Genomic DNA, 57,671 nt, shown 5'->3' with positions numbered 1-57,671 from the left:
CAACCACCCCAGACGACCGCCTGCATGATCTGCAGGATCGCCCCTTGCTGCGCGATCCGTTTGTGGTGGTCCTTCCCCGGATGACTGAACAGTCGCTGACAGATATTGTCGAAGGGCGGACGTCGCTGCCGTTTTTGCAGTTCTCAAGCAACCTGATGATCGCCCGCCAGATAGAACAGCAACTGCGCCGCATCGGCATTTCATCACCGCGTAGGTTCGAATGCAGCAACAATCAGACCCTGATGGCAATGGTAGCCGCCGGGGCGGGTTGGACCATCACCACCCCACTGCTATTTTCCCGCGCCCAGCGGTTTCAGCCCAAACTCAGGATGCATCCCTTTCCGGGCAAAAGCTTTGCCCGAACGTTGGCCATTGTCGCCACCGCCGATTGCTCGCGGTCCGTGATCGAACTGGTCGACGGAAAACTGCGCAGCCTGATCACAGACCATGCGATTGCGCCGTTTCACCAAAGCACACCATGGCTGACGGACAGCTTCAACCTTATTCATTAGATCCTGCAAGCAGTGCCAATTTGTCGAAGCGGCTTATAGGATATTGAACCGCGACCGAATTTCTCTGTCTTGTGCTTCCGACAGATAGACCGGGTGGTGATCACGCAATATCTCGCGGGCGCGTGTTTTTGCGCGTTGCCACGCGTCCTGCGCGCCGTTCTCGGCCCAGGTGCGTGGCTCATCCCGATCCGCAAGTGAAGGATAGAAATAGTCCCGTTCCATCGCCGCATATGTGTGTTGACCACCCAGAAAATGCCCATCACCCAGAACAGCGTCGCAGATCGCCTCAAACCCCAGATTTTCTTCAGTCACTTCGATGCCTCGCAACGCGCGATAGGTGTTGGAATGCATTTCGTCGTCCAGAACAAACCCTTCGAAACTAGCCCCCAACAACGAGGCGGTCATGCCCGAACTTTCATAGATCAGATTGCCCCCCGCCAGCGCCGCCGCCAGCGAGGTGATGCCCTTCTCCATCCCGTATTGCGCATCAATGGCCTTGGCATCCGTCATTGAACAGGCAACACCCGACGGCAATCCCAGCCAGTTGGACAATTGCGCCGACGCCGCATTCAATAGCGCCGTCTCACCGCTACCACCGGAAAACGCACCGGTGCGCAGATCGATCACCAAGGGCCAGTTCGAGAACACCATTGGATATCCGGGCTGAATTGCGTGCACCATCACAAGACTGGCAAGGGTTTCCGCCAGAGACTGCGCCAGAAACCCAGCCATCGTTGCGGGCGCGGTCGCCCCCGCCTGCGCGGCGGTGATGCATGAGATCGGAATGTTGTGCCGTATACATTCATAAACAACATCCACCGCATCCTCGCCATATCGCAAGGGTGAGATCACCGGGCTGATATGGGCCTTCATAAACGGACGCTTGAAAAATTCACCTGCGCCGCCTGCGGCGATGTCCAGCATCCCAACAATCGGTGCCACGTGTTCCGCCAGCGTGAAAGAAGTCGCAGTCGGCTTGGTCGTGTTCTTTAACAGGGCAAAAGCCGTGTTGACGTCCAGATCGAAATTGTCCGGCACATCGGTCGCCACGCAGCATCGGGTGAACCAACTGACGTTTGCCAGCGTATCCTGCAGCCGGGTGAAATCGTGCAGATCCTTCAGCGTTGAGGGCCGATAAAGCCCGCTTTCCAGATCGAGCGTCTGAACTGCCGCGCCGCCGGTTCCGAAAAACACGCGATTACCACCAACTTCAATCGATCGCGTCTCATCCCGACCATAAAGCACAAATGTTTTGGCAGCTTGATCAATTGCTTCTTCTACCAGCGCAGGCGGGAAAAGAACCCGTCCCGCGCCATTATCAGTTGCGCCGATTGCCAGAAGGTCCGTGTGCAGACGCGCAGGCACCTCACCGATGCCCAGCTTTTCCAGCAGGTCTAACGCCGTGTCATAGATCTGCCTCAGACCCGTTTCGCCCAGAGGTTTATAAACCCCGCCGGGCTGGCCGGGCGGGCAAGGGTCCAGCGCCGGTTTTTCCGCCCGTTTGGCCAACCGTTCGCGCCGTCCGCTTCTTTTGCTCCGCCTTTGTGTCATTTCAGTTTCCTGAGCCTTGCCGCTTGCCAGAGATTCAAGAGGGCTAAAGCGATAAGAAACAACGACTTTCCATTTATTTAGAGAAGTTCGAAAGATAACTCATAATATATCCAAACTCACACGCGCACCCTTGCGAACCAATCCATGGGCCTCGTTAATCCTCATAAGCAAGGACGGAGACGCTCGCCCATGAAATCGCGAACAAAGGTTGTTGTCATCGGCGGCGGTATCGCCGGATGTTCCACGCTCTATCACCTGACGCAAGAAGGTTGGGGCGACGTTGTTCTGGTCGAACGCAACGAACTGACCAGCGGCACCACATGGCATTCCGCGGCGCAAGTGACAAACTTCGGCATGAACCAGACGATGGTTGGCCTGAAAACCCACTCGATCAATCTGTACAAGGAACTGTCCGAAAACCCGGAATATCCAATCAATTACCATCACGCCGATGGCGGCATCCGGTTGGCGAATACAGAACAGCAAATGCAGGGCTATCGCCACTTTGCTTCGATGGCGCGTGGCATGGATGTGAATTTCGAAGTGATCGACGCCGAAGAATGCGCGCGCCGCCACCCTTTGATTTCGACCGCAAACCTGCTGGGCGGTTTGTGGGATCCACTGGACGGGGACATCGATCCGGCGCAGCTGTGTCAGGCGCTCGCCTATCACGCGCGCAAAGCCGGAGCTGAGGTTTACCGCAATACCCCGGTCACGGCGCTGACCCAGCACAAGGACGATACGTGGACCGTGCATACCGAAAAGGGTGATATCGACTGCGATATCGTTGTGAACGCCTGCGGGTATCGGGTGAACGAGGTCGGCGCGATGATGGGCGTCCATCATCCCGTTGCTTCGATGGAGCATCAGTATTTCCTGACCGAAGACATCCCCGCGATCAAAGACGCCGGACACCGGATGCCCCTTATCCGCTGCCCGATCAGCGACTATTACAGCCGTCAGGAAAAAGGCGGCCTGTTGGTCGGGTTTTATGAACAAGGCTGCAAAACCTGGGGCATGGACGGAATTGATCCGAACTTTGTCAACGCGCTCTGCCCTGACGATCTGGAACGCGTCATGGATGTGCTGGAAGGCGCGTTCGAACGGATGCCTGCCTTGCAGGAAACCGGTATCCGTTCGATTGTGAACGGACCTATCACCTATACGATAGATGGCGCGCCCTTGGTCGGGCCGATCCCCGGCAAACGCAACGCATTCTGCATCATCGGCCTGCGCGCGGGTCTGGGCGAAGGTGGCGGCCATGGCTGGCTGCTGGCGCAGCAAATCGTGCATGGTGAAGCGCAATACGACACGTGGTGTCTGGATCCCCGCCGCTTTACAGGCCACGCCAATGTGGAGCTGACTTCACTGAAAGCAATCGAGGACTATCAGAACGAGTTCCGGTTCCATTTCCCGCATGAACACCGCCCGGCGGGACGTATGGCGAAGACAACCCCTCTCACCCCGGTTCTGGCCGCTGAAGGTGCCGAGTTGACCGTGGTCAACGGCTGGGAGCGGGTCGACTACATCAAACCAACCGCCGATTTTCACCCCTCGCTCAGCTTCAATTTTGATGAAGCTTTCGACGTGGTCGCCGCCGAGGTGGCGAACGTGCAGCAAAACGTCGGCCTGACAGAGGTTAATGGCTTCAACAGGTTTGAAATCACCGGCACGGATCGTCACGCATTTCTTGAACGTATGTTCTGCGGTGCTGTTGCCAAGCGCGACGGTCGCGTCGGGTTGGGCTATCTGCTCAACAACCACGGCGCGGTCAAAGCCGAGGCCACGGTGGCCAACCTGCCTGCCAGCGAACGCGGCCCGGAACGGGTCTGGTACGGCTCGGCCGCAGCCTCGGAATTTCACGATATGGACTGGCTACAGAGCCACCTAAAGCCCGAAGAAAACGTGCAAATTCGCAGCCTGACCAACGATCAGACCATCTTGGTTCTGGCGGGCCCAAAGTCACGCAATGTGCTGGCCGCCTGCGCGCGCGGGGACTGGTCGAACGAAGCGTTTCCATGGCTCTCGGTTCGCGAGTGTTTTATCGGCTATGCACCCGCAACGGTGATGCGCGTCAGCTTTTCCGGCGAACTGGCCTACGAAATCCATGTCCCAAATGCCGCGCTTTACGCAGCCTATCTTGCCCTACGCAAAGCAGGCGAAACACATGGCCTGAAACTCTTCGGTGCGCGCGCGGTCGAGTCCATGCGGATGGAGAAAGGCTTTCTTCATTGGAAAGCAGACCTGATCACCGAGTTCGATCCGCTTGAGACCGGGCTGGACCGTTTCGTGAAGGTCCAGAAGGGTGATTTCATCGGCAAGAAGGCCTTGTTGAAACGTCAGGCCGCCGGACCAACGCGCAAACTGGTGACCCTGAAAATCGACGCAACCCACGCCCCGGCCCATGGCGGCGCCTCGCTGATGCAGGGGGACAAGGTAGTCGGAACCGTCACCTCGGGCGATTGGGGACACCGGGTTGGGATGAATCTGGCCTACGCGTTTGTGGAACCCGATCTGTCGCCTGAGGGCAGCACGATGCAGCTTGATCTTTGCGGCGATCTGGTCGGGGCAACGGTCATTGCCCCCTGCCCCTACGATCCCGACCACAGTCGAATGCGTGCCTAGTCCTCGGTATAGTACCCGATCACGTCATTCTCGGTCGTGGCCCCCAGCCCGTTCAGAAGACGGTTGGAATAGTTGAAATAGGCACAGACCTGATTGACCTCGAGAATCTCGCCATCGTCGCATCCTGCGATCTTCAACGCCTCGAAATCCGATTTGACCAGCTTGCCCACATCCGTGGTCAGCTTTGCCGCATATCGCAGCAGGGCCAGTTCTTTGCCGTCAAATTCATCCTCGGGGCGATGCGCCTTTAGCGCCAGGAAAATCCGGTCGCTGCGGGGCTGATCCTTGATCAGGTTGCGCACGTTCATGAAATGGTGGGTCAGCGAATAAGTGCAGTCATTCAGGATCGAAGTATAGCTCGCCACAACTTCCAGAAACCAGAAGGGCAGCACATTGTCGTCGGAGTGCAGAACCGAGCGGTAAAGCGTTACGTGCCCGTTCATGGTTTCAGGGCGCAACGAATGCACACGCATCACAGTATCCACGGTTCCATGCGGCGTTCTGGCCTTGTCCAACAGTTCTTTCAGACGGCCCGAAGCCTGCTCATCGGGCACCATCTCGATCCATGCGCTCATAATCGCCTCCTGTTCTGCACAGTATTAGATATTCCATTGGCACCGTTCCTGACAGTAAAATTTTTCACCACGGAGAAATTTTTGGTGGATTGCGGACTGCCAGAGGCGCTAATCTGCGCCCAAAGGGGAATCATGTGAAAATATGAGAATGCAGCAATCCGAAATGCGCCGTGGCGCGGAAAACCTGTTGGTCACCTGTGGCGGCCTAACAGCGGGCGACCGCGTATTGGTCCTGCAGGAAGACCCCGCCAGCGGATATTACGGCCAATGTATCGTGGATGCGGTTCTGGATTGCGCCCGCGCGCTGGATATCCGGACCGAGCAGCGCATTCTGGATTTCGACCCGATGGGCGGCGGCGTATCGCCGGACCTTGTCGCTGCCATGAAACAGGCCGACCGAACCTTGTTTTTGTCGCGAACCGGCGATCAGATCCGGTTTGACGCCTCGATGGCGGGTATTCAGCCCATCATGTCCTATGCGCTGGACGGCGACATGCTGGCATCCGGGTTCGGTTGCGCCAACTACGCCGGTTTTGTCTCGCTCAAAAACGCGGTGAACGCATTGTTTGCTCAGGCCACGTCCATTCGCGTGACCTGCGCGCTTGGCACTGACTTTTCGGGCCCCGGGGCGGCCTACCCGAAAACGGGTGCCTCTGATGTCAGTGTCGCCCGGTTCCCCATGTCGGTCTTCGCCCCGATCCCATCCCAAGGCTTTTCCGGTGTCATTTATCAGGACGGGTTTCTGGTCGGAACCGGCTCAAAATTCTATGAACCCTACGGCTGCACCCTGAACGCACCGGTCGCGATACACTTTGACAATGACCGGATCACCGATATCAGCGGAGACAAAGCCGACGTTCAGGCCGCAAAAAACCACTATGAAACCGTCGGAAAAATGTTCGGTCTCGACCCCTATACCATGCACTCGTGGCACGCGGGCCTTCACCCCGGCTGCACTTTCCCCATGGCCGCTGCCGACAATTTCGAACGCTGGAGCGGCAGTGCCTTTGGTAATCCGCGCCTGATGCATTTCCACACTTGCGGGCATTATGCACCGGGCGAGATTTCGCTGAATGTGCTGGACCCGACGATCGAAGTTGATGGCGTTGCGGTCTGGAAAGACGGCGTGTTCGATCCTACGCTGGTGCCCGGCGGTGCCGAGATTCTGGCAGAACATTCCTGCATCAAAGCCGTTTTCGACAATCCCGCCCAGGCCGTCGGTCAGGGCCCCAGCGGACGGCTGTCGGCAGGCTGAACTCTCAGCCCGCCTCGGCTGCGATGGCTTTGGCCACGCGCGTACGGAACCGCATCGCCCCGGCATCAAGGCCAAGGTTCAGATAGTCCGTCTTGCGCCGGGCCATCCCGGTCTGAACATATTCCAGAACGTCCTTGTCCTCGTTGAAAGCCATGACTGCGCCTTCGAACATGCGTTCAGACAGTGCAGCATCCTCGGCATGCATATTGCGATGCTGAAACCAGAAATAGCGCGAGCTCTCTTCATCGACAGGGGTGATGAAGTTGTAAGAGATGTTCACAAACGCATTTGGCGACAGAGGCTTGTCGGCACCGCCGTCTCCCACCGGCGCATATACCGACATGTTGATCGCAGTCGACGGCAACCGGCATTCATAGTGCTGCTTGCGGTCGCAATTCGGACCAAAGGGCAGCATCGGTTTGTAGTAAGGTGCAGGCGGTTCATCCAGAATCCAGCGCGAAACGGTGACGCCGTTCTCGCTTTCTTCCAGATCCAATGGGCGATTGTCCGTTCCGGCCCCCGCGAACGAGGTCAGATGCACCCAGGCCACATGACTGGGGTCCAGCAGGTTGTCGGTGATATAAAGGTAATGGCAGGCCATCTCCATCGCACCCTTGGCCGTCTTGCCCCATGCCGGATTGTCGAAATTCGGGATGTCGATAATCTGACCCGCATCCGCTTTGCCCGGATCACCCATCCACAGCCACAAAAAGCCCCAGCGATCCTCGGCCGGATAGGAATGCACCGCGGCACGGCGTGGCGGGTTGTCCAACTGCGTCGGCGCGATCACACATTCGCCCGTGCAATCGAACGTCAGCCCGTGATAGCCACAGACCACGTTGTCACCCTCGATGGTTCCGCGCGACAGCGGCAGTTTGCGGTGCGGGCAGGCATCTTCAAGGGCAATCGCCCTGCCCTTGGTGTCACGAAAGACCACAATGTCATCGCCCAGCATCCGCAGGGCCGCCAGCTCTCGGCCAAAATCCTCGCTGCGCCCGGCCACGTACCAGCAATTGCGCACATAGCCTGCAGCTCCGGTCAAGTCCGGTCGCATCGTTTACTCCTGTTCCGAAAATATATCAAACGCCTTCAGTGCCTTAGCGCTATAGGCATAGGACGGCCCGCCGCCCATATAGGTCGCCATGGCCAGGGCCTCGCACAGTTCCTCGCGGGTGGCCTGCAGCCGGATCAGCGCGCGCACATGAAATCCGATGCAACTGTCGCAACGTGTCGCAATCGCAATTCCCAGCGCCATGAACTCTTTGGTCTTTTCGCTCAGCGCGCCCTCGGTCTTGGCCGCCTTGCCCATCAGGCCAAACCCCTTCACGGTGTCTGGCACCTCTTTCGAATAGGTAGCGATGTCGGCCTCGATCCCGGCCATAAACGCTTTCCAGTCCATGTCTTTTCTCCTTTAGCCGCGCTCGTCCGATCCCATGCGGCGTTCCAGCCAGCGGACACCGGCACTGATAATCAGAACAAGCACCAGATATTCGAGGATCAGCAGCGAATAAATCTCAAGCGGGCGATATTCTGTCACAACCAGCTCATTGGCGCGGCGCGTCAATTCCTGCATCCCGATCACGGATGCAAAGGCGCTCATCTTGACGATATAGATAAACTGGTTGGCCAGCGGCGGCAGAATGCGTCGAATCGCTTGCGGCAGGATCACATAGCGCATGGTCTGCAAATAGTTCAGGCCGATGGTCTGCGCTGCTTCGGTCTGACCCTTGGCAATCGACTGGATACCAGCGCGGTAAATCTCGGCGGTAAACGCACTGTCGGACAAGGCCAGCGTTATGATTGCGCCCCAGAACGGATCAATGGGAATATCCAGTCCCATCTCGCGAAAGATGATCGGCAGCCCATAAAACACCCAGAACAACATTGGCAGCAACGGGATGGATCGGATGAACTCGACATAAACTCGATTGACCAGTCGCCACCAGCGGTTCTGCGACAATCCCGGCAAGGCAACCATCAGACCCAGGATGATCGAGATCACGGCGGCAATGACCGAAATCAGAATCGTGTCCCCCATGCCCGAGATCAGGAACTTGATATTGACCCAACCCGAGTCGGTCATCGGATTGATCACGTACCAACCCCAGGTCGAGGAACTGGAACACCCCGCCAACGCCAAAAATGCCAGCAACAGGACAAAAGACCTTTTCATCGCGGCGCTCCCTTTCAATGTTCGAGGATCTGGCTGAGGAATTTCTGGCAGCGCGGCGATCTCGGGGCGCCGAAAAACTCTTCGGGCGGCCCCTGTTCCACGATCTCGCCCGCGTCCATGAAGATCATGTTGTCTGCAACTTTGCGGGCAAACCCCATTTCATGGGTCACGACCACCATTGTCATGCCTTCTTCGGCCAGTTCGACCATCACATCCAACACTTCCGAGATCATTTCCGGATCAAGCGCTGAGGTCGGCTCATCAAACAGCAGAACCTTGGGCTCCATGCATAACGACCGGGCAATTGCGACGCGCTGCTGCTGCCCGCCCGACAACTGCCCGGGGCGCTTTTCGGCTTGATCCGGAATATGCACCCTCTCAAGATAGTGCATTGCCCGCTCGCGGGCCTCGGCCCGTGCCATTCCGCGGGCCTTGATCGGACCCAGCGTCAGATTGTCGAGCACGCTCAGATGCGGGAACAGGTTGAACTGCTGAAACACCATGCCAACATCGGACCGGATTGCAGCGACAGATTTCGGATCATTCGACAGTTCGATACCCTCTACCCGGATCGTACCCTTTTGATGTTCCTCCAGCCGGTTGATACACCGAACCACGGTCGACTTGCCTGATCCTGACGGGCCGCAGATCACCACTTTTTCACCGGTTTTGATGGACAGGTTAATGTCTTTGAGCACATGGAACGAGCCATACCACTTGTTGACATCGATCAGTTCGATTGCCGTTTCGCTCACTGGCTAGGCCTCCCTGGCACGCGATTTTCTTGTGAGGAAATTTTTTTCTTGAGGTTAACGTTCCCTTTAACGTTAAATCAAGTATCAAAAATGCCTATAACCAAAGCCAGTCCAAAAACAACCAACGGGAGAAGTTACATGAAACGCGCGTTAAAGGCCGCAGCCGTAGCCGCCATCAGCCTAGCACTGGCCGGTGCCGCACAGGCGCAATCCGCCTTAAATGAAATCCTCGATGGCGGGGTTCTCAAGGTCGGCACCACAGGCGACTGGAATCCAATGACCCTGCGCGACCCGGCGACCAACAGCTACAAAGGGTTCGACATTGACATCATGACCGAGCTTGCAAACGATCTTGGGGTCGAGGTCGAATTTGTGCCGACCGATTGGAAAACACTGGTCAACGGTGTCGTGGCGGGCCAGTACCACATGACCGGCTCGGCCTCGATTTCACCACCGCGCATGAAAGTTGCAGGTTTTTCCAACAGCTACATCTCGGTCGAGCTTTACCCCTATACCACCAAAGACAAGGCCGACCGGTTCGACGGCTATGAGTCTATCAATCAGCCAGACGTCAAGGTTGCGACAACCCTAGGGACAACCTTTGAAAAGCGCGTGCGCGAATGGTTCCCGAATGCCGATATCAAAGTGGTCGAAGCCCCGGCGCGCGGCTTTCAAGAGGTGCTGGCCGGCCGGGCCGATGTTTTCATTACGTCAAATATCGAAGGTTCGACACTTGAGGCGAAGTTTCCGGTTGTCCGCGTAACAGGGGCCGGGCCGCGCTCGCCCTCCCCCATTGCGATGCTGCTGCCGCAATCCGATCAGGTCTGGATCAACTATGTCAACAACTGGGTCGAGGTGAAGAAGGCGCAGGGTTTCTTTGACACGATCAAAGAGAAATGGGGCCTGTAAGCTCTGAAACGCGAAACGCCCGCCCTGTCACCGGCGGGCGTTTTTCATCCCGTCACCGCCTTGGAAACCAGCGTGATGAAACTGACCTTTTCGGTTCTGAGTTCAATCACCCCATGGGCAGTGCTGGCATCATAGCTCAGGCTGTCGCCGGGCCGCATGTGGTAAAGGCCTTCGCCGCAGCGATAGATCATCTCGCCTTCGGTCACATGAACGAACTCGATCCCCTCATGCTGATACAACGGGCGCGGAACCAGAGGGCCTTCCAGTGTGACATTGAAACTTTCAAAGGTCACATGGTTCGCCTCAGCCCGCCCGATCAGCTTGTAGACATGCCCAAACCCGCTGCCAAGCCGCTGAACGGTCATCCCCTCGCCTGCGGCAACAAACGACACATCTGTAGTTTCAACCGTTCCGGCAAAAAAGTTGATCAGCGGAACGCCGGTGGCCTGGGCAAGCGCCTCAAGCGTGCTCAGCGAGGCCGAGACCTGACCGCGCTCGATCTTCGAGATCATCGCCGGAGAGACATTGGCCCGTGCAGACAGTTCCGCAAGCGTCAAACCGGCCAGAACCCGATGGGCCTTGACCGCCGCACCGACCAGATGATCCAGTGGCGGTTTTTCGACATCGATGGGCAATGAATCTTCCATTCCTGCAGCGTATCGCCCACAAGCGAAAAGGGAAAGCGATGACGCGGTTTCTTGCTTTATCGAACGCATGAGGATTGCAGATGCAGCTTGAACACATGACCTGGTACGAAGTTGAAGCGCAGTTAGAGGCTGGTGCTGCGGTGATGCTGCCGACAGGTTCGACCGAACAGCACGGCCCCATGGGCCGGATCGGGACAGACACGATTTGCGCAAGCGCGATCGCGCACCGCGCTGCCGAGCGTTGTGGCGCAATCGTTGCGCCCGCTCTGGCTTATACACCCGCGCCGTTCAACACCTCATTTCCGGGCACGGTTTCCGTGTCTGCGGATGTCTTCGCACTATATGCGCAAGAGGTCATCGACGGCCTGCTGGCACAGGGTTTTACCGGAGTCTTTGTGGTCAACGGCCATGGCGCTAATCTTGAACCTCTGGAGAAAACTCGGGCCAGACACCCTGCTGGTATGATCGAAATCCAAAGCTGGTGGCAGCCGCAAGCCGTCGATGCGATGCGCAAATCGATGTTCGGGGATTGGGAAGGTATGCACGCAACGCCATCCGAAATTGCCATCACCCAATCGCTGCTTGGCGTTTTACCCAGCGGTGACGCTGCCGAGCCCCCTGCCAGACTAAGCGCCGAATATATTCGCAAGCACAGCGGCGACCGGCACGGCCCACCGGATGAACACCGGGCGATGTTCCCCGATGGCCGCGTCGGATCCCACTCGGCACTGGCAACCCCAGAAGCGGGTGCGCGACTGCTCGATACAGCTGCCCGCGCGATCAGCGACGCGTTCATAATGTTCTCCGAACAGCTACGCTGAGCCTTTCTGGTGCTTTTGCTGCACACCTGGTTGCAGACAGTTGCAAACCGCCGCCTCGGGTGATCGAATAGCGATCAAGACATAGTCACCAGACGAACCGGTAGGAGGTCCAGGAATGCCGACATATAACGACATGTTCGAGTTGTCAGTCGAGGATATTGACCTGATCGAAACCTCACTTCGGCGCGCGCTGACCTCCTTGTCTCATGAGCCCAGAAATGAGACCGAGCGCGACAAGTCCGAGCGCGAGGATTCGCTGCACCGCATTCAGGACCTGTTGGGGCGGCTCCACGACCAAAAGATTTTCTACCGTCCGAAGACCGGCGTTTACGTTGGCGGCTAACCAGTCATAGCCCTTAGCCCCATTTCAGCTAAACTCTTGTCCATGGTTGACAAAGGGTGATCTGATGAACGGCGCACATTCTCTGGTGAAGACTTTCCTGAACAACGGTCTGGACACGGTCTTCGCCAATCCGGGCACATCGGAAATGCACTTTGTGGCCGCGCTTGATGAACACCCCCAGATGAACTGTGTTCTGTGCCTGTTTGAAGGCGGAACAACTGGTGCCGCCGATGGATACTATCGGATGAAGCGTGACGTGGCCGGCACCCTGTTGCATCTTGCGCCAGGATTCGGGAACGCCTTTGCCAACCTGCATAATGCGCGCAAAGCAGGGTCCGGCGTGGTGAATGTGATCGGCGATCATGCGACACATCACTTGCGATATGAAAGCCCGCTTAAGGGCGATATTCAGGGCATCAGCCAGACGGTCAGCCACTGGACGCGTACATCCGGCAGCGCCGGTGACGTCGCCACCGATGGTGCGGCTGCAATACAGGCGGCGCGATCCCGCAACGGTCAGATTGCCTCACTTATCCTGCCTGCCGACACCGCATGGACCCCGGTCGAGGCGACGCCTGAGCCTATCGCACACAGCCAACCTCTGACGCGCCCGTCCTCACAAGACATCGAAGCCACCGCAAAACGGTTGCGCGCGCCGAATGCTGCCCTGATGATCGGCGGCTCGGCCCTGTTCGGGGCGCAGCGACAACTGGCGGGGCAAATCGCCGCTGCAACCGGCTGCCGTTTGCTGGCGGACACATTGATCCCGCGCATCTCAAAAGGCGCCGGGACCGCGCAGCTGGATCAACTGGTCTATCCGATCACCCCAAAGATCGGCCAGCTTGAAACCACGTCGTCGATCACGCTGATCGGTTGCGACAGGCCTGTCGCCTTTTTCGCCTACCCCGGCAAACCAAGCGTTCCCGAACCCTCGGATTGCCCGATCACAGGACTTTGCCCACCAACGGACGACATCGGCTGGACGCTACAGGCGCTGGCAGACGCCGTCGGCGTAACGCGCAAAATTAAGCCTCTTTGCGCACCACTTGACCTACCCGATATCCCATCCGGACAGATGACATTGCAGAAAGTTGGGCTGGCCCTAACCGCCCTGCTCCCTGAAAATGCGATTGTTTGCAATGAATCCGTGACCTCGGGCTTCCACGTCATCCCACCGATGGCCACCGCGCGACCGCACGAGGTTCTGTCAGGGACCGGAGGGGCCATCGGCCTGTGCCTGCCTTGTGCGACCGGGGCTGCCATAGCCTGCCCCGACCGAAAGGTTATCGCCCTGACCGGCGATGGCTCGGCGATGTATACGCTGCAATCGCTTTGGACCATGGCACGCGAAAACCTCGATATCACGGTCGTTGTCTTTGCCAACCGAGGCTATCAGATCCTGCGCGATGAGCTGGCAAATGTCGGGGTCGAAACCTATGGCCGCAATGCGCGGGCGATGTTCGACGTGGAAAACCCGGTGCTTGACTGGGTGTCCCTGGCCAAGGGGCATGGCGTTCCCGCCACCAGAGCCGATGATATCGACAGCTTTGTCAAAGCGCTGGACGATGGGCTTGCAAGCGAAGGTCCGTCCCTGATCGAAGTCGCCTGCCCGCCTGCGGCCTGAACTCCCCCGATATAGTCGGGCCGATACCAATTGGCACCGGCCCGATCCGAAGCCTTACCTATGCATGTACTTCGTTCATGGGCATCTTGCGCGGATATGGATCGCCCGGATTATGCGACCCGGCGGCAGTGAAAAGCACATCGGTTGATGAATTCAGCCCGGTTTCTGCCGAATCCTGCAACACGCCCACGATAAAGCCGATGCTGACCACCTGCATCGCCGTCGCATTGTCGATCCCAAACAGGTTTGCCGCCATCGGGATCAGCAACAACGAGCCGCCCGCAACACCCGACGCCCCCGTCGCAGCCACCGCCGCGATAATGCTCAGGAACAGCGCCGAGAGGAAGTCAACCTCGATCCCCATTGTGTGAACTGCGGCCAGCGTCATCACGGTAATGGTGATCGCCGCGCCGCCCATGTTGATCGTGGCGCCGATCGGGATGGTGACGGAATAGGTTTCCTCATCCAGATTCATGCGCCGGCAAAGCTCCATGTTTACCGGGATGTTTGCGGCCGAACTGCGCATAAAAAAGGCGGTGATGCCGGATTCCCGCAGGCAGGTAAACACCAGCGGATAGGGGTTTTGACGAATGCGCAGGAACACGATCAGCGGGTTCACCACCATCGCCATAAACGCCATACAGCCTATCAGCAGCGCCAGCAGATTGGCATAGCCAACTAATGTGCCAAACCCCGTTTCCGCGATGGTCGAGGCCACGATGCCGAAGATACCAATGGGCGCAACACGGATAATTGCGGAGACGATCTTTGTGATGCCGTTGTCCAGATCCTGCATAAGGGCTTTGGTGCTATCACTGGCATGGCGAAAGACCAGCCCAAGCCCGACCGCCCAGGCCAGAATGCCAATATAATTGGCCTGCGCCAGCGCATTCACCGGGTTGTCCACAATCCTCAGCACGATGTTCTTAACCACCTCGGCCAACCCGTCCGGGGCATCCAGGATCTGCGGCGTTCCGGTCAGATGCAGCGAAACCGGGAACAGAAAACTGGCCGCAACCGCCACCAGCGCCGCCGCAAACGTGCCCAGCACATAAAGAAACACGACCGGCCCCATGCGGGCCTGACTGTCTTTCTTGTGATTGGTGATCGCGGCACACACCAGGATCAACACCAGCACCGGGGCAACGGCCTTGAGCGCATCAACAAAGAAATCGCCCAGCAATCCCACGGCCATCCCCGCCTGCGGCCACAGGACCGCAAGAAGGACACCAGCGACAAGCCCGATAATGACTTGAGTCACCAGGCTACCTTTTAGAATAAAATTCATCGGGACCATCCTGTCTGTTGTGGGCCTTGCAGGTGAATCGGACAGCTGCCAAGGCACAGTTAAAGTCAACGGATCAGCCGCTATATGGGCGCTTCTGGCGGGAATGTAACCTGTTCCACCTGCGCGAAGCGCTTGAAGACAGACGAAATTCTATCGTTTCATTGGCTCAAAGATTGATTTTGGAGGCCGGCATGGAAATTCTCAATTGACGCTAAATAGCGTCATCTAAAGGACAATTTATGATGTGACTAGCTCCTTCGCCTTCCCCCACGTAAAGCAGCGTTATGAGGAGCAATTATTTTGCTAGAACTTCAAAAAACTTTTCAGAACTGACAGAATCCACCCCTGAAATGATCTCATCTGACAAATCTGCATAGGGTGCCGCATGAACGCGCTCATTGAAAAAACCTCAGCTTTGTTGGGCATTTCAATCTCTGCGTCACAAACCTTGCACGGCGGCAGTCTGTCTAACGTGGTCCGCGTGAGCACGCCTGATGGCCGCAGCTATGTTACCAAAACGGGGAAAACCGTAAAGACCGAGGCGCGCATGTTGCAGGCGCTCAGGGCTGCAGGGGTCGCAGCCCCACAGGTGATCGCTGTTGCTCCCAATCTTCTTATCCTAGAAGACCTTGGACCGGACGATGGCCCGCAAAGCGCATGGGGGTCACTGGGTAAAGAACTCCGCCGGCTCCACGAAACAACGGGCCCCTATTTCGGCTGGTCCGAAAATCATGCATTCGCGACGGTCGAAATCCCGAACACTCCGACCCGCCACTGGCCCTCCTTTTGGGCCGAGCGTCGCCTGTTACCATCCTGCCCGCATATCCCGCCTGACCTGGCACAAAGAACCGAAGCTCTGGCGCGTAGGCTTGGCGATCTGCTGCCAGATCATCCGCCTGCGGTATTGCTGCACGGTGATTTGTGGACAGGAAACGTAATGGCACGTTCAGGCCGTGTTACCGGACTAATCGACCCGTCCTGCTACTATGGCCACGCCGAAGTCGATCTTGCCATGCTCACACTGTTCGGCTCGCCTGATCAGCCATTCTGGCGGGCATACAGCGACATAGAATCCGGATATTCTAGGCGTCGCCCAATCTATCAACTGTGGCCTGCCCTGGTTCACCTCAGACTGTTCGGTAATGGGTATCGCAGCATGGTCGAGCGGTGCCTTTCCGACGCAGGTAAATGAGGCCCAGCTTGGAATCAGTATATAGTGGAGAATCTTGGTGGGTGCACTATTTATAGGTTCTCGATGGCCAAAATCACCAAAATCGCCCAACGGAATATACTGTACCTTGACCTAAGCCCACAAATTCAAAGAAAAGGCGCCGGGTTCAGCCAGCGCCTGATCAGAAAGCGGGTCATGCCGTGGCGATCTTACCCGTGGGTAACATCGTCCTCTTCACGGAGGTCGTCGATCAGCGTAGCGATCGCTCGTTCCAGCCGCGCGCGGTCGACGCGCGTGAAATCCATATTATAGCGCAATTCCATTCGTCCGCTCGACGCAGAACATTTTGCGATGCCCGCACGCCCCGAGACCTGAAAGGTCGTCTTGGCACGGCGCGGCTTTTCCTGACTGGAAGCACGGGGCTTGATATCACCCCCAGCATCCTGTATCGCAAAGCTGCGCAAAATCGCTAATTCCTGCGCACTGCTGCGGTCAGGGGCTTTCATCAATGCGGTGCTGAGTTGGCGTATCAAACCCGGATCAGCATCCAGTTTCCGCTTAAGCTCGACCCCAACATTGCGCGGAATATCATTGGGGTGGTTCAACACCTTCTCAAGCATCATTAGCAGGCTGGCGAATGCCCGGATATAGCTGCGCTTTGTATAGCTGGCCGATTTGAACAAAATTGTCACGGCCTTATCGACATCCGCACAATCGTTGGCGGGGTCCTCGGCATAGGCCCGCGCAAGCGCACCCATCTCGGCAAATGAGATATCCTTGCGGATCAGGTTCTCGTCCACCATACGACGATAGCTGTCATCCAGAGTGGCCGGGTCGGATATGCCCGCGGGGATCGTGGCATAGGCCCCCTCGCCCGTTTCCTCAAGCAGCGCGCGATACGCAGACAGTCGCCGCATACCCTGGATCAGATCGTATCGCCCATCCGTGCGACGTTCGACGCGGATCGGGTTCGAAAGTCCGATATCCCGGATCGAGGCCTTCAGTTCGTCCAGCTCCGGATCCGGGCCCGGCTTGCGGTCGCGCGTCAGTTTCTCAGTCACAACATCGCTTAGCGCGATATGTTCAGTCACCAGCCCTTCGGATCTGAGCCGCACAAGCTCATGCGCCAAGCGGTCATTTTCAACGCGGATCGCATCCTCGGTCGATTGCTGATCCCGTAATGCTTCGGCGTTTTCAGAGATCGCGGCCGCCATCGGGCCCCGCCTTTTTTCGAAAACCTTGTCAGGGATTTTGCCAACCGGAATATCGTCCATTGCTGGCACGTCGATTTCAAACATTCTGCGTTTGCGGCTCATGCTTCATCCTCCAGCTTATCCCAGGCCGACAGCATGACGCCCCGAAATTCTTCATACACATTGTCAAAGGTCGAGCGCGCGCGACGCCAGGTCTCGCGCGTCATCTCTCGATAATCCATCTCATAGACCGAGCTTAGAAACCGCCCCGATTGTTCAACCGCGCGGGTCATCTCGACCGGATGTTCCGCCAGATGATCTCCGAAGACTTTGCCAAAGGCATCATACATTGCCTGATGCAGCGCATTGCCGGGCTCGTATCGGGTCAAAAGGAAACGGATCTCGGCAAAGGACTTGGGCAAACCGATCTTACCCGTGGGTAAGGTCTTGTCGAAACCATAAGCCAGATCTTCAAGCGCTTCGGCCAGCTGACCGATGAAGGACGTTGTCGAGTCGTACTCCCAATAGCCAGGCCCCGACGGGATATAGAGCATGTCGGCAGCAAAAACCGCATTCATTGACTGATAGCCAATCGCGGGCGGACAATCGAACAGGATCAGGTCATACGCGTCATCGGGAATCTGGTCGAGATATCGTGAGACCGCAGCAAAGAAAGACCATTCAGGATTCAAGTGCCGGTACTGAGCTGACGCAAACTCGACAAAGGCCGCGTTGGCGCAGGACGGTATGGCGTCGATGGTCGACCATGAGGTCTGCTTAATAAAGTCCGATATCCGCAAATCACCAAGCCCCATATCAGTGATCGACGGCGGCAGCTCGCGGCGGGGCAGGGCGGTTCCGGATTCTGCCGCCGCGGGTCTGTTGTTCATCCGCTCTGTTTCGCGGATCAGGTCGCGGGCCATGATGCCCCAGACGGTGAAGTCTTCGGCCACATCCGTCAGACCCATCGAATGGCTAAGAGTCGCTTGCGGGTCAAAGTCCACCACCAGCACCCGATAACCATCGAGCGCAGCGGCATGAGCCAGATGCAGCGCCACGGTAGACTTACCTGCGCCACCCTTGAAATTCGCAACCGCGGCTCGGATCGCGCGCTTGCCAACGGGGCGTGGCGGCATCAGGACCTTTCGGTTCAATTTCAGGCGGCGACGCAGTTCATTGACTTCTTCCAGACTGAACCAACGCTGCCGTCCTTCGGGCTCGACCTCGCCGCCGGGCAGGGACGGATCAGCAGCCAGCTTACCGCGAAAGGTCGACTGATTGATCCGAAAGATCAATTCAGCCACTTCCCAGCTTGAAAAGCGGCGCAGCGTCTTTTCCATCTCGGGGCTGAAGGTTTGCCGTCGAATCCATCCCTGCAGCTTCAGGGACTGCGTGCGCAATGCGCTCAGGTCTTCGTGCGTGTACATGCCTCGGGTCTCTTCTTTTGGACGTAAATTTTCTTGTTCTTGCTATTTACGCCCGATTTGCAGTTTTGGCAAAAGAAATTATTATCAAGATGCGAGCTTACCCGCGGGTAAGAAAACAAGGTGTTTCCGGCCTCTGGGCGATTCGGAACGATGCACCCCTAGTCGGATGACAAAACCTTGGTCCGGTGGCACGATTTAGGGGGTCGCGTCTTGCCAACCCACCCCATTTAGGGGGACAAAAGGGCCCAATAGGGGGACATTCTAGGCGTCCCCCATCACCAATAATTCACCAAATTCTTTTGATTTTGATCTGGGGAAGGGTCCCCCAAAACAGCACAAGTTCACAGCAGGCTTGACAGAATCGGCGTAATGGACGCTAATCAGGGCACGATAACGAAAAGCGTTGGAAAACGGCGCAAACCAGCGGGTCATGTCCCGCAAGAGGCAGAAAGAGCGGTGAGGAGGACGATGCAGGTTGCAAAACCGGTTGGGCGCAATGCGTCCGCCCTCAAATACGATATTCTGTCCGCTCTGACTGTTTATGCGTTGTCCGGTGACAAGCACCGGCATCGCAGCATTCTGCGGATTATGTCCCTGATCACAACACGGTACAACTGGCGCAACAACGAACTGTCCATCGGGCGCGAAGAGATGGCGCGCATCTGGGCTGTGGACGAGCGAACCGTAAAGCGTGAGATGGCAAAATTGCGGGCAAGCGGTTGGGTAAGTGTCAAGCGCCCTGCTGCGCGGGGGCGTGTGGCTGTCTATGAGTTGGACCTGAAACAGATCTTGCTGGATACATCTGACATCTGGCCCGTAATCGGTTCGGATTTTGTCGAGAGGATGCAGGCCAGTCCTGATGACGTCCCACAAACCAACATCATCCCGTTTCAGGCCAAGCCGGCACCGCCCGCACCCGAAGGGGACGACAGCTGGTCACAGGTTCAGTCGATTCTGCATGGGCGCGATCCCGAATTGTGGTCCAGTTGGTTTCAGCATCTCAGCGAGGCCGAGAGGGCAGGGGGCTGCGCAGTGTTGGTGGCCCCGTCGCGATTCATGGCCGACTATATCTCGCAAAAATGGACCGCGCGTGTTTTGGCGGCCTATCGGCGGGTGGACCCATCCGTCCGAACTTTGCGGATCGAAGCGGCGGAATGATGTATCGCATGAGCACCGCTGACAGGTTTCAAAGCACCGCAAGACGATGACGTCCCGTCACTTGCCCTTGATATCCAGAGCCATGATCCCTTTGTCGACAGGTCCGGGCTAAGGATGGTGCGACCGTTACCGGTCTTGCCCCAATCGGGGTTGCCGATTATCTAGCGTAAACGGTTCGACGGCAGGCCACGCGCCAGGCTGACCCGATCCCATTGTAACGACTGTGGAATTTTGCTTTGCAAAAGTTGAAACTGAAGTTCACCCAAGGTTTGGATGAGTCGATCTTGTGGCGGCTGCTGGCCGAAAACATTCGCTCGCAGATGGTTCCCTATATTGTCGCAATCATTGCGATGGTTTTCGTAGCCGCAACAACAGCAGCGGTGGCGTTCATCATGCGCGACGTTGTGGATTCGCTGTTTGACAGCGAAAACTCAGCGCGGGTTGTGGCGGTGTCGATTGCGGTTTTTGTCATTTTTCTGATCAAAGGCATTGCCACCTATGTTCAGGTGGTGGCGATGACCCGGGCGGGAAACCGGATCATCGCGATCAAGCAGATTCAGCTATATGACAAGCTGTTGCGGCAAGGCGTATCGTTCTTCAATCTCACCGAAAGCTCGGATCTGCTAATGAAGGTGACGCAGTCGGCAAATGCTGCGCGCACGGTGATCGAGTTGATTGTGACCTCGGCGGTGCGGGATACACTGACGCTGATCGGTCTGCTTGCGGTGATGTTCTATCAGCAGCCGGTCCTGTCGTTGGTGACGCTGGTGATCGGGCCTTTGGCGATCTGGGGCGTTCGGCGACTACTGGAGAAGGTGCGAGAGATTGCGGATATGGAACTGCAATCTATGTCCGCGATCATGAAGGTCATTCAGGAGACCTCACGCGGGATTCGGGTCGTCAAGACCTTCAGTCTTGAAGAACGCATGGCAGGGCAGATGTATGCGGCGGTCAAGAGCGTCGAGAAACGCCGCAACAAGCTGGCGCGTCTTAAGGCGGCGACAAGCCCGTTGATGGATATTCTGGCGGGTTTCGCCATCGCTTCGGTCATCGGGTTGAGCGCGGCCAGCCTGTTTGGGTCACGCGGTTCGACACCGGGCGAGCTGATGTCGTTCGTGACCGCCCTGATGATGGCATATGAGCCCGCCAAGCGTCTGTCCAAAGTCCGGGTCGGGCTTGAGATCGGTCTGCGCCGGGTTCGGATGCTCTATCAATTGTTGGATGAGCCGGAGACACTGCCCGAGCAAGAGAACCCGGAAAACCTTCCGGACGGTCCCCGCCGGGTTGTCTTTGACGACGTTACCTTTGGGTATCGCCGCCGGGAACCCATCCTGAAAGACCTGTCTCTGACATTCGAGGCGGGGCAAACCACGGCGTTGGTGGGGCTATCAGGGGGCGGCAAGTCCACGATCCTGAATCTGGCTTTGCGTCTTTACGATCCGCAAACGGGCTCGGTGTCGATTGACGGGCAGGATATCAAACAGGCCTCGTTCAAGACCCTGCGCGACAACATGTCCTTTGTTGGGCAAGAGACGTTCCTGTTCTCGGCGTCAGTGGCGGACAATATCCGCTTTGGCCGCGAGGGGGCCACACGCTCCGAGGTTATCGAGGCTGCCAAGGCTGCAAATGCCTATGACTTTATCATGAAACTGGAAGACGGCTTTGACACGATGGTGGGCGAGAACGGCTCGTTCCTTTCAGGTGGTCAAAAGCAGCGTCTGGCGATCGCGCGTGCGCTCTTGCGCGACAGCCCGATCCTTTTGTTAGATGAACCGACAAGTGCGCTGGATTCCGAATCTGAACATCTGGTGCAGGAGGCGCTGCATCGCCTGACCAAGGGGCGCACCACCATCATCGTTGCGCACCGGCTTTCCACCATCCTGCACGCCGACAAGATCGTCGTGATCGAAGGCGGTCAGGTCTCGGAACAGGGCAGCGCAAAAGAGCTGCTGGAAAATCCGGGCCCATTCCGCAAGCTGTACGATCATCAGTTCTCTGGCGCCGTAAAGACGGGGTAGGGCGGATGGATGTGGCAACCCGCGCACGGGGTCTTGTCTGATGGAGGCCTCTGTCATCATCCCGACCTATCGCTGTTGGGATCAGTTGCAGGTCTGTCTGGATTGTCTGGCAGGGCAAACACTGGATGTGGACCGGTTTGAGGTTCTGGTGGTCAATAATGACCCGTCCGACCCGGTGCCTGACGGGTTTCGCCTGCCGCCGAACGCACGCGTTCTGGACGAGGCAAAGCCAGGTTCATATGCGGCACGCAATCGCGGTATCCATGAGGCGGCGGCGGACCTGTTGTTTTTCACCGATTCCGACTGCCGGCCCGTTCCAGGATATCTCGAGGCCGGTTTGAGCATCGCGCAGGTGCATCCTGAAATCGGGCGGTTTGGCGGAGATGTGGTGTTGATCCCAAATGGCAAGGATTGGACCACTATTGAACTTTACGATCGGCATCTGGGGCTTGAGCAGCAGAAATGGGTCGAACGGGGGCGGGCTGTCACCGCCAATCTGATCGTCCGGCGCAGCCTTCTGGACCGGGTTGGCCTGTTCAATGACACGGTGTTGTCGGGTGGCGATATGGAGTGGAATGATCGCGCCAAAGCCGCTGGCGAGCCGATCCTCTTTGCTGCAGACGCCGCCGTTCAGCACCCAGCGCGCGGTAGATTGCGCGAACATATCACCAAGGCCCGCCGGATCGAAGGCGCTCGGTTACGGCGCAATGCGGGCCGGGGCTGGGTGAACTACATTCCTCCGATCCACAAACTGTTCCCATCCTTCAAAACATTGGGCAAACTGCTGAAAGCCCCGGACCTGAGCATTGCTCAGGCGGTGTCGGTCTGGTGGGTCCACTACGTCCTGCGCGTTGTGAAAATCACCGAGACGGTGCGATTGCTGTGGCTGCGCCAACCAGATCAGCGGACCTGATCCGGCTGGCGACAGGAAGAATTTCAACCGCTGTGTGGCAGGTCAGTTGCCGACGCCGACCCCGATATAGGTCTCGAACCCGGCGCCTTCGGCCATTGCCGAGGAATAAACGTTGCGCAGGTCGACCATGCGCGCGGTTTTCATGGCCCCGGCCAGCTCGGTCAGGTTGAGCGCGCGGAATTCGTTCCATTCGGTCAGGATGACCACCGCGTCCGCGTCTTTGGCGGCGGCATAGGGGTCATCCATCCACTCAACACCCGGCAGCAGCGCTTCGCCTTCAGCGCGGCCCTGCGGATCAACCACGCGAACCCGCGCACCACTACCGATCAGTGCAGGGACAATGGTTAACGACGGTGCATCGCGCATGTCGTCGGTATCAGGTTTGAAGGTCACACCCAGAACGGCAATTGTTTTGCCGTTGAACCGATCATCGCAGACGTCGCGGATTTTCTCGATCATCCGGCTTTTGACGCCGTCATTCACTCGGATCACCGTCTCGGTGATCTGCATCGGATAGGCGTGCTCCTGACCTATGCGGGCCAGGGCTGCGGTGTCCTTTGGGAAACACGATCCGCCATAGCCGGGACCGGCGCGCAGGAACTTGTTGCCGATCCGACCATCCAGACCGATGCCGCGCGCGACCTCTTTCACGTCGCCGCCGACCCGTTCGCACAGGCCCGCGATTTCATTGATAAAGGTAATCTTGGTCGCCAGAAAGGCGTTGGCGGCGTATTTGATCAGTTCGGCGCTTTCCAGATCGGTGGTGATGATCGGGAAATCACGCAGGTAAAGCGGGCGGTATATCTCACCCATCACCTCGGCAGCACGGTCGGATTCGACACCGACAACCACGCGGTCGGGACGCATGAAGTCATCAATCGCCGCACCTTCGCGCAGAAATTCAGGGTTCGATGCCACGTCGAACTGGGCGTTCGGGTTCGCGGCTGTCACGACCTCATGCACCTTGCGGTTGGTACCGACGGGGACGGTCGATTTGGTTACGATGACCGCGTACCCGGTCAGAGATTCAGCGATCTCGCGCGCGGCGGCCATTACATAGGTCAGGTCGGCGTGGCCGTCCCCGCGTCGGGTCGGTGTGCCGACCGCGATGAAAACCGCATCTGCGCCATCGACAGCAGCGGCCAGATCGGTGGTAAAAGTCAAACGACCCGCCGCCACGTTTTTGGCCATCAACACATCCAGCCCGGGCTCATAGATGGGAACCGCGCCGGATTGCAGCATTTCAATCTTTTCGGCGGCCTTGTCGACGCAGATCACGTCATGACCGAAATCCGAAAAACACACCCCGGACACCAGGCCAACATATCCGGTGCCGATCATTGCAATGCGCATTTGTCCAAGTCCTTTCCTGGGCTTTCGCGCCGGAATACGCCGTTCAACGGCTGGTTTTCAAGCGGATTTTGAAATGCGCGCCGGTGGCCGCAGGATGGTTTCGGGGTTTTTGACCCACTGGAAACGCAGCGAGTTTCCCAACCGAGCGACATCAGATGTATCGGTTGCCTAACCTGTTGGATAAAGAGTAAGGGAGGCCAAGGCAGGGCCGGTGCCGAGACATCCATTGAAATTGTGGCCCATTGGTTAAATCGATGACGGTGAACTCAAAAAACACGCTCAAATCGCCTTCAGCGCAGGACCGCAGAGCCCGGCGCAATCGTCTGCTTTTGTTGCTGTCGCCGGTTCTTCTGTTGCTATCGCCCGTCCTGTTGCCGGTCTATTACGTCATACGCAGACGACAGGGAAAGTCGCTGTTTTCGGGGAAAAAGCGGCTTGCGCGATCCCCCTTGGGGCCGGTTGGGAAGATGGGCAAACTGGCCGGATCGCTGGCTTCGGTGCCGCCGCCGGTTCTGGATCAGGCGGAAGAGGCGCGTATTGATGCGATGCCGGACACCTTTGCATTGTGCCGTGTGATAGGAAACGATCTTGTGCCGCGCCACAAGGCCGGTCAGTCGCTGGAAAACGTGCGCTTCATTCTGGAAAACGAGCCAGAGTTCGAAGATTGCACCAAGCTATGGGTTCTGAACCGGATTTTTGATCCTGAAAATGAGGCCAGGCTGATCGCGTTGCTGGAACATCACGGGCAGATTTACCAGCGCATCCCTTTTGACGACGATACGTTGCAGTCCATCGGATACGATTTTTCGACCTTCACGGATGCGGCAGTCTTTTTCAATGGCACGATGGATTCGCTGGATGAGTTGATCCGGTTGCCGATGATTGCGCAGGCCTATCGGCTGCGTAACAACTATGTCATGAACAACAACGGTGCGCGGAACTTTGCGCTGGAGTTGTGTTTGAGCCACGCGAAATGGGCGCTGCCATTCGACGGCAACTGCTTTTTCACCCAGACTGCATGGCAGGCGATGCGCGACGACGTTCTGGCGGCGCGGGACAAGCGGTATTTCACGGTGCCCATGGCGCGGATGCTGGACAATCAGGATTTGCTGAATGACGGCGCTCCGCCCAATGCAACCGAAGAGCCGCAACTGGCCTTTCGTTGTGACGCGCCGCTCAGGTTCGATGAAGCCCATCCTTATGGGCGCAGACCGAAGGTTGAACTGTTCCTGCATCTGGGCATTTCCGGGCCCTGGGACAGTTGGCTTGTTTCACGGTTCGACATCCCGCCGCGTAAAGTGTGCGCTGAAGGCCACCGCGTTGGGCAGGCCGGTTGGGTTGCGCGGCTGTTTTCAGGTCAGGCTAAACTGGAACAGGACAAGGGCAGGGCGATCCGTGATCGCGGAGTTGCGCGAAATCTGGCTATTCGTGCGACTCTGGATATGCTCGAAGCCCGCCGAATGACAAGGGCATTGAAACACCCCGTTTTCTACGACAGGCGTCATATCGAAGGTCTTGCCAACGATCCGGCGCATGGCGATCGCCAGATCATAATGGCTGCTGCGGATGAAGCGTTGAAAAGGGGCCCATTCTCGGTTGTCGACAAACCCGAACCGGGGCCAAGCGGGGATTTGCACGACTATTTCCATCCAGCACCCTATTGGTGGCCAAACCCGAAAAACCCCGACGGGTTGCCCTATGTGCGGCAGGATGGAAACCGGGTTCCGGGCACGATCTTGTATGCACCCGAGAGCGACCAGTTCGACAGGACGCGCTTGCAGCGATTGTTTGATGACACAACTGCACTTGCGCTGGCGGCGCGGGTCACGGGGGAGAGTACCTATCGCGATCACGCCAGGTCGCTGGTCCGAACATGGTTCATCGATCCTGCCACGCGTATGAACCCGAACCTGAACTATGCGCAGGTCCGGCGTGGGCACAATGGAGATCGCGGTTCTGATAATGGGTTGATCGAGACCAAGGATTTTTACTTTTTCCTCGATGCTGTGCGGTTGCTGGACGACGAGGCGATCAACGATGGTTTGCGGGATTGGTGCTCGGATTTCCTTGAGTGGTTGAAAACCAGTGAACAGGGAATGAAGGAATGCCGGAACGCGAACAATCATGGCACTTGCTTCGATTTGCAGGTGGCGGCTTTGGCAGCGTTTCTTGGCGATACAACCACGCTGCAAGAGGTCAACCTGCGGGCGCAGGCCCGTGTCCTGGGGACCATCACCGCCGACGGAGCGCAGCCGCACGAGTTGAAACGGACGATGACGCAGCATTACTGCGCCTTCAATCTGCAAAGTTGGATCAACCTGTTTAACCTGCTGGAAGGGGCAGGGCTGCGCCCGTGGAACAGCGCGTCGGGGGAACGGGTCTTGCAGGCCATGCGCTCGCTGCTGGCAGACTCGGCTAAGGGTTGGAGCCATCCGCAGATCGAACCGTTCGAAATGGCCCGTCTCGCGCCCATCGATGATGCCTTGCGGCGCAGAACCGGGCAGGGGATCCTCCGGGTCGACGAGGTCCCTGCGCGGTTCTATCCCCATGATGGTATTGCCCCGTTCTGGAGACAGGCGCAGCGCGGTTCGGAAAATCCCGACGTGTAACATCACGTGCGGCTTGAATTGCCGTCGCGGTCGCGAGCCGGGACGATCACCCGCAATCTGCTGTTGCAACTTTTGCAATGATCTGGATGATCGGCGCCACAAAGACCGGAAAAGCCGGTCAGCCGCGCGGATGCGCGGGCAACAAAATAAACGGGGAGAACAAGATGTCTTTCAAATCTCTGATGATCGCCGCCAGTGCGACCGCTATGATTGCGGCCAGTGCTTCGGCGGAAACGCTGCGTTGGGCGCGGGCGGGGGACTCGCTGACGCTGGACCCACATGCGCAGAATGAGGGCCCGACCTCGACCTTTGCGCACCAGATCATGGAAACGCTGGTGATGCGCGATCACTCTGGTGCATTGGTGCCGTCGCTGGCAACCGAATGGGCACCGTCCGAGGACAATCCGAATGTGTGGGTTTTTAAACTGCGCGAAGGCGTGACCTTCCATGACGGTGCCGAGTTCGATAGCGAAGACGTGGTCTTTTCGCTGAACCGCGCGATGACACCGGATTCCGATTACAAGGAATTGCTGGCCTCGGTGAAAGAGGTGCGCGCGCCGGACAAATACACGGTTGAGATTGAAACCAATGGTCCGAACCCGATCATGCCCAACAACCTGACCAACATGTTTATGATGGACAAGGACTGGGCCGAGGCGAACAACGCGGTGAAAGTTCAGGATTATGAGGGCGGTGAAGACACGTTCGCGGCCAAGAACGCGAACGGTACCGGCCCTTACAAGCTGGTCAGCCGCGAGCCGGATGTAAAAACCGTTCTGACCGCCAACGAGAACTACTGGGGCAAGGATGAGTTCCCGCTGCAAGTGACCGAGATCATCTATACCCCGATCCAGAACGCCGCGACCCGCGTTGCCGCGCTGCTGTCGGGTGAGGTCGATTTCATTCAGGACGTTCCTGTGCAGGACCTTGAGCGGGTGGCCGGTACCGATGGTCTGGACGTGCGTACCGCGCCGCAGAACCGGGTGATTTTCTTTGGCATGAACATGGGCGATGCTGATCTGGGCTCGGACAGTGTTGATGGTGCCAACCCGTTGGCGGATGTACGCGTTCGTCAGGCCATGTCCAAAGCGATCAACCGCGATGCGATCCAGCAGGTCGTGATGCGCGGGCAGTCGGCTCCGGCTGGCATGATCTCGCCGCCTTTCGTGAATGGTTGGGACGAGGGCATGGACGCCTCGTCAACAACCGATATCGAAGGTGCCAAGGCGCTGATGGCCGAGGCGGGGTATCCCGATGGCTTCTCGCTGACGCTGAATTGCCCGAATGACCGCTACATCAATGATGAGGCGATCTGTCAGGCGGCGGTCGGGATGTTGGCGCAGATCGGCATTACCGTGAATCTGGATGCCAAGCCCAAGGCGCAGCACTTCCCGCTGCTGTCGAACCTTGAAACCGACTTCTACATGCTGGGCTGGGGTGTTCCGACATATGACTCGGAATATATCTTTAACTTCCTGGTCCACTCCAAGGGTGAGAAATACGGTTCGTGGAACGCGACCCGCTATTCGAACCCGGATCTGGATGCGAAGATTCAGGCCCTGGCGTCTGAAACCGATCTGCCTGCACGGGATCAGCAAATTGCTGATATCTGGCAGGTTGTGCAGGACGAACAGCTTTACATCCCGATCCACCATCAGGTGCTGAACTGGGGGATGAAGTCGAATGTCGGCACAATCGTCGAGCCGGAAGATTCGCCGAAGATCAAATATTTCGAGATGAATTGAACCATCTCTTAAAGTGCAGGGCAGGGCGCGGTTTCGCGCCCTGTTTTCGTTCGCGCAGCCGGTAACGGGTACGTGATCTCATTGTGAGAATTTCTTTACGTGGCGGCGAAAACGCGGGAAGGTTTGGGGATAAAAAGGGAGATATCACCATGATCCTCAGACACAGCGCCATTGGCCTGTCCATGTTGCTTGCCAGCACTGCACAGGCTGCCGAGTTCAAATGGGCCTCGACCACCGATCCGCAGACGATGGACCCGCACGCGGTCAACTCGGCCCCGGTGCTGGGGTTTCTCAACAACGTCTACGAAGGGCTGGTTCGGCGTGGCAAGGATATGCGGGTCGAGCCCGCGCTTGCAGTCAGTTGGGAGCCGATCGGCGATGGAGACGGCTGGCGATTCAATCTGCGCGAGGGCGTCACGTTCCATGATGGCAGCGAGTTCAACGCGCAGGACGTGCTGTTCAGCTATCAGCGCGCCTCGGGTGAGGCGGCGGATACCCGCAGCTGGTTTGCACCTGTCAGCGAAGTGAACGTGGTGGATGACTACACCATCGATTTCATGATGACCGCGCCAAACCCGCTGTTCCCGTCCTCGATTGCCAACTGGATGATCATGGATCAGGGCTGGGCCGAGGCAAATGAAGCTACGGTGCCGGACAAAGAGACCGGGAACTATGCGACTCTGAATGCCAATGGCACCGGTGCGTTCAAAGTTACCGCGCGCGAGCCCGGTCTGCGGACAGTGCTGGAACCTTTCGACGCGTGGTGGGACACGGCCGAGCATAATATCACCAGCGCCGAATTTACCCCGATCCAGAACCCTGCAACTGCGGTGGCGGCGATGCTGTCTGGTGACGTGGACATGATCAATCCGGTTCCGATTCAGGATGTTGCGCGCTTGCAGGGCAATGACGAGGTTGATGTCATTCAGGGGATCGAGGCGCGGGTGATCATGCTGGGCTTTGATCACGCGGCCGACACGCTGAAATACACCGATGACGCGGGCAAGCCGAACCCGTTCCAGGATGTGCGCGTACGGCAGGCGGTTGCTCAGGCAGTTAATGTCGATGCGATTCTGGCGACGATCATGCGGGGCAATGCAGAGGCGGCTTCGCAACTGGTAAGCCCGGCCATGAGCGGCTATTCCCGCGCCAATGCAGATCGCCCCGCATTTGATGTCGAAGCGGCCAAAGCCTTGTTGGCCGAGGCGGGTTATGCGGATGGGTTTTCGTTTGGTCTGAAATGCCCGAACGACCGCTATCTGAATGATGAGGCGGTGTGTCAGGCGGTTGTCTCGATGCTGGCCCAGATCGGGATCACGGCAGAGCTTGAGGCGATGCCGGTGCGCAACTACTGGCCGGAACTGCGCGAGGACAATTACGACATGTACCTTTTGGGCTGGAGCCCCGGTACATTTGACGCTGAACATCCTGTTCGGTTCCTCGTGGCAACGCCAAACGAAGAAAAGAAACTGGGCAGCTGGAACTTTGGCGGGTTCTCGAACGCGCGGGTTGATGAATTGCTGCCGCAAATACAGTCTGAGCTTGATCAGGACAAACGGCAGGCCATGCTTGATGAGGTCGCCGGCATTATTCAGGACGAACATGTCTATGTGCCGATGTATGTGCAGCCGCTGGTTTGGGGCACGCGCAGCAACATTGAGTTGACCCAGCGCCCTGACAACTTCTTCCTGTTGCGCTGGGTGACAGTGAACTAAGCGCATGGGCGTCATGATCAGCGGGGTCTATCACATCGATGACCCCGCACCGGACTCCGGGCTTGATGGCGAATTCCGCCGTCAGGCCTCGACCATTCGGAACAGTTTGCCTGATGGAGAATTGGAGCCCGGTCGCTTTCATCTTTATGCGGCCTGGAATTGCCCTTGGGCACACCGCGTTCTGCTGACCCGCGCCGTCAAAGGATTGCATTGTCTGATTTCAGTGTCCTATGCCAAGCCACGACGTACACCGGATGGCTGGGTGTTTGATGTCGAAGGCGAATACTCGGATTCGTTGTTTGGCGTCGCAGCCCTGCATCAGGCCTATGCACGGGTTTCGCCGGGCTATACCGGCCGCATAACTGTCCCGTTGCTTTGGGATCGGATCGAAGATTGCGCAGTTTCCAATGAATCCGCGGATCTCGTGCGGATGCTGGGGACGTTGCCGGATTTTGGGCCGAACCTTGCACCGTCGGAAAAGCTGACTCAGATTGATGATTGGAACGAAAAAATCTATCCGAGGCTGAACAACGGTGTCTATCGTGCCGGGTTTGCCCGCACGCAAGAGGCTTATGAGGCCGGATGCCGCGATGTGTTTGCCATGCTGGACGAGATCGAAACCCATCTGTCCAACAACAGATACCTGTGCGGAGATACCCTGACCGAAGCCGATCTGCGCCTGTTTCCGACCCTGGCTCGGTTTGATGTCGCATATCACTATGCGTTCCGGTGCAATTTGCGGCGGTTGATCGACTATCCAAACCTGTGGGGTTACGCCCGTGACCTATACGCGATGCCGGAAATCGCTGAAACCGTGGCGTTTGACATCTACAAAACCGGGTACTTCTCACCGTCCGAGTTGCGCAATCCGCTGGGCCTTGTGCCCATGGGGCCCGACATAGACTGGACACTGCCGCACGACCGGGGCAAGGCCACAGCCGCGACATCTTGACCATCCGGTCGGGGACAGCATAGAGAGACGGACCAACGAGGAAATCGAATGTTCGCTTATATCGTCCGCAGGATGTTCCAATCCGTGATCGTGCTTTTGGTCGTGGGTCTGGTCGCCTTTTCAATGTTCCGCTTTGTCGGAGATCCGATCGACAACATGCTGGGGCAAGAACGCACGCAGGCCGATATCGACAGGCTGCGCACCGAATTGGGCCTAGATCAGCCCTTTGTTGTGCAATATGCCAAGTTCCTGCAAGGCGCGGTTCAGGGCAATTTCGGCGTCTCTTACCGGCAGGGCCGCCCGGTTTCGACAATCCTTGTAGAACGCGCCCCGGCAACGCTGGAATTGGCCTTTGTTTCGGGATTTCTGGCGATCACGATGGGTATCGCGCTCGGGGTGTTTACGGCCATCCGACGACAAGGGATCGCGGCCAATGTTATTATGACGGTATCCCTGATTGGCGTATCGCTGCCCACCTTCCTCATTGGTATTTTGCTGATCTATATCTTTTCGGTCGAGCTTGACCTGCTACCCAGCTTTGGGAGGGGTGAGACCGTTATGATTGGTGGTTGGTCAACGGGATTTCTGACGGCCTCAGGGCTCAAGGCGTTGATATTGCCCGCAATCACGCTGGGGCTGTATCAGATGACGCTGATCATGCGGTTGGTGCGGTCTGAAATGCTTGAGGTGCTGCGCGCCGACTATGTCCGTTTCGCCCGTGCGCGCGGCCTGTCGGATCGGGTGATCAATTTCCGCCACGCGCTGAAGAATACGCTGGTGCCGGTGATTACGATCACCGGCTTGCAACTGGGCTCGATCATCGCCTTTGCCATCATCACCGAAACGGTGTTCCAGTGGCCCGGCGTTGGCCTTCTATTCATCAATGCGATCCAGTTCGTCGATATTCCGGTCATGGCGGCTTATCTTATGCTGATTTCGGTGATGTTCGTGACGATCAACCTGATCGTCGATCTTCTTTACTATGCCATTGACCCGCGCCTGCGTGTCGACGCGAGGGCCACATGAGCGATACGATGGAAACCCCGAAAGTGGCACCCAAGTCGCGCATGGCCAAGTTTTGGGACAGCGATTTTGCCTGGTCGTTTCGGCATTCGCCGGTGGCCGTTATTGCCTCGCTTGTGGTCGTGATCCTTGTGCTGGCAGCGATCTTTGCACCGCTGATCGCGCCCTATAACCCGTTTGATCCGGCGACTTTGAACCTGATGAATGGGTTTACGCCTCCGGGGACGCCCAACGCCTTCACGCAGGAAACCTTTCTGCTGGGCACCGACGATCAGGGGCGGGACGTGTTTTCGACCATCCTCTATGGTCTACGCATTTCGCTGTTCGTTGGTACGGCGGCGGTTTTGCTGGCGTTGATCATTGGCGTGATCCTCGGGCTGATCGCGGCCTATTATGGCGGCTGGATTGAAACCTTCATCATGCGGGTAGCCGATGTGCAGCTGACCTTCCCCGCCATTCTGGTTGCCATGCTGATCTTTGGCATCGCCAAGGGCGTGACGCCGCCCGAATACCGCAACGAGATGGCGATCTATGTTCTGATCATCGCCATTGCCCTGTCCGACTGGGTGCAGTTCGCGCGTGTTGTGCGCGGGGCCGCCTTGGTCGAGAAAAACAAGGAATACGTACAGGCCGCGCGCCTGATCGGGCGCGGGTCATTCCCGATCATGTTCCGTCATATTCTGCCGAATGTACTCAGCCCCGTGCTGGTGATCGCAACCATCTCGCTGGCGCTGGCCATCATTGCCGAGGCGACGCTGAGTTTCCTTGGCGTTGGTGCTCCGCCAACGCAGCCCTCATTGGGCACGCTGATCCGCATCGGTCAGGGATTCCTGTTCTCGGGTGAGTGGTGGATCCTCTTCTTCCCGGCCTGCACCCTGCTGGCACTGGCCTTGTCCGTGAACCTGCTGGGTGACTGGTTGCGCGACGCATTGAACCCCAAGCTGCGGTGAATTCATGAGCCTTCTGACGATCGAAAACCTCACCGTCGAATTCCCGACCCGCCGCCAGCTGTTTACCGCGGTGGATCACGCAAGCCTGTCGGTCGAGCCGGGCGAAATTCACGGGCTTGTTGGCGAATCCGGCGCAGGCAAATCCACCATCGGCGCGGCCGTCATGGGCCTGCTGGAACGTCCCGGCCGGATAGCCAGCGGCGAGATCAAGCTGGGCGGCGATCAGATCAGTGGAATCGATGCCGAGGCGATGCGCGGGCTGCGGGGCAAAAAGATCTCGATGATCTTTCAGGACCCGCTGACCTCACTAAACCCGCTGTTTACAGTGCGCGAACAACTGACAGAGACTATTCTGGCCCATATTGGCGGATCTGAGGCCGATGCAAACAAACGCGCCCGCGATCTGATAGACCGCGTAGGCATTCCCGACCCGGACACACGGCTGGATCAGTATCCGCATCAGTTCTCGGGCGGAATGCGGCAACGTGTGGTCATCGCGCTGGCGCTGTGTACCGAGCCGGATGTGATCATCGCAGATGAACCTACGACGGCGCTGGACGTGTCGGTTCAGGCGCAAATTCTCGACCTGATCAAGGAACTGGCGCGTGAACGGCAGGTCGGCGTCATCCTGATCACGCATGATATGGGTGTTATTGCCGATACCACCGACAAGGTGACGGTGATGTATGCGGGCAAGGTGGTCGAATCCGGCCCAACGGCGCAGGTGATGGGCCAGCCCAGCCACGAATACACCAAGTCTCTGATCGCCGCGGTGCCACGCCCGACGCTTAAACTGCATCGGTTTCCGCAGATCAGCTATGGCGGGCGCGAGACGCGGTTTGCCATCGAGGATATGGCGCGGCACTGGCCGAAGGTGGACAACGACACCTCGAAACCGGTGTTCGAGATTCGCGATCTGACCAAGAAGTTCCTGCAGCGCAAGGGGTTACTGCCCTGGGATAAGACCTACTTTACCGCAGTGGATCAGGTCAGTTTCGACATTCGGGCAGGAGAAGTGTTTGGCGTCGTGGGCGAATCCGGGTCCGGTAAATCCACCGTCGCGCGGATGATTGCGGGCCTTTATCCGGTTGATGGCGGCTCGATCACCTTCAACGGGCAGTTGGTCAGCGACCTGGGCAACCGAGCGGTGCAGGATGAATACCGCAAACAGATCCAGATGATCTTTCAGGATCCCTATTCCTCGCTGAACCCCCGGATGCGGGTGGACGAGATCGTGGCCGAACCGATACGCCATCATCGCCTGATGGATGGCACTGACATCAAGCGGCGCGTGGATGAGTTGCTGGATCAGGTGGGGCTGGGGCATGAGGCCGGGTTGAAATATCCGCATGAGTTCTCGGGTGGCCAGCGCCAGCGGATATCGATCGCGCGGGCATTGGCAACGCAGCCGCGATTCCTGATTTGCGACGAACCGACAAGTGCGCTGGATGTCTCGATCCAGGCGCAAATTTTGAACATCCTGAAGGATTTGCAGGAGCATCTGGGTTTGACTATGCTGTTCATCAGCCATGACCTGCCGGTTGTGCGTCAGATGTGCGACCGGGTCGCGGTGATGAAGCAAGGCCGGATGGTCGAGATACAGGGCACCGATGACCTGTTTGCCAAGCCGCAAACGGACTACGCGCGGGAGTTGCTGCATCTCATGCCGAAACTGGACGATCTTTCGACCGATGGGCTGGGTCTTGAGGGTTAGTCTGGTTCAGGACACGTCTGTACGGTCCGGACCGTGCATCGTGGCAAAACCAACTCAACTGTTTGAACTAATCAATTATGTAAATATAAGCCGGTTTCAATGTGATCTTTTGCGACCCAAACTGGACGACATTGATCAGGAAATTGAAACGGATATTGAGGTGAACTAAATGGAGAACGATCCTCTGACGCGACGCAAAAACACTTTGTTGAAACCGTTTCGTTCACTCGCTTCCAAGTTAAGAAAACCCAAGCGCAGCAAGCTTAAGAAAGAAGCAAGAGAAGCTTGCGCGCGGTCCCGTGCGCGGGTGACCGAACTGCTTGGTGAAAGAAATTACACTGCCGCTTTGCAAGTCTGCCGCGAGGTTTGCAAAAGCCCGTATGCCTGGCCGACCGATCATTCGCGGCGCACCCGGATTCTCCATGCGTTGGGCAAAGCGCATATTGTAAAGCGATACGTAGCTTGGCTTCACAACATCTACGAGCAGGGACGAATTTCGCGGGCGGATTTTGCAGCGCGCTTGTGGGCCGCCTGGCTTCCGAAGTCGGCTCTTGAGATATTGGGTGAGCGAGAGAATTGGCAGGAAAACACAACTGCCGAAATTGCCGCCCTGCGATCATTGATCGATTTGCGCCGTTTCGCCGAAGCCCGAGAACTGGCTGAATCCTCTGAACACCCCACAAAGATAAGTACTATGCATGATCGAGCGACCTTAGCGCTTAATGCGCTGTCAGATCACGGCATTGCGACACAGGCAGGGCAGGATGCGGCCTATCCTGTGCTTGAGAATTGGCTTGAGCATCACAAGACCCAACCTGCGCCGGCGTATACTTCGGTTTCCGGCCGGGTGCTGCTCTACAGCCATTCTTTGGGGATCGGCGGTGCAGAAAGACAGGTGACGCATCTTGTTGCCAATCTCGCTCAGGATACCGAAGTCAGCTCGCTCCATCTTCTTCTGAAAGAGCAGCCTAAGAACGCGTTTGAACTCGCTGGAAAGTATGAGAAATTCTCGACGCATTTGCTGTCTGATATGGGTGGATCGCTCCCTGAGCCTTGGGACGAGGCGCCAATCTACAAGAAAGTCATCCCATTGGCCGAGGTGGCCGGATTGCGCTCATTGAATCCGGTTTTGCGCGCGATTTACGAACTGAAACCCGAAGTGATTCATGTGCGTGGTGGCCTTCATGCCGAAGTAGCGCTTGCCGCTGTTTTGGCAGGGGTGCCTCGTGTTGTCGTCCACTTTGGATCGATGACACGCGGCCAGCAGTCCTTTGGATCTGAGATCGAAAACCTTCGCGAGAAACTCACCGAGCATGTGCTTGGACTGTGCGCGCTATTCCCACAGGTTGTGCTGACCGCAAATAGCCGGGCGGCGGCGGACGACTGGGCGCTTGCGACCGGGCTGCCCAAGGATCGTTTTACCACGATCTACAACGCAATCGAACCTGGCGAGCTTGGGTTTAGTGATTTGGGACCATTTGATGCAAAAACCGATCGGCCCCTGACCGTTGGCGGGGTGTTCCGATTTTCGCCGGTAAAAGATCCGTTGCTTTGGGTGACAGTTGCACAAAAGGTAAACGAGGCGATCCCCGGTACGCGGTTTCTGATGGTTGGCGACGGCCCACTCAGGCATGATATCGAAAAGGCGGTGCAGTCCGCTGGCCTTGGCGATCAGTTCATACTGCCCGGAATGGTTTCAGGCGATTTGTTCGACTATCTTCGACAAATGGATCTGTTCCTGATGACCACGCAAACCGAAAGCCTACCCAATGCGGTGATCGAGGCGCAATTGGCCGGACTACCCGTTGTTGCCCCAGACGTGGGTGGAATCAGCGAAGCCATTGCGGCGACCGATACAGGTCGTTTAACGGATAGGGACGCAGAGACGCTTGCGCAGGCTGTTATTGACGGTCTGCGCGATGAGCGATGGCGTGCGTCAGTTCATGAGCGCAGTCCGAAGTTGATCCTAGACAGGTTTTCGCGTAGGGCCCAGCTGGATGCAGTTAAAGAAGCTTACGGCTGGAACTAGTCAATGAAATACAGGCCCGAGGTCGATGGTCTCCGCGCGCTTGCGGTTGTACCGGTTATTCTCTTTCACGCGGGATTTTCCATTTTTTCCGGCGGCTACGTGGGCGTTGATGTCTTCTTTGTCATCTCGGGCTATTTGATCACCACGATCCTGGTGAATGATCTTGAGCAGGGTCGGTATTCGATTGCCAACTTTTATGAGCGACGCGTAAGGCGGATAATTCCGGCGCTCTACTGTGTCATACTCGCCAGTTTCATCGCAGGTTGGTTTATCCTGATGCCTGCAGACTTCGAGAGCTTCTCGCTCAGCGCTGTGGCCGTCACGACGTTCTGGTCGAACATCTTGTTTTGGATGGAAAGCGGGTATTTCGATACCGAAACGGAACTTAAACCACTGTTGCACACATGGTCATTAGCGGTTGAAGAGCAGTTTTACATTTTCTTTCCTGTCCTTCTTGCCCTTCTTTGGCGTTTTGGGCGTATAGCCGTTTGGGCCGTATTGTCGGTGATCGCCGTTGCAAGCTTCGCGCTGGTCACATGGGATTTTGGTGCGCTGAGCGAACCCGAGGCCGCATTTTATCTGTTGCCGACCCGAGCGTGGGAGCTGATGGCTGGGGCACTGGTGGCGCTGTACCTGACGCGACCCAACCCGTGGCGACCTTCGCCTGCAGTTTGTGGTGTGCTGTCTGTTTCCGGAATGGCTTTGATCCTGTTTGCAGTTTTCGCCTATGACAAGCATACGCCGTTTCCCAGCCCCTATGCGCTGGCGCCGATCATCGGAACGATGCTTATCATTCTGTTCGAAGGCAAGCAGACATGGTCGTATCGCATTCTTGCCAATCCGGTGTTTATCGGGATCGGCTTGATAAGCTATTCGGCCTATCTGTGGCATCAGCCTGTGTTCGCATATGTCCGCTATATGAGTCTTGATGAGCCGTCCCATTGGATCATGGCGGCGTTGTGTGTCGTGACGCTGGTGCTGGCATTTCTAAGCTACAAGTTTGTCGAGACACCGTTCCGGCGACCAGTGCAGCGATCCCGGTCGCGTGTCTTTATCCCGGCGGCCTCGGTAGGGGCTTTGTTCATCGTTGCGGGATTGGCCTTTGCTTGGTCGCAAGGGATGCCCGGGCGGTACGCTCAGGTACATCAGGCGGTTTTTCAGCAATACGACAACCCGGGTGATTATGTCCGTGAGCGTTTTAGGAAATATCGCGGCGTTGAATTCGAGGCCCGAGACGACAAACAAAAACTACTGATCATTGGCGACAGTTATGCGCAAGATATGGTGAATGCTGTGATTGAATCGCGGTTGGATGAAATGTTTCAATTGTCGACGTTTTACATCTCAGCTCGCTGCGGCAACTTGTTCCTCAAGCGTGATTTCACTGATTTGATTGCACCCGGTGACCGGAAATTGTGCTCGAAACGTGCAGGGTACGAAGATGAGGCACTTCAGGAACGTATCGCGCAGGCAGATGAGATATGGCTGGTGTCTAGTTGGCACGATTGGCAGGCAAATCACTTACCTGAAAGTCTTGAGAACTTGAAACAAGTAACAGATGCAAATGTTCTGGTAATGGGTCGCAAAAATTTTGGCTCGACAATGTCGCTCAAGCATTACATGGCTGAATATAATGACGGAAACGAGGATATCGTTGTCGATATCAGAGCGAGCCATCAGCAAACAAATGATCTGATGCGCGAAACACTGTCTCCATCTTTGTTTGTCGATATTTCCGAGATGATGTGCGGAAGCGGGCCAACCTGTCGGAATACGACCGAGGAAGGTCTGCTAATTTCTTACGACGGTGGACACCTGACCCAGGCTGGCGCGGCTCTCATGGGGGAGCGCCTGTCGGTACTTTTGCAACAACGACTTGAGTGACGTTCGATTTCGCTTCATATGTGCGCCGATGACTGCCCGACTGGGCAAACAGGAAGGTTTGGATTCGTGCAAAAAGTTCTGATTACAGGCACTGCCGGTTTTATCGGATTTCACCTCGCTAAATTACTGCTTGCCAATGGGGATCGGGTTCACGGTTTCGACGGGATGACGGATTACTATGATGTGCGCTTGAAACAGCGCCGTCACGCAGCCTTGCTGCAGAATCCGAACTTCTCGTGTGACGAGGGTATGTTAGAGGATGTACAGACTTTCGACCGGGTGGCGGACGGGTTCGAACCTGACGTGATCGTGCACCTCGCTGCGCAGGCTGGCGTGCGGTACAGTCTTGAAAATCCGCGGGCCTATATCGACAGCAATGTGGTGGGCACTTTCAACGTGATGGAGGCTGCGCGGCGCCACAAAGTGCAGCACCTGCTGATGGCATCGACCTCGTCCGTTTACGGTGCGAACACGGACATGCCATTTGACGAGTGCGAAAAGGCGGATACGCAGCTTACGATCTACGCTGCAACCAAGAAGGCCAATGAAAGCATGGGGCATTCCTATGCCCATCTCTGGGACTTGCCGACCACGATGTTCCGCTTTTTTACGGTTTATGGCACTTGGGGTCGCCCGGACCTTGCGCTCTATAAGTTCGTAGATGCGATTTTGGATGACCGGCCTATCGATATCTACAATCACGGCGATATGTACCGCGATTTCACCTATGTGGATGATTTGGTGCGTGCAATTTCGCTTCTGATCAAAGCCGTCCCAGTGCGCCCCGAGACGCCTGAAGATATCGAAGACGGCGATAGCCTGAGCCCGGTTGCCCCGTACCGTGTGGTAAATATCGGCAATTCGGATAAGGTTCGCCTGCTGGACTTCATTGATGCCATCGAGGAAAGCCTGGGCAAGAAGGCCATCCGCAACTACATGGACATCCAGATGGGTGACGTTCCCGCGACATGGGCCAATGCCGATCTTTTGCAGCGGCTGACGGGGTATCGACCTCAGACGGATTTCAAGGACGGGATTCAGAAATTCGTCGACTGGTTCCGAGATTACTACGACAAATAGAGCGCGAAGCTGCCTGTCGTTAATCGGTGGGCTGCCCTTTTGAGTTGCCTGTCATTCGACACGGTGTTAACTGACGCGGCAATTCGTGAGATGTACAGAAAACAAGCGCTTGATTGAGGTTTTGGCGGGACCGATGATGAATTTTGACGACAAGAAAATTGCTGTAATCGGTCTGGGTTACGTAGGCCTGCCCCTGGCCGTCGAATTTGGCAAAAGCCGTGCAGTGGTCGGTTTTGATCTGAACGGCGAGCGGATCAACATGCTTCGATCCGGAGAAGACAGCACGCTGGAGGTTTCGCCCGAAGAACTGACGGCTGCCAAGCATCTGAGCTATACCACTCAAGTCGAAGATATTCGCGATTGTGACATCTACATCGTCACGGTTCCCACCCCGATCGACCATGTGAACCGGCCTGATCTAACGCCCTTGCGCAAAGCGTCGGCTTCGGTCGGTTCGACCCTGTCCAAAGGCAACGTTGTTATCTACGAATCCACAGTCTTTCCCGGATGTACCGAAGAGGTTTGTGTGCCAATCCTCGAACAGTCGTCAGGTCTGACGTTCAACGTGGATTTCTTCTGCGGCTACAGCCCCGAACGCATTAACCCTGGTGACAAGACGAACACGCTGACCAACATCGTCAAGGTCACATCCGGCTCGACACCGGACGTGGCTTCGGGAATTGATGCTTTGTACGGATCGATCGTCAAAGCTGGCACGTTTCCTGCTAGCTCGATCAAGGTTGCCGAGGCGGCAAAGGTGATTGAGAATACGCAGAGGGACATCAATATCGCGTTGGTGAATGAGCTTTCGGTGATCTTCAACCGCCTTGAGATCGATACGAAAGACGTACTGGAAGCCGCTGGAAGCAAATGGAACTTTCTTCCGTTCCGCCCTGGTCTGGTTGGTGGTCATTGCATCGGTGTTGACCCGTATTATCTTACGCACAAAGCCGAAGAGGTCGGATATAATCCGCAGGTTATTCTTGCGGGGCGTCGGATCAACGACAATATGGGGCGCTATGCCGCGCGCAACGTGATCAAGATGATGTCGCAGAGCGAGATCAATATTACCAAGGCGCGCATCGCCGTTCTGGGCATCACGTTCAAGGAAAACTGCCCGGATATCCGAAACTCGAAGGTCATAGACCTGATCCGCGAGTTTCAGGACTGGGGCGTCGAAGTTCTGGTCGCTGATGCCTGGGCAGACGCAGACGAGGTTCTTGCCGAATATGGCATTACGCTAACGCCTTTCGACCAGATCAAAGACGTCGATGCAGTGACCGTCGCCGTCGCGCATCAGGAATATGCACAGCTGGAGCCGCGGCAACTGCGTGACATGTGCGGTGCCGACATTCCGATGATTGCTGATCTGAAATCGGTGTTTGATCGTGAGGCCCTGACGGAAACGGGCTTTAAAGTGTTCCGCTTCTAGACGCAGAATGCATATTTGCGATCATCATATGCAAACAAGTTTCAGACGATTGTCTGTGGACCAAGCCGGCGGTGATTGCCGCTGATACGATATTGGCAAATTGCCGAACTGAGTTAAAGGATCGCAATTATGGACATTGCTGGCAAGAAACTGGTTGTCATTGGTGGCGCAGGGCTCATCGGATCTCATACGGTTGATCTGCTGACAAAAGAAGGCGCTGCCGAAATTGTGGTTTATGACAATTTCGAACGTGGCCATCGCGAAAACCTGTCGGGGGCTCTGGCCCATCCGAATGTCAGCATTTTCGATGTGGGTGGTGACATAACCCAGACCGACATTCTCAACAAGGCGTTGGCAGATGCAGATGGTGTCTTTCACTTTGCGGCATTGTGGTTGCTGCAATGTCACGACTATCCACGCTCGGCTTTCGATGTAAACATCCGCGGCACCTTCAATGTGCTTGAGGCTTGTGTCGCGCAAGGCGTAAAACGTCTGGTCTATTCCTCATCGGCGTCCGTCTACGGCGATGCAGTAGAAGAGCCGATGACCGAGGCGCATCCGTTCAATAACAAGAACTTCTATGGCGCAACCAAGATCGCGTCCGAGGCGATGGTTACGGCCTTCAACAACCGGTACGGGCTGGAAACCGCCGGGCTGCGCTATATGAATGTCTATGGCCCGCGGCAGGACTATAAAGGGGCCTATATCGCGGTGATCATGCGGATGCTGGATGCCATCGACAATGGAGACGGCCCGACGATCATGGGCGATGGCTCTGAAGCGTTTGACTTTGTTTCGGTTCTGGATTGCGCCAAGGCCAATGTCTGCGCGATGAAGGCGGAAACGTCTGGAGAATACTACAACGTTGGCACCGGCAAGCGCACGACTTTGAAGGAGCTGGCCGAAACGCTGCTGTCCCTCACGGGTTGCAATCAGCCGATCCAATACAAGGAACGTAACCAGGCCACGCTGGTGCGCAACCGGATTGGCTCACCCGACAAGGCAACGAATGAAATTGGCTTTACGGCCAGCATTGAACTGCGCGAAGGTCTCGAGCGGTTGATCGAGTGGCGGCGCAATCATATCGAAGAGGTCAACACGCGCCGTATGTCGGCCGGGTAACACGTCACAAAGGAAAGCAGGATGAGCGCATCTGAGCGGATCGATATCGCAAAGCCGTGTCTTGGCGAAGAAGAGTGGGAAGCGCTGAGAGGGCCGATTGAAAGCGGCTGGCTGACGCAAGGACCTCGCGTTGCCGAGTTTGAGCGCAAGTTTGCGGCCATGCACGATGTCCCACTTGCGCTGGCCACGACATCCTGCACGACCGCTTTGCATCTTGCGCTTGTTGGTATGGGCGTGGGGCCCGGTGACGAAGTCATCGTGCCCGCTTTTACATGGGTCGCGACCGCCAACGTGGTTCTTTATTGCGGCGCAACGCCGGTATTTTGTGACATCGACACGACAACCTTCAATATCAAGGTTGAAGATGTCAGCGCGCTGGTTACAGAGCGAACAAAGGCGGTTATCGCCGTTCACCTGTTCGGACTTTGTGCCGACATGGATGCGTTGCGTGCGGCGTTGCCGGATCACGTCCGTATCCTTGAAGATGCGGCTTGTGCTGCAGGCGGCGAATACAAAGGGCGTATGGCCGGTGGCCTAGGTGATGCGGCGGCGTTCAGCTTTCATCCGCGCAAGACGATAACCACCGGTGAAGGCGGAATGCTCACCACGCATGATGATGCGCTGGCCGAGCGATGTCAGATTCTGCGCAATCATGGCGCTTCGGTATCAGAGGAGCAGCGCCACCATGGTCCTGCCCCATACATATTGCCGGATTTCGATGCGCTTGGTTTCAACTATCGCATGACGGATTTGCAGGGTGCAGTAGGTGTTGTGCAGATCGACAAGCTTGACGGATTTATAACCGAACGCGCGCAATGGGCTGCCTATTACCGCGAACATCTGTCTGGTCTGAACTGGTTGTCGCTGCCCCTTGAACCTTCGGGTGGACGGCACGCGTGGCAGGCGTTCGTGACGATGGTTGATCCGGATGCCGCCCCGCGTGCGCGCAATGACATAATGCTTTACCTGCAGGAGCTGGGCATCTCGACCCGGCCTGGGACGCATGCTGTCCATATGCTTGGATACTATCGAGACCATTATGGCCTCAAGACCGAGGATTTCCCGCAGGCCGCATGGGCAGATGCGCATTCGATGGCGTTGCCACTTGGAAACCATATGTCCAAGGATGACTATGACCGCGTGATCACCGCGCTCAAAGCGCTCTGATCGCGATTGAATAAGGGCAGGGATTCCGATGTGCGGTATAGCTGGTTTTCTGAATATTGGCGGCGCTCCGGCGGACCTGCACCTTGCCCGTGCGATGGCGGATGCGTTGCGCCATCGCGGACCCGATGCGTCAGGTGAATATGCGGATGGGCCGGTTGCACTTGCGCATCGCCGCCTGTCGATCATCGATCTGTCAGATGCCGGTCGTCAGCCCATGGTCACGGAAGATGGCCGCTATGCGCTGACTTACAATGGCGAAGTCTACAACTTTCGCGAGCTGCGCACCGAATTGGAAGCGCTGGGTTGCAAGTTCAAATCCGAAACCGACAGTGAAGTGGTCCTGAAAGCCTTCGCAATCTGGGGCATTGATTGCGTCGAACGCTTTAACGGTATGTTTGCCTTTGCCTTTTGGGATAGCCAAGAAAAAACGCTCTTTCTTGCGCGTGACCGGTATGGGATCAAACCGCTCTATTTAAGCCAAGCAAACGGGTGCCTTTTGTTCGGCTCCGAGATCAAGGCGTTGCTGACGCATCCAGTGCTTACCGCACAAATGGACCCGCGGGCACTGCTGCAATACCTGACCTTCCAGAATTTCCTGAATGAGGAAACCCTGTTCAAAGGTGTTGAAATCTTGCCTGCAGGCCAATGGATGCGCATCAATGCGGATGGAACCCGCAAAACGCATACCTATTGGGACTACGATTTCACCGAGCCATCCGAAGGTATCAGCCGCGAGGACTACAAGGCAGAACTATCGCATCTGTTCGATCAGGCTGTGAACCGGCAGCTTGTTGGCGACGTCGAAGTCGGCTCATATCTGTCTGGTGGAATCGACAGTGGCTCGATAACCGCTGTGGCAACGCGGACCTTCCCATCGCTGAAATCCTTTACCGTTGGTTTTGACCTGAACTCGGCGTCCGGTTTGGAACTGGCTTTCGACGAGCGGAGCAGGGCCGAATACATATCCTATCTGTGCGGCACCGAACATTATGAGATGGTGCTTAAGGCAGGCGACATGGAACGGTCGATGAAGCAGGTCGTCTGGCATCTGGAAGAACCGCGTGTTGGTCAAAGCTACCCCAACTACTACGCCTCGCGCCTTGGCAGTAAATTCGTCAAGGTCATGCTTGCGGGTGCCGGTGGGGACGAGCTGTTTGGCGGATATCCGTGGCGTTATTACCGCGCTGTGACGAATTCGAGCTTCGAGAGTTACGTTGATAAATATTATGGCTTCTGGCAGCGACTGGTTCGCAACGCGGTCATACCTAAGGTTCTGGCCCCGGTCTGGAACGACGTCAGCGATATTCAAACGCGTGATTTGTTTGCAGATGTATTCAAGCACCCGGCCGAACGGCTGCAAAGTCCCGAAGATTACGTGAACCACTCACTATATTTCGAAGCCAAGACGTTTCTGCACGGGCTATTGACCGTAGAAGACAAGCTGTCGATGGCGCATTCCATGGAAACACGTCTGCCGTTTCTGGATAATGATCTTGTCGATTTTGCCATGCGCATACCGGTTGGAATGAAATTGGGGAACCTTAAAAAGGTAGTCGATCTGGACGAGAATTTGCCAGGCGCAGATATGTCCAAATATTTTTCGAGAACCAAAGACGGCAAACTGATCCTTCGCGAGGCAATGCAGAGCTTTCTACCCGGAAAAGTCACTGCCGCTGTAAAACAGGGCTTTTCCGCTCCGGATGCTAGCTGGTTTCGAGGGGAAAGTATCGATTATGTTCGTGACACGCTGCTAAAAAGTAATTCGGCAATCTACGATTTCATGGACTACAAAGAAACGACGGCCTTGATCCAAGAGCACCTGTCGGGTCAAACCAATCGCCGCCTTCTGGTTTGGTCTCTGCTCTATCTGAATGAATGGTGTGGCCAGTTCCTACATCAGCGCGTTGGCTGAAGCTGGCGTGTCAGATTAAGCGTGTGACGCCGTTATGGGCACCAGCCAGAATCCAGGGCATCTTCAAGTGACTGATTGCGCATCACTCGGTCGGCATGCGTCTCCAGAACCCAGCTAGTCCAGTCAGCTGTGCCAACGTCGGTGTTTCGACATGTGCGGATTGTGTGAATATCTGCGCTAGCAGTGAATTTTTTTACTTGGGCATAGTTTCGGGCGTCGCCGACGTTAAACGCGAAGTTGAAAGGGTGAACGTTGATGATCTTTAGCCCGCCGCTGTCAAAGGCATAAGTATCAAGCGCTCGATGGGGCCCGTATTCGGTCTGTGCCCAATGGATATCGTCTTCCCAGAAAACCGGCGCACGCACCAAACCATTCCAGTGGCGAAATGGGCGTAGGCCGGTTTCACCCACCATCAGGCTATTGCTGTCGTATCGCAATCCAGCCTTGGCGAACATCGCATCCACTTGTGAGTTACCGAAGAAAGAATGTGACCGCACAGACCGCGCGTCAGGATAGAGTTTGCGAAGGTGGTCCAGCACTTCCGTCGGCGTTTGACCGTGTGTTGAGCCGGGCAGGAAGTTTGGATGTAGACCTATGCTGACGCGCCCATCTTCGGCAGCGCGGCGCAGAACCGCGCTTTCATGGGTGGCAAACAGCAGCGGCTTAACATTACGATTGGTGCAAAAGTCCAGGAACACGGTCAGGCAGGTCTCGGAACACCAATCGGTGTCGCCGGTAACGAAGATAGTCTTGTTGGTCATGACCTGAGTGAGCCTAAGAAAGTGCCTGGTTGCGATTTCCTAGAATACCCGGACCGGGCTGTCAAAACCATGAGCGTCTAAGTGCTTGCGCCACGCTAAGCGGTGGTAGCTCAGTTGCTGGGATTACCTGCGTATTTCATGCCTCGATTGGTATTTTGAACGGTGTCGAATTTTGGGTCGATTTTTGTTTCGCCTCTACGTATTGAGTAGTGTCTGAAGGCGTTTGAGAGTTAATCGGCTTGGTTTCTTTCAAATCACAAGCAGCGCGTAGCGCTTTCCAAGACGATAAGGTGTATTCGAGGTGCCGACGCAGGCATGTCGCAAGGCTTACGCGGGAGTAAACTGACAATGACACAAGGCTGGCGGTCATTTCACGGTGTCTTTGACGAGGTCGAGTACGCTCATATTTTTCCAGGGGCATATTCGCTGCAAACGCCAAAGTTGCGGCTGAACTATACCCTGTCTGGTGACTGCATTTTTTCTGGGCCTGGTGCCAGTTTTGGTGGCCTTACTTTCTGTTCTGACCTTGCTCATCGCCCGCGATTACTGCCGCTGATTGATGCGCTCGAAGAACTTAAATCAGCCTTGCGGGATCGGCACCGCGATGCACGGTCGCTGACGCTGCGCCTTGCGCCCGATGTATTCTATTCCCCAGAATTTGCAGCGGCTCTGCGAACTGTTTTTGAATGCACCGGTGCGTGCTCCACTGGCGAAATCACGCACATTATTCCACAGACTGGCTGGGAGCCGAAATCAACCGTTCGACGGAATGCGAAGAAAGCTGAGCGTGCCGGTCTTGTGGTCATGAGTATCGACCCTCGGTTGTGCTACGAAAAACTGTCAGAGTTCAAAGCTGCAAAGAACTATGCTTTTGGTTTTCAAAGCGATCTGCTGTGCAAACAGTTCGAACTTTTTGGTGAGGCGTTTGGGTGTTTTGCATCATTTGCGCCTGATAGAAATATTTGCGCAGCCATATTGGAGGCCCGTATCGGTGAGACTGTTATTTTGATTGCCTGGGATCAGGATGAAATCGGAAAAAAACATGCGGCTGTAGACCATCTTCTTGTGTCACGTATCGAGAGTGCTTTCAGTGGTGGATTTCGGTTTGTCGACATGGGAACGGTTTCTGACCGGGGCAGACAAATCAACGCCGGGTTGGCCAGACACAAAGAGAATTTCGCGGCGACGCCTTTTCTGAGAAACACCTATCAACTGGATTTGACCGAAAATGACTGAAACGAAACGGTTTATTCTGGCGACTGAAATGGCTCCGGATTCCGCATTGATGCATGCTCTTGAAGGCTGCGAAGCTGTTGAAAGAATTGTGCATGACGAAACCGATCTTTTATCCCGCCATGACAGCCGGATAGTATTGGTTTCATGGTCCAGACTACTGCGCCGCGAATTTGTTGCTAAGCAACAACTGGTTTTGAATGTTCATAACTCGCTGCTACCCAGATATCGTGGGCTTCATGCGTTTACCTGGGCGCTTATCCACGGTGAGGACAAGGTTGGATATTCGCTGCATGAAGTAACTGATGAGGTAGACGGGGGCCCCGTTTACGAGCAATGCGAAATAGCTGTTGGACCCGAAGATGACATAAACACTGTGTTTGCCAACGCTGACACTACTTTGTGTGCTTGGCTGCCCGATGTGCTCTGCAGAGTGTGGAAAGGGGCCATAAGCTCCTATCCGCAAGTAGAACACCTAGCTACACGGTTCCCGCGTAGAACCTTGTCAGACATGGAAATTTCCGGCGTATGGGATAGATGTTCGATCAGGGATTTTGTCCGTGCCCATCGACCACCCTATACCAAGGGGGCCTTTGTTGAGATCGGCAGAATTCGATACCACCTTGATCATGTCATATCCAGCCAACCAACGCCTTCCGAAGGCCAATTGCCGGTACGCGTCAACGAGGAGGTGCTTAGGTATCCCTGCCGTGACGGTACGGTCGATATTTCGATTGCTTCCGAAGAAGCGATCTAGCGCCTCTGATCTGCAGACCAGTTACTACTTTTCAATGCAGATGCGGGAGACTGTCTGATTCATCTTCGATCATTGTCGCGAAATTAACCCGGGCGTGAATGTTGCGCATTCTCGCCAACACACATATTGATCCCGGATCAAATGCCGCTTCGCAGAAGGATGTTAAAGAGTGTTGCTTGAGCTCGCTGTTATCGTTGTTTTTTCCTGGGTGTTTCGACTGCAATTCGTAACGACCAGTCAAACCAGCCTCAGCAATGATACGATGGCTCATCTCTATATGGTCAAGAGTCAGCAGAAACACAGATGGCTGAACAATAATTACGATAAGGCTGTTCTGAAGACAATTTTTGGGTATCCCAAGCTTCAACACTATATCGTCAGCCGGTTTCCTGAAGAGCGCTGGCTGCAGGTCGGTACCTGGGCCGTGTTGTTTTACGACGTGTTCACGGTTGCTCTGTTTTATCTTCTGGTCAGTCACTATGTCCCCGGTGATGTGGGAACGGGTTCCGTAGCCTTCTGGGCGTCTATGCTGTTCAGCACAACGCCCGTATTATTTGCAGTGCCCGCGAGACTGGGTGGAGTGGGCAATGCACGCACATTTGGTATGCTTCAGATATTTGTCATGCTGATCGCATGGTACATGATTGGCTCCAGCAACATTCCTGCTTTTTTTGCGGTGACGCTGCTTACGATGCTGATCATCATCTACAGTTCCTCGTTTGGCTTACAGGCAGCTATCGCCTTCGCGGTAGTGATTTCAGTTCTCACCACAGATCCGGTCCCTGCGCTCAGCGTTTTCGCATCAATCGCTGTACTTTATGTTTTGCCCGTGGGCGCACGCCAGGTCTTAGTGCACAAATTCCAGCATTGGGTTTGGTACTTCCGAAATCGCAACGTTGGCACGTTACCGGGAATTCGCAATCGCTGGAGCGATGTCAAAGCTCTGCCGGAAATGTGGAACGCAAGTCGTGCACGTTTTATGCAGGTAATTCTCACGCGGCTAACACCGACGATCTTTTTATACACGGTACCGATGGCACCTGTGATCCTGTACTTTCAAGTGACGGGGGGCTTGGTCATCAACGACACTTTCACAGCCTATGCCCAAACCGTGTTTTGGGCTGGTTTGATCACGTTTGCCTTAATCTCTATCCGCGTGTTTTCTTTTGTCGGAGAAGCAGAGCGATATATGGAATATTCCGCACCGTTTCAGGCGTTGCTTTATGTTCTTCTGGTTCAACAGGGCGCATTGCCGGGTATTGCGCTGCCTGCGATGCTGGCGCTACACCTCACGTTCGCCGTTATGGTGTTCCGCTTTCGCAATCGTCAAATCTATAAGCAATCGACGATGAAGTCGCTGGTTACGCCACCGGTGAGAGAAGTCTATGTCTATCTGCGCGACCTAAAGCCAGAGATGGTTAGTATCCTGACAATCCCGACAAAACACGCATTTTTCTGGAGCTTCGTCCTCTATAGATTGAAGCACGTCAAACTCTATCAGGTGTTCATGGGGTCTGATAATGGGTTCGCGGCGATGCAATCTGAGACCAAGCAGGAGGACTTCAACATGCCGGTTGAAAACCTGACTTTGTTCAAAGAACGTTACGGTATTAACCGGGTGCTTGTGCAAAAGGCCAATGCAAAAAGAACGGCAAAGATCGTTGCTGACTATGGCTTGGACAGCAGCATCATGGAATATGAGAATGATGAATTTATCTTGTTCAAAATCTAAGAACTTCGGGCATATCGCGCGGCAACAGTCACTGACAGCCGGTTGTTGGTCCACGAGGTGTTTTTTCGCTTAAGTTCCTGTGTTCTTTAGGGCTAAAGAAGTCAGACTTTGAATATGCCTCTCTGCAGAAAATTTGATTCGCGGATCGGATCGCTAAAGTGAATATGGATCAGAAAAACGACAAAAGCAGGCCCGTGCCGCGCTCGCGTTGGAGTCGCTTCATGAATTTGATGCGCAACCCAAGGCATATGTTTTTGTCCAGAGAACGTAAGAAAGAACTTCGTGTCAGCGTTCTCGAGGCGTATGAAATTCTGTTGACGAGGGGCATCAAGGAAGCACTGTCGTTTCTCAAGCGCAACAGGCTGTACCTCTCGCCGGGTACGCAGGAATTGTTTAAGTCTATCGTTGCGCAGGATGACCAGACCTGGATCAAAAATATGAGTGTCTGGCTGAAAGGGCACAGTCGCTCCAAGATCGTGCTTTCCAGGGGGCAAGAGCCGAGGTTTTTCCGAATTGGCTTTGAAGAACTGCCTTCAGTTGAATGGGAAATGCCTAAGATTTCGGTCATAATGCCCGCTCACAATGCGCAGGAGACCATAGAAAGCGCGGTTCAGTCGATACTGAAACAAAGCTGGCATAACCTCGAACTTATTGTTGTGAATGATAAAAGTTCTGATGGTACTGCTGAGATTTTGACCGACCTTGAACAATGCGACTCGCGCTTGTCGGTTTTTCATAATCCGGTAAATGTTGGCCCATATGTCTCGAAAAACCTCGCGTTGGCCAAGGCTGCGGGGGCCTATATTACCGGTCACGATGCGGATGACATTGCCCTTCCGGACCGGCTAGAACGGCAAGTCCGCGCCATTACGGCAAACCCCGACTTCATCGGCTCATTTGGCCATATGATCCGTCTGGACGAGATGGGTCGCTTCAATTTTCCCTCACGCATGGCCGCTTATAGTTTCGACGGGGTTTTGCGCCGCGCAATGGTCTCACTCATGCTGAAGCGAGATGTGTTTGAGAAAGTGGGGTACTGGGATTGCGTTAGATTTGGAGCGGATAGCGAGTTTTTGTGCCGGATCGAATCTGCGTTCCCGGACATGATCGCAGAAGACCGCTGCTGTACGATGTTCTGTCTGAACCGCGAGGGAAGCCTGACCAACAATTCCGTTTCTGGCATCGCCTATGACACCGGCTTGTCGCCCATAAGAATAAAATATCGAGACAGCTGGCGCGAATGGCACGAAGCGCATCCGGGAGAAACGCTATATCGGCCATTTAGCAACAGTGGGCGCGAATTTGATGCGCCGAAATCCATGGAAGTCCCACAAAGCAGCATTGATCAGTTGAAAAAAGAGTTTTCCGAATACTTTGGACTGAACCCGTAATATGCACTACGCTGGCTGATAGTCCGGCCTTCTTCGTGTCGCAATCAAGACCAAGCCTCTGCTGCGCAAAGTACTTCTATGAGGGCCGCTCGGGCGACCTATTTCAAAGCAGCCTTTAGGGTTCTGATGACGGTGTCTTGTTCATCTGCGGTAAGATAGGGGTGCATCGGCAAAGAGAAAACTTCGTTTGAAAGAGCTTCGGATGCCTTTAGACCAACCGGATCGATTGGATAGCGGTTGTAAGCACCCTGAACATGCAAGGGCTTGGGGTAGTAGACCTGAGTAGGTACCCCGGCCTTGTTCATCGCAGCCTGGATGTCCGCGCGGTTTTTGCCCGCCGGGGTTTTCACCGTGTATTGAGCCCAGATCGAGCGGCTTTCATTGCTGATAACGGGCGTGCCGATTACATCCCGAAGGGCCGTTGAATACCGCTCAGCCACGCGCTGCCTCTCTTCAATTTCAGAGCCGTAAATCGCAAGTTTTTCCAGCAGAACTGCAGCCTGGATCGTGTCTAGACGCGAATTCAATCCGATCCGGACATTGTCGTATTTGTAGTCACCCTTACCGTGGAATCTGAGGGACACAAGAAGGTTTGCAAGGTTGTCGTCGTCGGTAAATATCGCGCCCCCATCACCATAACAGCCCAGCGGTTTGGCCGGGAAAAAAGATGTTGTGGTAATATCAGCCAGACTACCAGTTGTGGCCCCTCGATAATTCCCGCCGAATCCTTGCGCGCTGTCTCCGATGAGTGCCATGTCATTTGCATGTGCAATCGTTCGAAGGCTGTCATAGTCCGCAGGCAGTCCGAATAGGTCGACGGCTATGATTGCCTTGGGGGATAGATCACCACTTCGAACAATGTGTGCGATGCTACGTTTAAGACTGTTCGGGTTCATATTAAAGGACTCCGGATCTGCATCGACAAACACAGGGGTCGCGCCCACAAGAGGCACGACTTCGGCAGTGGCGGCGAACGAGAATGACGGAACGAACACTGCGTCTCCGGGCCCGATACCCAGCGCCATCAACGCCAGCTGCAGAGCATCCGTTCCATTGGCGCAGGTGATGGCGTGTCTGGCACCGCAGAATGCAGCGAGCCCGGCTTCCAGCTGTGCTACTTCGGGTCCAAGAATGTACTTCCCATGGCTCAGAACAGTCTGAATGCGGGCGTCGAGCTTGTCCTTTATCCGCGCCTGTTGCGCCCCAAGGTCAATGAAATCCATGCGGTTACTCCGATATCAGAGCCAGACGTCCATCTTTTTCGACGTAGCGCTCATTCGTTCGCGGGCAGATCAGCCTTTCGTCAAGCCGCTCTCCTGCGCGTGACACCCAGCCGATTTGCCGCGCCGGGATACCGGCCACCAGCGCATAGTCCTCTACGTCCTTGGTAACGACCGCACCAGCGGCGACCATTGAATAGGCTCCAAGCGTGTTGCCGCAAACGATTGTTGCATTGGCTCCGATCGTCGCACCGCGTTTTACCAAAGTCTCCCGGAATTCATCCTTGCGCTCGACATGTGCGCGGGGGGTGAGCACGTTGGTAAAAACACAGGAGGGACCGCAAAAAACGTCATCCTCCAGCGTCACGCCTTTGTAGATCGAAACATTGTTCTGTATCTTGCAACCGTCACCGATGGTAACATAAGGACCGGCCACGACATTCTGGCCCAACGAACAATTCTGTCCGATTAGTGTGTGCCCAAGAACGTGGACGAAATGCCAGAGTTTGGTCCCCTGACCAATAGTGGATGGCGTATCAACATAGGCGCTTTCATGCACAAAGGCGTCTGGATGCACGCTCATTCAGAGATTCCAGCCAAAAGTGGGTGTTGCGAGCCAATGTCGGGTTGAATTGGCGCGGTTCGAACATGACTGACCACTTCGATTGAAGGTCGTACAAGTTCTGTTCCGTATCCGCTGCCAGCCAGAATATTCTGGTAACTCTGGGTGTGCAGATCAGTAAAGCCTTGGGAAAACTCGATTTCTTTCCCATCTACTGTAATCGACCGATAGGTGAGCAAGCCATCTGGCGTTTGTGGTGGTAGATTGGATCGGTCGATAGAAAGAATCCAGCGAACACGCGCGCGTTGATATTCCAGATACCCGGCTGCGCTGGTGTCGGTCAGATGATGAACCGTGTTGTGTTCGAGATTGCCGAAGATATGCGACAGCATGTCAAAGAAATGCACGCCGATATTCGTCGCGATGCCGCCTGACTTGTCATCAATACCTTTCCACGAACTGTGATACCAAGAGCCTCGAGACGTAAAATATCCGATGTCGACGTCATGAATTGTACCCGCTGGAGCACGGCCCACCCGTTCCTTCACAGCAATGATCGCCGGATGCAATCGCAACTGCAGGATCGAATAGACTTTTCGGCCTGTCTCTTGCTCGGTTGATTTTATCAGGTCGATATCATCCGGTTCAAGCACAAGCGGCTTTTCGCAGATCACATCACAGCCTGCGCGCAAGGCTGCATTTATGTGGGCCATATGCAGGTAATTGGGTGAGCATACTACGACATAATCCACGTTCTTATGCCGATACAAAGCGTCCTGAAACAACTCGAACTCGGTGTAGAACGCGGCATCGGGATAGAAACTGTCCATGATACCGACGCTATCCGTCAGGTCGTAGGCCATCACCAGATTGCCACCGGTTTCTTTGATTGCCTTGAGGTGTCGTGGCGCAATGTATCCCGCGGCACCGATAAGAGCGTAGTTCTTCATTCGAAACCCGTCATTATTGTTACGACTGCGTGGCCGTCGCTCTGGTGACTACACAAAGGACTTACCTTAGACAACCACCTCAGCATGCGCAGCAAGTTGTATCCTGAACTTTGACAACGGCTGCTGTGGGTAGATCCAGAACATGTGGTTTCATTTGATTTGTCTCGGCGACCGATAGTGCTGGCGCTGCTCGTTTCCAATAGTTCAGATTATCTGGGATTGCGACTTACCGGGGTGACCCTAGATACTCAATGCATTTCCGGTCTTGATCGCATCCATCGATACAAACGTCCGGAATTTGCGGATATTGCCATTCGCAAAGAACATCCGACGGGTGAAGTCTTCGTAGGCTGACATGCTCTCGGTGACCACGATGAGTACGAAATCGATGTCGCCGGTTACGTAAAAACACTGCTGCACTTCGGGCGCGTTGCTAAAAGCGGTTTTGATCGCGTCGATTTCTGCGGGCGTTTCGCTGGCCAGTTCAACGCTGACAAAGATGGTCAGGGGTAGGCCGACTGCCTGCGGGTTGATTTGCGCCACGTTGGCGGCGATCACGCCTTCGGCTTCCATCCGCCGGATGCGACGTTGCACCGAAGGGGCGGAAAGATTGACCGCTTCGCCGATCTTTTGCTGCGGCGTGCGGTTGTCTTTCTGCAGGATACGCAGAATGGCGCGGTCAAAGTTGTCCAGATCCGTCATGTGAAAAATTCTTGCATAAACTTGCCAAAAATATAGCAGATTATTCCAAAAGTTTGCAATATTCTTTCCCTGACTCAATGATCAAGGAGGAGCGCTGTCTTGACCCGTTTCGCCGAACGTTTGCGTGCACTGCGCCACGACTTTCACAGGCACCCCGAGCTTGGGTTTCAGGAACATCGGACCAAGGCCCGGATTGCCGGGCAATTACGTCAGCTCGGCATCGAAACCCATGAAGGGTCGGGGATTGTGGGTGTTCTGAAATCCGGGGACGGCAATCGCGCGATAGGTCTACGCGCCGATTTCGACGCGTTGCCCATCACCGAGATGAATGAGTTTGTCTACCGTTCAGAACATGACGATATCATGCACGCCTGCGGCCATGATGGCCATACGACAATGTTGTTAGGTGCGGCAGAGTTGTTGTCGCAGTCCCTCGATTTCGACGGAACCGTCGTTTTTCTTTTCCAGCCCAACGAGGAACATGGGCTTGGCGCGCAGGCGATGATTGATGAAGGTGTGTTGGAACGCTTTCCGATTGATGAGGTTTACGGCGCGCATAACCTGCCCGGTGAACCGGTGGGGCGTGTGTCGACCCGTGCAGGCGTGATCTGTTCCAGCGAAAGCATTTTCGAGATCGAAATCATCGGTCGCGGGGGTCATGCGTCAATGCCCCATGTGGGGCGCGAAACCCTGTCGATCGGTGCCGAGTTGGTGCTGGCGCTGCAGACCATTGTGGCGCGTAAGCTGCCGCCATCGTCGGGCTCTGTGGTTTCGGTGACAGAGTTCATCACCGATGGTCAGCGCAATGTGCTGCCGGGATACACCCTGTTGAAAGGCGACGCCCGTGCATCCGCGCCAGAGTTTCGCGACCAGATCGAGGCGCATATGCGCCAGATTTCGGCTGGCATGGCGGCAGCGCATGGCGTTGAAATCGCGGTAAACTTTCGGACCGAATTTATCGAAACTATCAATGATGCCGATGCGGCCCGCAACGTTGTCCAAGCTGCCAGATCGCTGAACCTTGAAGCGATAGGAGATCGTTCCGCGATGTCCTTTTCCGAGGATTTCGCAAAATTCGCGGCGCAGGTTCCGGGCGCTTTCCTGTTGATCGGGAACGGCACCGAGGGCAGCAACGGACGCCCGCTGCACTCGCCAGACTACGACTTCAACGACGCATTGTTGCCCATCGGGGCCGAATTCTGGGCCGAGCTGGTGCGCCAGCGTCTGCCCCTGAAACAGTAGGACAGATCAGATGACGACACAGAACATCGCTTATCAGCCCGGCAATCCATCCTTCGGCGATGCCGCGCTGGCGGTTATTACGCCCGAGGACTTTTCCAGCGCATCAGCCGAGATCACCCAATGGTCGGGCTATGCGGCAACGCCCTTGTACACGTTGCCCGCAATGGCAGCCGAGTTGAATTTGGGCGCTGTTCACTACAAGCACGAAGGCCCCCGGTTCGGATTGGGCAGTTTCAAGGCTTTAGGCGGGTCCTATGCTGGATTGCGTGTTCTGCAACGCGAGGTTTCGCGTCAACTGAGGCACGAAGTTTCTCTTGCAGATATTCGCAACGGGAAATACCCGGACGAGGTTGCCGGGATCACGCTGGTTTCAGCAACCGACGGCAACCATGGCCGCTCGCTGGCCTGGGGGTGCCAACGTTTCGGCGCGCCTTGCCGCATCTATATCCATGCCGAAGTCAGCGAAGGTCGGGCGCAGGCAATGCGTGATCTGGGGGCCGAGGTCGTGCGTATCGATGGCGATTATGACGCGTCCGTTGCGCTGTGCCGCGACGAGGCCGAAGCAAATGGGTGGTTTGTTGTTTCTGATACCTCGTGGCCCGGTTATTCGCAGCCGCCGCGCGATGTAATGGCAGGTTATGGCGTGATGGCGGATGAGGTCGTCGCATCGCTAGATACGGCCCCAACCCATGTCTTTCTTCAGGGCGGGGTCGGCGGTCTGGCCGCGGGTGTGGCCGCACGTCTGCGCCAGCGCTGGGGTGACGTGTCTCCGCGCATCGTGGTGGTGGAACCGGATCTTGCGCCTTGCCTGTTCGAAAGCGCCCGACAGGGGCAGGCCACAAGGGTGGCGATCCACGAGGAAACCATCATGGCAGGTCTGTCCTGCGGCGAACCCTCACCCCTGGCCTGGGAGGTGTTGGCCAGCGAAGTCTCTGATTTTATATTGATTTCCGATGATCTTGTGCCGGCTACGATGCGCCGCCTGGCACGTCCTCAGGGCAATGATCCGGTGATCGAAGCAGGTGAAAGCGGTGTCGCCGGACTGGCTGCGCTGATCGAAGCCGCAGGGGTCGATGAAATGCGCGCGAAACTCGGCCTCAATCCCGATGCGGATGTTCTGCTGATTGGTTCAGAGGGTGTGACTGATGTCGAGATATTCAGGCAGATCATGAGCGACGCTTAAAAAGGGCTTCGTTACAACCCGGTTCGAGGTCAAATCCACAGGCAACGCGGCAATCTAATGGCTTGCATCTGCATTCAGATGCGGGTTTTTTCAGAGCGATATTGTTTTAGCATCGCCGATGATCGTGAACCGATCCGTCGCGTCCATCTATGAAGAGGAGATAGTAGATGAGCATAGCTTCAGAATCCGGGTCGCAGACGTATCCCCCCTCTGAGGAGACTGTTGCGCGTGCGCATGTTGATGCGGCGAAGTACGACGAGATGTATGCGGCTTCGGTTGCTGATCCTGAAGGG

Annotated in this window: 47 protein-coding genes (1 of these 47 running past the window's edge); 31 read left to right on the top strand and 16 right to left on the bottom strand. The window is 56.0% G+C overall.

What is annotated here, in order from left to right; translation table 11 throughout:
• On the top strand, positions 1-512 hold the 3' portion of the coding sequence (locus ACR0FG_RS02280; protein ID WP_480889658.1) for a LysR family transcriptional regulator. Its footprint begins 460 nt before the window's first position; the window shows 512 of its 972 coding nt (coding positions 461-972); its start codon lies beyond the left edge, outside the window; its stop codon occupies positions 510-512.
• 33 nt (positions 513-545) lie between these two features.
• Here ACR0FG_RS02280 and ACR0FG_RS02275 read toward each other — a convergent pair whose 3' ends face one another.
• A complete protein-coding gene (locus ACR0FG_RS02275; RefSeq protein ID WP_480889656.1) occupies positions 546-2,063 on the bottom strand; it encodes a trimethylamine methyltransferase family protein in 1,518 nt (505 codons plus the stop codon).
• 189 nt (positions 2,064-2,252) lie between these two features.
• On the opposite strand from ACR0FG_RS02275, the gene ACR0FG_RS02270 reads away from it, so the two are divergent.
• Positions 2,253-4,688 carry a GcvT family protein gene (locus ACR0FG_RS02270; protein WP_480889653.1) on the top strand — a complete coding sequence of 812 codons (2,436 nt, stop codon included), beginning with the start codon at positions 2,253-2,255 and terminating at the stop codon, positions 4,686-4,688.
• On the opposite strand, the gene ACR0FG_RS02265 is transcribed toward ACR0FG_RS02270, so the two are convergent.
• On the bottom strand, positions 4,685-5,263 hold the full coding sequence (locus ACR0FG_RS02265) for a peroxidase-related enzyme (protein WP_170710839.1): 579 nt from the start codon (positions 5,261-5,263) through the stop codon (positions 4,685-4,687). The two genes, ACR0FG_RS02270 and ACR0FG_RS02265, sit on opposite strands and share 4 nt — an antisense overlap.
• Before the next feature lie 148 nt (positions 5,264-5,411).
• Here ACR0FG_RS02265 and ACR0FG_RS02260 point away from each other — a divergent pair, with 148 nt between their 5' ends.
• Positions 5,412-6,518, top strand: coding sequence for a hypothetical protein (locus tag ACR0FG_RS02260; protein ID WP_480889650.1), 1,107 nt, complete (start codon positions 5,412-5,414; stop codon positions 6,516-6,518).
• 4 nt (positions 6,519-6,522) lie between these two features.
• On the opposite strand, the gene ACR0FG_RS02255 is transcribed toward ACR0FG_RS02260, so the two are convergent.
• Genes ACR0FG_RS02255 through ACR0FG_RS02240 form a run of 4 tightly spaced genes read right to left on the bottom strand, consistent with a single transcriptional unit; the run spans position 6,523 to position 9,446 of the window.
• Positions 6,523-7,572, bottom strand: coding sequence for an aromatic ring-hydroxylating dioxygenase subunit alpha (locus ACR0FG_RS02255; protein ID WP_480889647.1), 1,050 nt, complete (start codon positions 7,570-7,572; stop codon positions 6,523-6,525).
• Between the two features lie 3 nt (positions 7,573-7,575).
• Positions 7,576-7,917 carry a carboxymuconolactone decarboxylase family protein gene (locus ACR0FG_RS02250; protein WP_480889645.1) on the bottom strand — a complete coding sequence of 114 codons (342 nt, stop codon included), beginning with the start codon at positions 7,915-7,917 and terminating at the stop codon, positions 7,576-7,578.
• A 12-nt stretch (positions 7,918-7,929) separates the two neighbouring features.
• The gene (locus ACR0FG_RS02245) at positions 7,930-8,691 is read right to left on the bottom strand and encodes an amino acid ABC transporter permease (protein WP_480889642.1); all 762 of its coding nucleotides are present in this window, start codon (positions 8,689-8,691) and stop codon (positions 7,930-7,932) included.
• Between the two features lie 14 nt (positions 8,692-8,705).
• Positions 8,706-9,446 (bottom strand): amino acid ABC transporter ATP-binding protein, encoded by a 741-nt coding sequence (locus ACR0FG_RS02240; RefSeq protein WP_170710844.1) that lies wholly within the window; start codon positions 9,444-9,446, stop codon positions 8,706-8,708.
• Between the two features lie 138 nt (positions 9,447-9,584).
• On the opposite strand from ACR0FG_RS02240, the gene ACR0FG_RS02235 reads away from it, so the two are divergent.
• Positions 9,585-10,355 (top strand): transporter substrate-binding domain-containing protein, encoded by a 771-nt coding sequence (locus tag ACR0FG_RS02235; RefSeq protein WP_480889639.1) that lies wholly within the window; start codon positions 9,585-9,587, stop codon positions 10,353-10,355.
• 44 nt (positions 10,356-10,399) lie between these two features.
• Here ACR0FG_RS02235 and ACR0FG_RS02230 read toward each other — a convergent pair whose 3' ends face one another.
• The gene (locus ACR0FG_RS02230) at positions 10,400-11,002 is read right to left on the bottom strand and encodes an XRE family transcriptional regulator (protein WP_170710846.1); all 603 of its coding nucleotides are present in this window, start codon (positions 11,000-11,002) and stop codon (positions 10,400-10,402) included.
• 80 nt (positions 11,003-11,082) lie between these two features.
• Here ACR0FG_RS02230 and ACR0FG_RS02225 point away from each other — a divergent pair, with 80 nt between their 5' ends.
• The 3 genes from ACR0FG_RS02225 (at position 11,083) to ACR0FG_RS02215 (ending at position 13,790) form a co-directional block, all read left to right on the top strand.
• The gene (locus ACR0FG_RS02225) at positions 11,083-11,823 is read left to right on the top strand and encodes a creatininase family protein (protein WP_480889635.1); all 741 of its coding nucleotides are present in this window, start codon (positions 11,083-11,085) and stop codon (positions 11,821-11,823) included.
• Positions 11,824-11,938: 115 nt separating this feature from the next.
• On the top strand, positions 11,939-12,166 hold the full coding sequence (locus ACR0FG_RS02220) for a hypothetical protein (RefSeq protein WP_170710848.1): 228 nt from the start codon (positions 11,939-11,941) through the stop codon (positions 12,164-12,166).
• 64 nt (positions 12,167-12,230) lie between these two features.
• A complete protein-coding gene (locus ACR0FG_RS02215; RefSeq protein WP_480889633.1) occupies positions 12,231-13,790 on the top strand; it encodes an acetolactate synthase large subunit in 1,560 nt (519 codons plus the stop codon).
• 58 nt (positions 13,791-13,848) lie between these two features.
• Here ACR0FG_RS02215 and sstT read toward each other — a convergent pair whose 3' ends face one another.
• On the bottom strand, positions 13,849-15,078 hold the full coding sequence (gene sstT / locus ACR0FG_RS02210; protein WP_480889630.1) for a serine/threonine transporter SstT: 1,230 nt from the start codon (positions 15,076-15,078) through the stop codon (positions 13,849-13,851).
• A gap of 385 nt (positions 15,079-15,463) precedes the next feature.
• On the opposite strand from sstT, the gene ACR0FG_RS02205 reads away from it, so the two are divergent.
• On the top strand, positions 15,464-16,270 hold the full coding sequence (locus ACR0FG_RS02205) for a fructosamine kinase family protein (protein WP_480889628.1): 807 nt from the start codon (positions 15,464-15,466) through the stop codon (positions 16,268-16,270).
• Between the two features lie 188 nt (positions 16,271-16,458).
• Here ACR0FG_RS02205 and ACR0FG_RS02200 read toward each other — a convergent pair whose 3' ends face one another.
• Both ACR0FG_RS02200 and ACR0FG_RS02195 read right to left on the bottom strand, forming a co-directional pair.
• Positions 16,459-17,565: a ParB/RepB/Spo0J family partition protein gene (locus ACR0FG_RS02200; protein WP_480889625.1), complete on the bottom strand. Its 1,107-nt coding sequence runs from the start codon at positions 17,563-17,565 to the stop codon at positions 16,459-16,461.
• Positions 17,562-18,869: an AAA family ATPase gene (locus ACR0FG_RS02195; protein WP_170710853.1), complete on the bottom strand. Its 1,308-nt coding sequence runs from the start codon at positions 18,867-18,869 to the stop codon at positions 17,562-17,564. Before ACR0FG_RS02195 ends, ACR0FG_RS02200 begins: the two co-directional genes overlap by 4 nt.
• 468 nt (positions 18,870-19,337) lie before the next feature.
• On the opposite strand from ACR0FG_RS02195, the gene ACR0FG_RS02190 reads away from it, so the two are divergent.
• The 3 genes from ACR0FG_RS02190 to ACR0FG_RS02180 all read left to right on the top strand — a co-directional run bounded on the left by ACR0FG_RS02190 (position 19,338) and on the right by ACR0FG_RS02180 (position 22,958).
• Positions 19,338-20,027, top strand: coding sequence for a DnaA N-terminal domain-containing protein (locus tag ACR0FG_RS02190; protein WP_480889623.1), 690 nt, complete (start codon positions 19,338-19,340; stop codon positions 20,025-20,027).
• Positions 20,028-20,263: 236 nt separating this feature from the next.
• Entirely contained in the window at positions 20,264-22,045 is a 1,782-nt protein-coding gene (locus ACR0FG_RS02185; RefSeq protein WP_480889620.1) for an ABC transporter ATP-binding protein, read from the top strand.
• 40 nt (positions 22,046-22,085) lie between these two features.
• The gene (locus tag ACR0FG_RS02180) at positions 22,086-22,958 is read left to right on the top strand and encodes a glycosyltransferase family 2 protein (RefSeq protein WP_480889618.1); all 873 of its coding nucleotides are present in this window, start codon (positions 22,086-22,088) and stop codon (positions 22,956-22,958) included.
• A 42-nt stretch (positions 22,959-23,000) separates the two neighbouring features.
• On the opposite strand, the gene ACR0FG_RS02175 is transcribed toward ACR0FG_RS02180, so the two are convergent.
• On the bottom strand, positions 23,001-24,311 hold the full coding sequence (locus ACR0FG_RS02175; RefSeq protein WP_170710857.1) for a UDP-glucose dehydrogenase family protein: 1,311 nt from the start codon (positions 24,309-24,311) through the stop codon (positions 23,001-23,003).
• Positions 24,312-24,565: 254 nt separating this feature from the next.
• Between ACR0FG_RS02175 and ACR0FG_RS02170 the strand changes: the two genes are divergently transcribed.
• The 14 genes from ACR0FG_RS02170 (at position 24,566) to asnB (ending at position 45,645) form a co-directional block, all read left to right on the top strand.
• Positions 24,566-26,920, top strand: a complete 2,355-nt coding sequence (locus ACR0FG_RS02170; RefSeq protein ID WP_480889615.1) for an alginate lyase family protein — start codon at positions 24,566-24,568, stop codon at positions 26,918-26,920.
• A 164-nt stretch (positions 26,921-27,084) separates the two neighbouring features.
• Positions 27,085-28,665 carry an ABC transporter substrate-binding protein gene (locus ACR0FG_RS02165; protein WP_480889613.1) on the top strand — a complete coding sequence of 527 codons (1,581 nt, stop codon included), beginning with the start codon at positions 27,085-27,087 and terminating at the stop codon, positions 28,663-28,665.
• 149 nt (positions 28,666-28,814) lie between these two features.
• A complete protein-coding gene (locus tag ACR0FG_RS02160) occupies positions 28,815-30,380 on the top strand; it encodes an ABC transporter substrate-binding protein (protein WP_480889611.1) in 1,566 nt (521 codons plus the stop codon).
• 4 nt (positions 30,381-30,384) lie between these two features.
• A complete protein-coding gene (locus tag ACR0FG_RS02155) occupies positions 30,385-31,332 on the top strand; it encodes a glutathione S-transferase family protein (protein ID WP_480889610.1) in 948 nt (315 codons plus the stop codon).
• Positions 31,333-31,380: 48 nt separating this feature from the next.
• Positions 31,381-32,358: an ABC transporter permease gene (locus ACR0FG_RS02150; RefSeq protein WP_170710862.1), complete on the top strand. Its 978-nt coding sequence runs from the start codon at positions 31,381-31,383 to the stop codon at positions 32,356-32,358.
• Positions 32,355-33,305 carry an ABC transporter permease gene (locus tag ACR0FG_RS02145; RefSeq protein WP_170710863.1) on the top strand — a complete coding sequence of 317 codons (951 nt, stop codon included), beginning with the start codon at positions 32,355-32,357 and terminating at the stop codon, positions 33,303-33,305. Before ACR0FG_RS02150 ends, ACR0FG_RS02145 begins: the two co-directional genes overlap by 4 nt.
• 4 nt (positions 33,306-33,309) lie before the next feature.
• The gene (locus ACR0FG_RS02140; RefSeq protein WP_480889607.1) at positions 33,310-35,019 is read left to right on the top strand and encodes an ABC transporter ATP-binding protein; all 1,710 of its coding nucleotides are present in this window, start codon (positions 33,310-33,312) and stop codon (positions 35,017-35,019) included.
• Between the two features lie 694 nt (positions 35,020-35,713).
• Positions 35,714-37,048: a glycosyltransferase gene (locus tag ACR0FG_RS02135; protein WP_480889605.1), complete on the top strand. Its 1,335-nt coding sequence runs from the start codon at positions 35,714-35,716 to the stop codon at positions 37,046-37,048.
• Between the two features lie 3 nt (positions 37,049-37,051).
• Positions 37,052-38,932 (top strand): acyltransferase family protein, encoded by a 1,881-nt coding sequence (locus ACR0FG_RS02130; protein WP_480889603.1) that lies wholly within the window; start codon positions 37,052-37,054, stop codon positions 38,930-38,932.
• A gap of 66 nt (positions 38,933-38,998) precedes the next feature.
• Positions 38,999-40,012, top strand: coding sequence for an NAD-dependent epimerase/dehydratase family protein (locus ACR0FG_RS02125; protein ID WP_480889601.1), 1,014 nt, complete (start codon positions 38,999-39,001; stop codon positions 40,010-40,012).
• Between the two features lie 136 nt (positions 40,013-40,148).
• Complete coding sequence (locus tag ACR0FG_RS02120) at positions 40,149-41,444, top strand: nucleotide sugar dehydrogenase (RefSeq protein ID WP_480890150.1); 1,296 nt, start codon at positions 40,149-40,151, stop codon at positions 41,442-41,444.
• A gap of 129 nt (positions 41,445-41,573) precedes the next feature.
• The gene (locus ACR0FG_RS02115; protein WP_480889598.1) at positions 41,574-42,566 is read left to right on the top strand and encodes an NAD-dependent epimerase/dehydratase family protein; all 993 of its coding nucleotides are present in this window, start codon (positions 41,574-41,576) and stop codon (positions 42,564-42,566) included.
• A gap of 21 nt (positions 42,567-42,587) precedes the next feature.
• Complete coding sequence (locus ACR0FG_RS02110) at positions 42,588-43,733, top strand: DegT/DnrJ/EryC1/StrS family aminotransferase (RefSeq protein ID WP_480889595.1); 1,146 nt, start codon at positions 42,588-42,590, stop codon at positions 43,731-43,733.
• 28 nt (positions 43,734-43,761) lie between these two features.
• The gene (asnB, locus tag ACR0FG_RS02105; protein WP_480889593.1) at positions 43,762-45,645 is read left to right on the top strand and encodes an asparagine synthase (glutamine-hydrolyzing); all 1,884 of its coding nucleotides are present in this window, start codon (positions 43,762-43,764) and stop codon (positions 45,643-45,645) included.
• Between the two features lie 32 nt (positions 45,646-45,677).
• On the opposite strand, the gene ACR0FG_RS02100 is transcribed toward asnB, so the two are convergent.
• Positions 45,678-46,406 carry a polysaccharide deacetylase WbmS family protein gene (locus tag ACR0FG_RS02100; RefSeq protein WP_480889591.1) on the bottom strand — a complete coding sequence of 243 codons (729 nt, stop codon included), beginning with the start codon at positions 46,404-46,406 and terminating at the stop codon, positions 45,678-45,680.
• A gap of 348 nt (positions 46,407-46,754) precedes the next feature.
• Between ACR0FG_RS02100 and ACR0FG_RS02095 the strand changes: the two genes are divergently transcribed.
• From ACR0FG_RS02095 to ACR0FG_RS02080, 4 genes are all read left to right on the top strand, one after another.
• Complete coding sequence (locus tag ACR0FG_RS02095; RefSeq protein ID WP_480889588.1) at positions 46,755-47,642, top strand: hypothetical protein; 888 nt, start codon at positions 46,755-46,757, stop codon at positions 47,640-47,642.
• Positions 47,635-48,396 carry a formyltransferase family protein gene (locus ACR0FG_RS02090; protein WP_480889586.1) on the top strand — a complete coding sequence of 254 codons (762 nt, stop codon included), beginning with the start codon at positions 47,635-47,637 and terminating at the stop codon, positions 48,394-48,396. Before ACR0FG_RS02095 ends, ACR0FG_RS02090 begins: the two co-directional genes overlap by 8 nt.
• Positions 48,397-48,565: 169 nt before the next feature.
• Entirely contained in the window at positions 48,566-50,128 is a 1,563-nt protein-coding gene (locus ACR0FG_RS02085) for a hypothetical protein (protein ID WP_480889583.1), read from the top strand.
• Positions 50,129-50,292: 164 nt separating this feature from the next.
• Positions 50,293-51,519 (top strand): glycosyltransferase family 2 protein, encoded by a 1,227-nt coding sequence (locus tag ACR0FG_RS02080; protein WP_480889580.1) that lies wholly within the window; start codon positions 50,293-50,295, stop codon positions 51,517-51,519.
• A 98-nt stretch (positions 51,520-51,617) separates the two neighbouring features.
• Here ACR0FG_RS02080 and ACR0FG_RS02075 read toward each other — a convergent pair whose 3' ends face one another.
• The 4 genes from ACR0FG_RS02075 to ACR0FG_RS02060 form a co-directional block, all read right to left on the bottom strand.
• Positions 51,618-52,742, bottom strand: a complete 1,125-nt coding sequence (locus tag ACR0FG_RS02075; RefSeq protein WP_480889577.1) for a DegT/DnrJ/EryC1/StrS family aminotransferase — start codon at positions 52,740-52,742, stop codon at positions 51,618-51,620.
• Positions 52,743-52,746: 4 nt separating this feature from the next.
• Positions 52,747-53,322 (bottom strand): acyltransferase, encoded by a 576-nt coding sequence (locus tag ACR0FG_RS02070; protein WP_480889575.1) that lies wholly within the window; start codon positions 53,320-53,322, stop codon positions 52,747-52,749.
• Positions 53,319-54,251, bottom strand: coding sequence for a Gfo/Idh/MocA family oxidoreductase (locus ACR0FG_RS02065; RefSeq protein WP_480889573.1), 933 nt, complete (start codon positions 54,249-54,251; stop codon positions 53,319-53,321). The genes ACR0FG_RS02070 and ACR0FG_RS02065 overlap by 4 nt, the downstream gene beginning before the upstream one ends.
• 240 nt (positions 54,252-54,491) lie before the next feature.
• Positions 54,492-54,953, bottom strand: coding sequence for an Lrp/AsnC family transcriptional regulator (locus tag ACR0FG_RS02060; RefSeq protein WP_480889570.1), 462 nt, complete (start codon positions 54,951-54,953; stop codon positions 54,492-54,494).
• A 99-nt stretch (positions 54,954-55,052) separates the two neighbouring features.
• Between ACR0FG_RS02060 and ACR0FG_RS02055 the strand changes: the two genes are divergently transcribed.
• Positions 55,053-56,195 carry an amidohydrolase gene (locus ACR0FG_RS02055; RefSeq protein WP_480889568.1) on the top strand — a complete coding sequence of 381 codons (1,143 nt, stop codon included), beginning with the start codon at positions 55,053-55,055 and terminating at the stop codon, positions 56,193-56,195.
• 10 nt (positions 56,196-56,205) lie between these two features.
• On the top strand, positions 56,206-57,378 hold the full coding sequence (locus ACR0FG_RS02050) for a diaminopropionate ammonia-lyase (protein ID WP_480889566.1): 1,173 nt from the start codon (positions 56,206-56,208) through the stop codon (positions 57,376-57,378).
• Positions 57,379-57,671 lie beyond the last annotated feature (293 nt).

The sequence above is a fragment of the Ruegeria sp. E1 genome (genome assembly GCF_056534225.1).
Note: the sequence above shows the minus strand (reverse complement) of the source record. Positions and strands in the feature narration are given on the sequence as shown.

What these genes read in the sequence shown, in the direction of transcription:
- ACR0FG_RS02140 (WP_480889607.1), top strand. Translation starts at nt 33,310, where the DNA reads ATGAGCCTTCTGACGATCGAAAACCTCACCGTCGAATTCCCGACCCGC.
- ACR0FG_RS02165 (WP_480889613.1), top strand. Translation starts at nt 27,085, where the DNA reads ATGTCTTTCAAATCTCTGATGATCGCCGCCAGTGCGACCGCTATGATT.
- ACR0FG_RS02060 (WP_480889570.1), bottom strand. Translation starts at nt 54,953, where the DNA reads ATGACGGATCTGGACAACTTTGACCGCGCCATTCTGCGTATCCTGCAG.
- ACR0FG_RS02110 (WP_480889595.1), top strand. Translation starts at nt 42,588, where the DNA reads ATGAGCGCATCTGAGCGGATCGATATCGCAAAGCCGTGTCTTGGCGAA.
- ACR0FG_RS02065 (WP_480889573.1), bottom strand. Translation starts at nt 54,251, where the DNA reads ATGAAGAACTACGCTCTTATCGGTGCCGCGGGATACATTGCGCCACGA.
- ACR0FG_RS02215 (WP_480889633.1), top strand. Translation starts at nt 12,231, where the DNA reads ATGAACGGCGCACATTCTCTGGTGAAGACTTTCCTGAACAACGGTCTG.
- ACR0FG_RS02255 (WP_480889647.1), bottom strand. Translation starts at nt 7,572, where the DNA reads ATGCGACCGGACTTGACCGGAGCTGCAGGCTATGTGCGCAATTGCTGG.
- ACR0FG_RS02145 (WP_170710863.1), top strand. Translation starts at nt 32,355, where the DNA reads ATGAGCGATACGATGGAAACCCCGAAAGTGGCACCCAAGTCGCGCATG.
- ACR0FG_RS02195 (WP_170710853.1), bottom strand. Translation starts at nt 18,869, where the DNA reads ATGTACACGCACGAAGACCTGAGCGCATTGCGCACGCAGTCCCTGAAG.
- ACR0FG_RS02160 (WP_480889611.1), top strand. Translation starts at nt 28,815, where the DNA reads ATGATCCTCAGACACAGCGCCATTGGCCTGTCCATGTTGCTTGCCAGC.
- ACR0FG_RS02270 (WP_480889653.1), top strand. Translation starts at nt 2,253, where the DNA reads ATGAAATCGCGAACAAAGGTTGTTGTCATCGGCGGCGGTATCGCCGGA.
- ACR0FG_RS02050 (WP_480889566.1), top strand. Translation starts at nt 56,206, where the DNA reads ATGACGACACAGAACATCGCTTATCAGCCCGGCAATCCATCCTTCGGC.
- ACR0FG_RS02205 (WP_480889628.1), top strand. Translation starts at nt 15,464, where the DNA reads ATGAACGCGCTCATTGAAAAAACCTCAGCTTTGTTGGGCATTTCAATC.
- ACR0FG_RS02225 (WP_480889635.1), top strand. Translation starts at nt 11,083, where the DNA reads ATGCAGCTTGAACACATGACCTGGTACGAAGTTGAAGCGCAGTTAGAG.
- ACR0FG_RS02115 (WP_480889598.1), top strand. Translation starts at nt 41,574, where the DNA reads ATGGACATTGCTGGCAAGAAACTGGTTGTCATTGGTGGCGCAGGGCTC.
- ACR0FG_RS02200 (WP_480889625.1), bottom strand. Translation starts at nt 17,565, where the DNA reads ATGAGCCGCAAACGCAGAATGTTTGAAATCGACGTGCCAGCAATGGAC.
- ACR0FG_RS02090 (WP_480889586.1), top strand. Translation starts at nt 47,635, where the DNA reads ATGACTGAAACGAAACGGTTTATTCTGGCGACTGAAATGGCTCCGGAT.
- ACR0FG_RS02130 (WP_480889603.1), top strand. Translation starts at nt 37,052, where the DNA reads ATGAAATACAGGCCCGAGGTCGATGGTCTCCGCGCGCTTGCGGTTGTA.
- ACR0FG_RS02120 (WP_480890150.1), top strand. Translation starts at nt 40,149, where the DNA reads ATGAATTTTGACGACAAGAAAATTGCTGTAATCGGTCTGGGTTACGTA.
- ACR0FG_RS02075 (WP_480889577.1), bottom strand. Translation starts at nt 52,742, where the DNA reads ATGGATTTCATTGACCTTGGGGCGCAACAGGCGCGGATAAAGGACAAG.
- ACR0FG_RS02080 (WP_480889580.1), top strand. Translation starts at nt 50,293, where the DNA reads ATGGATCAGAAAAACGACAAAAGCAGGCCCGTGCCGCGCTCGCGTTGG.
- ACR0FG_RS02170 (WP_480889615.1), top strand. Translation starts at nt 24,566, where the DNA reads ATGACGGTGAACTCAAAAAACACGCTCAAATCGCCTTCAGCGCAGGAC.
- ACR0FG_RS02155 (WP_480889610.1), top strand. Translation starts at nt 30,385, where the DNA reads ATGGGCGTCATGATCAGCGGGGTCTATCACATCGATGACCCCGCACCG.
- ACR0FG_RS02235 (WP_480889639.1), top strand. Translation starts at nt 9,585, where the DNA reads ATGAAACGCGCGTTAAAGGCCGCAGCCGTAGCCGCCATCAGCCTAGCA.
- ACR0FG_RS02230 (WP_170710846.1), bottom strand. Translation starts at nt 11,002, where the DNA reads ATGGAAGATTCATTGCCCATCGATGTCGAAAAACCGCCACTGGATCAT.
- ACR0FG_RS02245 (WP_480889642.1), bottom strand. Translation starts at nt 8,691, where the DNA reads ATGAAAAGGTCTTTTGTCCTGTTGCTGGCATTTTTGGCGTTGGCGGGG.
- ACR0FG_RS02260 (WP_480889650.1), top strand. Translation starts at nt 5,412, where the DNA reads ATGCAGCAATCCGAAATGCGCCGTGGCGCGGAAAACCTGTTGGTCACC.
- asnB (WP_480889593.1), top strand. Translation starts at nt 43,762, where the DNA reads ATGTGCGGTATAGCTGGTTTTCTGAATATTGGCGGCGCTCCGGCGGAC.
- ACR0FG_RS02190 (WP_480889623.1), top strand. Translation starts at nt 19,338, where the DNA reads ATGCAGGTTGCAAAACCGGTTGGGCGCAATGCGTCCGCCCTCAAATAC.
- ACR0FG_RS02100 (WP_480889591.1), bottom strand. Translation starts at nt 46,406, where the DNA reads ATGACCAACAAGACTATCTTCGTTACCGGCGACACCGATTGGTGTTCC.
- ACR0FG_RS02175 (WP_170710857.1), bottom strand. Translation starts at nt 24,311, where the DNA reads ATGCGCATTGCAATGATCGGCACCGGATATGTTGGCCTGGTGTCCGGG.
- sstT (WP_480889630.1), bottom strand. Translation starts at nt 15,078, where the DNA reads ATGAATTTTATTCTAAAAGGTAGCCTGGTGACTCAAGTCATTATCGGG.
- ACR0FG_RS02275 (WP_480889656.1), bottom strand. Translation starts at nt 2,063, where the DNA reads ATGACACAAAGGCGGAGCAAAAGAAGCGGACGGCGCGAACGGTTGGCC.
- ACR0FG_RS02220 (WP_170710848.1), top strand. Translation starts at nt 11,939, where the DNA reads ATGCCGACATATAACGACATGTTCGAGTTGTCAGTCGAGGATATTGAC.
- ACR0FG_RS02180 (WP_480889618.1), top strand. Translation starts at nt 22,086, where the DNA reads ATGGAGGCCTCTGTCATCATCCCGACCTATCGCTGTTGGGATCAGTTG.
- ACR0FG_RS02265 (WP_170710839.1), bottom strand. Translation starts at nt 5,263, where the DNA reads ATGAGCGCATGGATCGAGATGGTGCCCGATGAGCAGGCTTCGGGCCGT.
- ACR0FG_RS02070 (WP_480889575.1), bottom strand. Translation starts at nt 53,322, where the DNA reads ATGAGCGTGCATCCAGACGCCTTTGTGCATGAAAGCGCCTATGTTGAT.
- ACR0FG_RS02135 (WP_480889605.1), top strand. Translation starts at nt 35,714, where the DNA reads ATGCATGATCGAGCGACCTTAGCGCTTAATGCGCTGTCAGATCACGGC.
- ACR0FG_RS02250 (WP_480889645.1), bottom strand. Translation starts at nt 7,917, where the DNA reads ATGGACTGGAAAGCGTTTATGGCCGGGATCGAGGCCGACATCGCTACC.
- ACR0FG_RS02150 (WP_170710862.1), top strand. Translation starts at nt 31,381, where the DNA reads ATGTTCGCTTATATCGTCCGCAGGATGTTCCAATCCGTGATCGTGCTT.
- ACR0FG_RS02095 (WP_480889588.1), top strand. Translation starts at nt 46,755, where the DNA reads ATGACACAAGGCTGGCGGTCATTTCACGGTGTCTTTGACGAGGTCGAG.